Here is a 57671-nt window from a genome sequence, read left to right as displayed (position 1 = left end):
CTCGCGGTGGCCCCGCTGCTCGCGGCGGCCTTCGACGCGATGCTCTCCCTGCCTCGCACACTCACCCTCGGGCCGCTCGACCTCACGTACACGGGCGCGATGGCGGCCTACCTGCTCGCCGGTCTCGGGATGTGCGCGGCGGGGCTCGCCGCCTGGCGGACGATGAACGACCGGCCCGGGGTCTCGCTCCTCGCGGAGCTTCGCGACGTCCGCCGGCGGCGCCGCGCCCGATGACGGCATGCCGCGCCCGCTGAGCGCATGGCGCCCCCGATGGCGGTATGCCGTCCGGCCGCGCCCGCGTGCCCGTCTCAGATGACGACACCCGACCGCCACGTCGTGGACAGCCCCGAGGCCCCTCCCCTATCGTTCTGCGCAGGTCATGAGTGCCAGTGACAAGCCCCGGCTCGCTGGCCAGCAACCCTCCTCCGCGGTGGGGTGCTCCGGGTGACGACCAGGCCGTGCCTCGTCAGAACGCAGATCGAGGTCCGGCAAGCGCGGGCCCGCATCCGGTGGGTCCCAGACCCAGGAGCACTGACATGTCCGTCCTTCCCAGCACCTTCTGCGGCGCCTCCGCTGCCTCCGCCCCCTCCGTGCGCGCCCGCGCTCTGCACGCCGTGCCCGACACGGCGACCCTGCCAGAGGTCGTGGGCGCGGGCCTCACGGTGCCGACGCTCGCGGGCCACACGGCATACGCCAACCTCGACCACGCCGCCTCCACCCCGGCGCTCGTCACGGTGAAGCAGGCCGTCGACCGCACGCTCGAGACCTACGCCTCGGTGCACCGCGGCGCCGGCTACGCGTCGCGCCTCACGAGCGCGTGGTACGAGCAGGCGCGCACCGAGGTCGCCGACTTCGTGGGCGCCCGCGACGGCGACACCGTCATCTTCACCCGCACGACGACGGACTCGTGGGGCGTGCTCGCCCGTGCGCTACCGAGCCGCACGACCGTCTTCGTCTTCGGCACGGAGCACCACTCGACCCTGCTGCCCTGGGGCCGCCTGCGCACGGTGCGCCTGCCCGTGCCCCAGAGCGTCGAGGACGCGGTGGAGCTCCTCGATGAGGCCTTCGCCGACAACCCGTCGCGCCACCGGCTCCTCGTCATCGCCGCCGCCTCCAACGTCACCGGCGAGGTGTGGCCGGTCGAACGCTTCGCCGCCATCGCCCACGCGCACGACGCGCGCATCGCCGTCGACGCCGCCCAGCTCTCGGCCCACCGCACCATCGACCTCGCGGCCTGGGACGCCGACTACGTCGCGTTCTCGGGTCACAAGACCTACGCCCCCTTCGGCGCGGGCGTGCTCGCCGGCCGGAGCGACTGGCTCGACGCCGGCACCCCCTACCTCCCCGGCGGCGGCGCGACGCGCGCGGTCACCGAGGAGGGCACGGTGTGGGCCACAGGCCCCGCCCGCCACGAGGGCGGCAGCCCCAACGTCGTCGGGGCGGTGGCCATCGCCGCCGCGTGTGCGACGATCCGCCGCCACCGCGAGGCGATCGAGGCCCACGAGGTGCGCCTGCTCACCCGACTGCGCGACGGCCTCGAGGCCGTGCCCGGCGTCGAGGTGCTCTCCTTCTTCGGCGACGACCACGACCGCGTCGGTGTGCTCGCCTTCACCGTCGCGGGCTGGGACTCCTCGCTCGTGTCCCAGGCCCTCTCGGTCGAGCACGGCATCGGGGTGCGTGACGGCAAGTTCTGCGCCCACCTGCTCGTCGACGAGCTGCTCGAGGACCCGTGGGGCGAGCGTCCTGCCACGGCCGTCCGCGCGAGCATCGGCCTCGGCACGACCGACGAGGCCGTGGAGCGGCTCATCGGAGCCGTCACCTCGCTCGTGGCAGACGGCACCGCCGCCACGTGGACGCAGACCGAGGCCGGCTGGGTCGTCGACGGCGGCGACCCGCGCGACGTCGAGGTCGAGCGCCCCTGGTAAGTGCCTGGATCGAGGTGATCCCGCCACCCACGTCAGGGCCAACAGCACCTCGAACCGGGGTCAGGGCGCGTCGGGCAGGGCGTAGCTGCCCCACACGGCGGCGTGGTCGGTGCCGTTCATGGCCACCTGACCGGAGTCGATGACGGTGAGACCGCGACTCAGCACGTGGTCGAGCTGCACGAACGGCGGGAGGCGGCTGCCGGCATACGGCCACGTGCGCACCCAGCCGCTGCCGGTCGTGCGCTGGGCGTCGTCGAGGCCGTCGGCGACGGCTCGGAAGCCGGGGTGGGCCGAGGAGCTGTTGAAGTCACCGACGAGCAGGATCGGTCCCGTTTCGGTCTGCCGCTCCTTCCACGCCTGCAGCGCCCGCAGCCCGGCGCGCCACTCGGCCGTCTGTCCGGGGATCGGGGCCGCCGGGTGGGCCGTCTGGACCCGCAGGTCGACGCCGTCGACCGTGACGACGACCTCCGGCTGACGGTTGGGTGAGCCGCCGAGATCGGCCGACACCTCGCGCAGCGGGTAGCGCGAGAGCACCATCGTGCCCGCATAGCCGTCGACCTCGGCCTCACCGGCGCGCTGCGGGAAGTAGGAGTCGGCGCCCTCGCGGCGCAGTCCCTCGAGCGCCGACGGCGTCACCTCGGTGAGGACGAGCACGTCGACGGCGTGGAAGCGCACGGCGTCCATGAGCTGCGTCGGCTGCGCCCGGCCCACCCGGAGGTTCGACGACATCACCGTGAGATCGCGGGTGGCGTCGGGCGAGGCGTGCGAGACGAACGCCGGCGCGACCTGCGTCGCCGCCACGACGAGCGCGACGCCCACGGGCAGGAGCACCCACCATCGCCGCAGGGCAGCGGTCAGAACGGTGAGCAGCAGCAGGCCGATCGCGACGAAGGGCGCCGCCGTCTGGAGCACGACGACCGGGTATGCCGTCGTGTCGACCCAGCGCAGCGCCCCCACCGCGACCAGCCCGAGGAGCACGACGAGGAGCGCGACGTCGGTCAGGCGGCGTCGCACCTCGGAGCGCACGACCACCTCAGGCCTGCAGCACGACCGGGATGATCATCGGCCGGCGACGGATCTTGCCGCCGACCCAGGAGCCGACGGTGCGGCGCACGACCTGCTGGAGCTGCTGGTCGTCGCGGACGCCGTTCGCCACGGCCTCCTCGATGGCGCGCTCGACCTTGGGGATCACCTGCTGGAAGATCTCCTCGTCCTCGACGAAGCCGCGAGCCGTGATCTCCGGCCCGCTCGCGATCTTGCCGGTGGCGGCGTCGAGCACGACGACGCAGGTGATGAAGCCCTCGTCGCGCAGGATGCGGCGGTCCTTGAGCAGGGCCTCGTCGGCGCCGCCGACGCTGCTGCCGTCGACGTAGACGTAGCCGACGTCGACGACACCGGTCACCTCGGCCACCCCGTCGACGAGGTCGACGACGACGCCGTCCTCGGCCAGCACGACGCCCCGCTCGGGCACGCCCGACTGGATGGCGAGCTGGGCGTTGGCATACATGTGCCGCCACTCCCCGTGGACGGGCAGCACGTTGCGCGGCTTGACGATGTTGTAGCAGTAGAGCAGCTCGCCGGCGCTCGCGTGGCCCGACACGTGCACCTTGGCGTTGCCCTTGTGCACGACGGTGGCGCCGAGACGCATGAGGCCGTTGATGATGCGGTAGACGGCGTTCTCGTTGCCGGGGATGAGGCTGCTCGCGAGCAGGACGGTGTCGCCGGGGCCGACGTCGATGCGGTGCTCGCGGTTGGCCATCCGCGACAGCGCCGCCATCGGCTCACCCTGGGAGCCGGTGCAGATGAGTACGAGCTCGTCGTCGCGCAGGCTGTCGATCTTCTTGATGTCGATGAGGATGCCGTCGGGCACCTTGAGGTAGCCGAGCTCGGCGGCGATGCCCATGTTGCGCACCATCGACCGGCCGACCATGGCGACCTTGCGGCCGGCCTTCTCCGCGGCGTCGAGGACCTGCTGCACCCGGTGCACGTGGCTGCTGAAGCAGGCCACGATGATGCGTCGCTCGGCGTGCCGGAAGACCTTGTCGATGGCCGGCGCGATCTCGAGCTCGGGCGTCGTGAAGCCGGGCACGTCGGCGTTCGTCGAGTCGGTGAGGAAGAGGTCGACGCCCTCCTCGCCGAGCCGGGCGAAGGCGCGCAGGTCGGTGAGGCGCCCGTCGAGGGGCAGCTGGTCCATCTTGAAGTCGCCGGTGTGCAGCAGGGTGCCGGCATCGGTGCGCACGAAGACGGCGAGCGCGTCGGGGATGGAGTGGTTGACGGCCACGAACTCGAGGTCGAAGACGCCGAGCCGCTCGCGCTGGCCCTCCTTGACGGCGAGCGTGTAGGGCCGGATCCGGTGCTCCTTGAGCTTGGCCTCGACGAGGGCGAGGGTCAGCGTGGAGCCGATGAGGGGGATGTCGCCCTTCAGCCTCAGCAGGTAGGGCACGGCCCCGATGTGGTCCTCGTGGCCGTGCGTCAGAACGATCGCCTCGATGTCGTCCAGACGGTCCTCGATGTAGGAGAAGTCCGGGAGGATGAGGTCGACGCCGGGGTGGTGGTCCTCGGGGAAGAGCACGCCGCAGTCGATGACGAGCAGCCGGCCCTTCGTCTCGAGGACGGCCATGTTGCGGCCGACCTCGCCGAGCCCGCCGAGCGCGACGACCCGCAGGCCGTTGTCGGGGAGGGCAGGGGGCGCGGTCAGCTCGGGGTGAGGATGGCTCACAAGTGTCCTGTCATTCGGTGGTGAGGTCGCTCGGGCGACCGGTGGTCGTGAAGGTGGGGGTCACGCGGTGACGACCGCGATGGCCTCGCGCAGCAGGCTGCGCTGCACGTCGTCGGCGGGGACGAGGGGCAGGCGCACCGTCGCGCTCGAGATGAGTCCCTGCTCGGCGAGGGCAGCCTTGGCCATGATGGCGCCCTGGGTGACGTTCATGACAGCCTCGACGATCGGGGCGAGCCGGCGGTGCACCGCCCGGGCGTCGTCCCACCGGCCGTCCAGCACCGCATCGGCCATCTCGCGGTATGCCGTGGGCGCCACCTGGGAGGTGACGCCGACGAAGCCGACGGCGCCGTTGCCGAAGTGGGCGAGGTTCATGGCGTCGTCGCCGGAGTACCAGTCGAGCCCGGTCGCCTGCATGAGCTCGCTCGCGAACCACAGGTCGCCGCGAGCGTCCTTGACGGCGGTGATCCGGTCGTGCTCGGCGATGCGCAGGTAGGTCTCACGGGCGATGGCGATGCCGGAGCGGCCGGGGATGTCGTAGACCATGACGGGCAGGTCGCTGGCGTCGGCGAGGGCGGTGAAGTGCGCGACGAGGCCCGCCTGCGGGGGCTTGTTGTAGTACGGCGTGACGGCGAGCACGGCGTCGGCGCCGGCCTTGTGCGCCATCTGCACCGACTCGACGCTCTTGGCGGTGTCGTTGCTGCCGGCGCCGGCGATGATGACGGCACGGTCCCCGACGGCCTCGATGACCGCGCGCAGCAGCTCGTCCTTCTCGCGGGCGGAGGTGGTCGGCGACTCCCCCGTCGTGCCCGACACGACGAGCCCGTCGTGACCGTGCTCGACGAGGTGGACGGCGAGGGACTGCGCCTGCTCGAGGTCGATCGAGCCGTCCTCCCGCATCGGGGTGACCATCGCCGAAAGGACGCGTCCGAGCGCGGGTGCTCCTGCCATGGGCCAAGGTTAGCGCCCGCGCCCCGGCCCCACCCGTTGCGCCCGCCGGCAACGATCCGGGCGCGGGCCTCGTCAGCACCCGGCCACGAAAAAGCGAGGCACTACTCGCTCGGGGGTCCGAGTAGTGCCTCGCACCTGCTCCATCGGAGCAGCCGCCTGCGCGTTACAGGACTCGCCGAGGAATTTTCTGCAGCAGCCTGCGGCCGCCTCAGGATCGCCGTTCGAGGCTCACCCAGGCGAAGCCCTCGCGCTCCTCGCGGCTCGTCTCGAGCCACTCGTCCGGGTCGATCGGGGGGAAGGTGACCGAGCCCTCCGGGGACTGGTGGACCTCCGTGACGAGCAGCCGGCCGGCATACGGCATCGCCTCGCGGTAGATCTCGCCGCCGCCCACGACGAAGACCTCGTCGGAAGGGCCGGCGAGCGCCAGTGCCTCGGCGAGCGAGTGGGCGGTCTCGACGCCCGGGTGGTGCCAGTCGGGCTGGCGGGTGATGACGATGCTGCGCCGGCCGGGGAGCACGCCCATCGAGTCGAAGGTGCGCCTGCCCATGACCATGGGGTGGCCCATCGTCTGGCGCTTGAAGTACTTGAGGTCGTCGGGCAGGTGCCACGGCATCGACGCGCCGTCGCCGATGACACCGTTGCGGCCGACGGCGGCGATCATCGTCACTCGGGTCATGACGACAGCCTCCCAGATGCGGCGGAGAGGCTGGGCCCGTTCGGCCTCAGACGGCGATCGGCGCCTTGATGCCGGGGTCGGCGACGTAGTCGACGAGCTCGAAGTCGTCGAGGTCGAAGTCGTCGATGTCGGTCTTGCCCGGCGTGATCCGCATCGTCGGCAGCGGGTGGGGCGTGCGGGTCAGCTGCAGGCGCGCCTGGTCGAGGTGGTTGAGGTAGAGGTGTGCATCACCCAGCGTGTGGACGAACTCGCCCGGCTCGAGGTCGGTCAGCTGGGCGACCATCTGCGTGAGCAGGGCGTAGCTCGCGATGTTGAAGGGCACGCCGAGGAAGATGTCGGCGCTGCGCTGGTAGAGCTGGCACGAGAGGCGGCGCCGCCCGTCGGGCCCGGGCGGCGAGACGTAGAACTGGAACATCGTGTGGCACGGCGGCAGCGCCATGTCGTCGACGTCGGCGACGTTCCAGGCGGAGACGATGAGACGGCGGCTGTCGGGGTTGGTGCGGATCTGCTCGATGACCTTGGCGATCTGGTCGACGCGGCGGCCGTCCGGAGTCGGCCAGGAGCGCCACTGGTAGCCGTAGATCGGCCCGAGGTCGCCGCGCTCGTCGGCCCACTCGTCCCAGATCGAGATGCCGCGCTCCTGGAGCCAGCGCACGTTCGTGTCGCCGCGGAGGAACCACAGCAGCTCACCGATGATCGAGCGCAGGTGCAGCTTCTTGGTCGTCATGGCCGGGAAGCCGTCGGCGAGGTCGAAGCGCATCTGGTGACCGAAGACGCTGAGCGTGCCCGTGCCGGTCCGGTCGGACTTCTCCTGGCCGTGGGTCAGGACATGGTCGAGGAGATCGAGATACTGCCGCACGCTCGCAGCCTAACCCCGAGGGGTGACCCCACCCCGGGCGGTCGACGCGGACTCACCGAGCGAGAGCGACAAACACGTCGTAGACCATGAAGGCTGGCCAGAAGAGCCCCTGGAAGACCGCGAGGACGTACTCCCAGAAGACGTCGGCCTGCTGGAAGAAGAAGACCCACGCGCCGAAGATGCCGAGTCCGTAGAGGGCGCCACCCCCGGCTGCACCTGCGTTGCTGTTGCTCATCGCTCTCTCCTTCGCCTCCTCCTCAGTGTGCGCCGCGGACGTCGGGCGAGACGGCCGTCGAGTCGCACCTCACGCTCGCCGTGGCCCCGGCTCAGCCGGACGCTCCGAGCGCGGCGTCGAGGAACTCGCCGACCCGGCGATCCCACTCGGCGGGCGCGGCGGCGAGAGCACCGGTGTGGCCGCCGGGCGCGAGCCACACCGTCACGGAGGAGGGTGACCCGGCGGCGATGAAACGAGCGGCATCGACCTCTTCGAACGACTCGGCCGAGGCGACGAGCAGGAGTGGGCGTGGCGCCGCCGCGGCTGCCGACGCCCGCAGCGTGGGCGGCGGCGAGGCCGGGGTCAGCAGGTCCGCCGCACCGTAGGTCAGGCGGTCGAGCTGCTCCTGGAGCCAGCCACGCAGTCCCAGCTCGTCGGACAGCCACGCCTTGTCGCCGGCGACCCGGTTCGTCGCACCCTCCGCCACGACCGCCCTGATCCGATCGTCGGACGCAAGGGCGCCGATGGCCTCCTCCCCGCCCATCGACAGGCCGACGACGCCAACCCGCCCGCCGGTGACGTCGGCCCGCGTGGTCAGCAGGTCCACCGCAGCACGGATGTCGAGATCGCCGTACCAGCCGAACTCCATGGCGCGGCCCTCGCTGCCGCCGTGTCCACGGGCATCGACCATGAGCACGCCGTAGCCCCGCTTCGCGAGGACGGCTGCATGATCGAGCACGTCCGACCTCGTCGAACCGGCGCCGTGGCAGAGCACGACCGCCGCGCCGTTCGTCGACGGCACGTACCAACCCGCGAGGCGGACACCGTCGGCGGTCAGCGCCGTCACGTCCTCGTAGCGCAGGCCGACGCTTGCGGGTGTGCGGTCACCCAGCGTGGCTCGCGGCGCGACCGTCGCGGCCACCGCCTGGCCCAGCGTCAGGGCCGCGGCCGCGACCAGGACGACCGCGAGGGGCACGACGAGCAGCCGCCCGACGAGCTGTCCGGTGCGCCACACCGCCCGGACGCCGACGACGAGGAGGCTCAGGCCCACAAGGGCTGCGAGCAGCCCGATGACCGACGTGGCCGTGAGGCCGTCCCGGAGCAGGTGCGGGGAGAGCCCGAGGCCGATCGCCAGAGAGGTCGCCCCGGCCAGGAGGGCAAGGGCCCCGGCGAGTACGACGAGGGGCGCAGGGCGGACGGTCGCCGGCTGGTCGATCCGCCCGCCGTCCATCGTCAGGCGTCGTAGTCGAGGCTGACCGCGTCGGTCACGGGGTGGCTCTGGCAGGCGAGCACGATGCCGGCCGCGACCTCCTCGGGCTCGAGGGCGTAGTTGCGGTCCATCCGCACCTCCCCCGCGACGACGCGCGCCCGGCACGTGCCGCACACGCCACCGGTGCACGAGTACGGGGCGTCCGGTCGCACACGCAGCGTCGCGTCGAGGATGGTCTCCTCGCGGCTCGGCATCGGGATGACGGTCGTGCGCCCGTCGAGGTTGATGGTGACGGTGGCCTCGGGCGGCGCTCCCGTGTCGACGACGACGGGTCGCTTCGGCGCGGTGCCGTCATCGACGTGGAAGATCTCGTGGTGCACGTGGCCGGGGTCGACACCACGCTCGAGGAGCAGCTCCTCGGCGCCGGTCACCATGCCGAACGGGCCGCAGAGGTACCACTCGTCGACCTGGTCGATCGGCACGAGCGCGCCGAGGATGGCCTCGAGCCGCTCGCGGTCAAGCCGGCCGTGGAAGAGCTCGACGTCCTGCGCCTCGCGCGAGAGCACCGTGATGAGCTGGAAGCGACCCGGGAAGCGGTTCTTGAGGTCCTCGAGCTCCTCGAGGAACATGATCGAGCTCGTGCGCCGGTTGCCGAAGAGCAGCGTCGCGCGCGAGCCCGGCTCCTCCTCGAGCGCCGTCGTCAGCAGGGCGATGACGGGCGTGATGCCCGAGCCCGCGGCGATCGCGACGTGGTGACGTATGCCGTCCGGCTGGGTCGGGCACGTGAAGGACCCGAGCGGGGTCATGACGTCGAGCACGTCGCCCGGTGCGACGACGTCGTTGAGGAAGGTCGACATGCGGCCCTCGGGCACGCGCGCGACGGCGACCCGACGCAGGTGCTCCATGCCGGCAGCGCCGCGCGACTGGCAGATCGAGTAGGACTGGCGCACCTCCTCGCCGTGGATGCTCGCCCGGACGGTGAGGTGCTGGCCCGGCTCGAAGCGGTACTCCTCGACCAGCTCGTCCGGCACCGCGAAGGTGACGGCGACGGCGTCATCGGTGAGGCGCTCGACCGCCGCGACGGTGAGGGGGTGGAAGCGGGCCCGGTGGCGCACCGCCGCCGGCGCCGCTGCGTTGGCGGCCGCGCCCGCGTCTGCGGCTGCGGGCGGAGCGGGCTGGCCGACGGTCTCGTCGGTGGGGGTGGTGACGTCGGTCATTCAGATGGCCTTGAACTCGTCGAAGGGCTCGAGGCACGCGGAGCAGCGGCGCAGGGCCTTGCACGCGGTCGAGCCGAAGTGGGCGATCTCGGTCGTGTCGGTGGAGCCGCAGCGGGGGCACGCGACGACGTGTCGCTGGAGGCGGACCGCAACGGGCCCGCGGCCCTCCGCCTCGGACCCTGACACAGGCCCCGGCGGGGCGATGCCGAAGCGCTGCAGGGCAGCCCGGCCCTCGTCCGTCATCCAGTCGGTCGTCCAGGCCGGCGACAGCTGCGTGCGGACGTCGGCGGCATACCCCTGCTCGCGGGCCTCGAAGACGATGCGTGACGCGATCGCCTCCATCGCGGGGCACCCGCTGTAGGTCGGGGTGATCGTCACGACGACGGTGTGCGTCTGCTCGTCGACGTCGACGTCGCGCAGGATGCCGAGCTCGGCGATCGTGATGACCGGGACCTCCGGGTCGGGGATGCGCGAGATCGCTTGCGCGACAGGCGATTCCACTGCCACAGCCATCACCACGTGGCGCCGGGGTGCGACCGCGCGATGTGCTGCATCTCGGCGAGGAGGTAGCCCATGGGCCTCGAGTGGATGCCGGCGCGGCCACCGCGAGAGCGCCACGGAGAGGCGTCGGGCAGGGTCAGCGTCGCCTCCTGGACGACGCGGCGCACCCGAGCGACCACGCCGTCGTGCAGGCTCGAGGGAAGCACCCCGACTCCCAGCTCGGCCGCCGTGACCGACGCATCGTCGTCGTCGAACAGCTCGGCGAGATGGGGCTGCACGCGCTCGAGGGCGGCCTTCATGCGGCGGTGCGACTCCGCAGTGCCGTCACCGAGGCGCACGACCCAGAGGGAGGCGTGGTCGAGGTGGTAGCGCACCTCCTTGAGCGCCTTGCCGGCGACACCGACGACGACGTCGTCGGACGACCCGGTGAGAGCCGTGTGCAGCTCGACCTGGTAAGCGGAGAACCAGAGGAGCCGCGCCATCTCGTCGGCGAAGTCGCCGCGCTCCTGCTCGACGAGATGCACGTTGCGCCAGTCGCGCTCGTCGCGCAGCATCGCGTAGTCGTCCTCGCCACGGCCCGTGCCGTCGATGGAGCCGATGTAGGGGTAGAGCGCGCGCGCCTGGCCGAGCAGGTCGAGGGCGATGTTGCCGAGCGCCATGTCCTCCTCGATCTGCGGGGCGTTCGTCATCCACTCGGAGAGGCGCTGGGCGTAGACCATGGCGTCGTCGGCGAGCCCGAGGAGGTAGGCAGCCTCGGGGCGCTCCCCCGTCGGTCCGTTCTCGGCGGCGCCGGGCAGCGCCTCCTCGGACTCGGACGGGGCGTTGGCGGAGTTCACGGGGCTCACGTCGGCGTTCACAGGTACTCGACGTCGTCAGGGACGTCGTAGAACGTCGGGTGGCGATAGATCTTGTCGGCCGCCGGGTCGAAGAACGAGTCCTTCTCGTCGGGGCTGCTCGCCGTGATGTCGTCGGCGCGCACGACCCAGATCGAGACGCCTTCCTGGCGACGGGTGTAGACGTCGCGGGCGTTGCGCAGCGCGAACAAGGCGTCCGGGGCGTGCAGCGACCCGGCGTGCACGTGCGAGAGCCCCCGCTTGCCACGGACGAAGACCTCCCACAGCGGCCAGCTCCGCTCGGGGGGCGCCTGCGGGGTGTCGGCAACCGTGTCGGCAACCGTGCCGGCAACCGTGCCGGCTGCGGTGGCGGCAGCCGGGGTGGCCGTGTCGGTGGCCGGCTCGGCGGGCGGGGTCGACGCTCCGCTCACGCGGCACTCTCCTGTCGTCGGGAAGCCTGCTTGGCGGCATACGCCGTGGCTGCCTCACGCACCCACGCGCCCTCCTCGTGGGCGCTCCGGCGGTGCTCGATGCGTTCGGCGTTGCAGGGCCCGTCGCCGCGCAGCACGCGCCAGAACTCGTCCCAGTCGATCTCGCCGAAGTCGTAGTGACCGCGCTCCTCGTTCCAGCGCAGGTCGGGGTCAGGTAGCACGATGCCGAGCTTGTCGGCCTGCGGCACCATCATGTCGACGAACTTCTGGCGCAGGTCGTCGTTGGCGAAGCGCTTGATGCCCCAGGCCATCGACTGCTCGGTGTGGCCACCGCCCTTGGCGGCCTCACCGGTGTCGGGCGGGCCGAACATCGCGAGGGCCGGCCACCACCACCGGTCGGCGGCGTCCTGGGCCATCGCCTGCTGCGCCTCGGTGCCGCGCATGAGGGTCCATAGGATCTCGAAGCCCTGCCGCTGGTGGAAGCTCTCCTCCTTGCAGACCCGGATCATGGCGCGGGCGTACGGGCCGTAGGAGCAGCGGCAGAGCGGCACCTGGTTCATGATGGCCGCGCCGTCGACGAGCCAGCCGATGGCGCCGCAGTCGGCCCACGTCAGCGTCGGGTAGTTGAAGATGGAGGAGTACTTCTGCTTGCCGTCGTGGAGCCGGTCGAGCAGCTCGGCGCGGTCGACGCCGAGCGTCTCGGCGGCGCTGTAGAGGTAGAGCCCGTGGCCCGCCTCGTCCTGCACCTTGGCGATGAGGATCGCCTTGCGGCGCAACGACGGTGCCCGGGTGATCCAGTTGCCCTCGGGCTGCATGCCTATGATCTCGGAGTGGGCGTGCTGGGCGATCTGGCGGATGAGGGTCTCGCGGTACTTCTCCGGCATCGCGTCACGGGGCTCGATGCGCTGGTCGGCCGCGATGAGGGCGTCGAACCCACCCTGGGACGCCTCGCCGACCGCCCGCCCCTCGACATGGGCGGCCGCCTCGTCGTAGGCCGCGGTCTCGGCGGCGTTGAGCGGCACGTTCGGGTCGATGACGTCATTGCCATACATACGTCCAGTATGCGAGACCGGTGGGTCCGCGTCCAAAGCCGGGGGTGCGTGGCGCCCTGACGGCGCGGCTGACCGCGCCTGAGAGGATGCCGGGGTGGCACACGACGAGCAGACGCCCCTCCCGCAGGACCACTCCCCCGACCACGGGCACGACCACGGGCACGACCACGGGTCGGAGCGAGGTCCCGTCGCGGACGCGAGCGTGCGCATCGCCCGGGTGAGCGACGCGCCCGCTGTCGGCCTCGTGCAGGCCGTCGTCTACCGCGAGGCGTATGCCGGCACGCTGGGCGAGCAGGTCCTCGCGCAGTTCGAGCCCCGGGCCTTCGCCAACGCGTGGCGCGAGTCGCTGACGAACGCGCCGTCGCGCGACCACGTGCTCCTCGTCGCCTGCGCGGGCGAGCAGGTCGTCGGCCTCGCCGCGGTCGGCCCGTCGTCAGACCCGGACGGGCAGGAGATCGCCGAGCTGCTCGTGCTCGCGGTGCATCCGGAGGCACGCCGGCAGGGCCACGGCTCGCGGCTGCTCCACGCCGCGGTCGACACGGCCCGGGGACGGGACCGCCACGTGCTCGCGGCCTGGGTGCTCGCGACGGACGACCACACCAGAGCCTTCCTCACCGCGGCCGGCCTCGATACCGACGGCGCGCACCGCGAGCGGGTTGTCGACGCAGAGGGCTCGACGGCGCGGGAGGTGCGCCTGTCGGCCGGCCTGGCCCCGGAGGCGGAGTGAGCCGGCAAGATCCGCCCGATCCGCCGGATGCGAGCCCGAGCAGTGCCGACCAGCCGCTCGGGCCGCTGGGGCCCCTCGGGCCGCTCGGCCCCGAGGAGCCCGCGGCTGTGGCTGAACCCTCCGCCGCCGTCCCGACCGATCTGACCGCCCGACCGGGACGGACGGGCGGCCTGCAGTCTCAGGCGGAGTGGGCGCAGTTGGCGCAGGTGCAGTCCTCGCACGTGCACGTGTCGCACGAGCACCCCTCCGGGCAGTTGTCGCACGTGCACGGGGACTCGGGGTTGGCGTTGATCGGGTCGATCGGTGCAGCCTGACCGCTCATGGTGGTCCTCCTCGTCGGGCGGGACACCGTCGTCCCACGAGAGCGACGTACCCCGTGACGCCACGTCCGACGCGGCCCCGGACGAGCGGGTCAGGTGAGGCCGAGGTAGTGCTCGAGGCCGACGGTCAGGCCGGGGTGGTCGGCGACCGACCGCACAGCCGCGACGACCCCGGGCATAAACGACCCGCGGTCGAACGAGTCGTGCCGCAGGGTCAGCTGCTCCCCCGCGTTGCCGAGCAGCACCTCCTGGTGGGCCGTGAGGCCGCGCAGCCGTACCGAGTGCACCGGTATGCCGTCCACCCGGGCCCCGCGGGCACCGTCGGGGTCGTGGGTCGTCGCGTCGGGCGCCGACGGGGTGCCCGCGTCCTCGCGCGCCCGGGCGATCATCGCTGCGGTGCGCACCGCCGTGCCGGAGGGCGCGTCGACCTTCGCCGGGTGGTGCAGCTCGATGACCTCGACCGACTCGAAGAAGGGGGCGGCCTTGGCGGCGAAGGCCATCATGAGCAGGGCCCCGATGGCGAAGTTCGGGGCGATGAGCACGCCCACACCGGCACCGCTGCTCGCCGGGGGCGCCTCGGCGAGCTGGCGACGGAGGGTCTCGACCCGGGTCTCGTCCCAGCCGGTCGTGCCGACGACGACGTGCACTCCACGCTCCACGCAGTGCGCGACGTTGCCGGGTGACGCCGCCGGCACGGTCAGCTCGACGGCGACGTCGGCACCGGCGAGGTCTCCCAGCTCGTCGCCGGAGCCGTAGGCCCCCACGACGACGAGGCCCTCGGCCGACTCGATGGCCCGAACGGCTTCCGACCCCATGCGTCCACTCGCGCCGATCACGGCCACCGTGATGGGTCGAGTCGTGCCCGTCGTGCCAGTTCTGTCCGCCGTGTCGCCCACGCGGCCCAGCGTAACGACCGCGACCCCCCGCGACCCGGCCGGACGGCATACGGACTCTTGTCTCACAACCGGCTGACGACGTTGCCTCCCCGGCGCACACTGAAAAGGGAGGAAGTGGTCCACATGCCCTTGAACCAGCACACCGTGCGGACCCGTCGTCAGAGCCGTCGACGCGTGTCCACCGTGATCGCCTGTCTCGCCACACTGGCCCTCGTCATGGGGGTCGTCGGGATCGGCGCCGCGCCGAGAGCGCAGGCCGCGGTGAAGTACGGCCACGACATCTCGTGGCCCCAGTGCCCGACCAGCGTCGGGGGCTATGGGCTCCCGATGCCTCCGACGACCACTGGCTTCGTCGTGGTGGGGCTGACAAAAGGTCTGCCCTTCACCGAGAACCCTTGCCTGGCAAGCCAGATCGCGTGGGTTCGGAGCAACTCCACTCCCGCACACGCGTACACGATGGCCGCCTTCCCGACCGCAGCCCAGCTGACGAGCCATGGGGCAAGCGGGCCGTGGAAGTCCTCGACGCGGGCGGCGCAGCTGTCCAACGTCGGCTACGCCGAGGCGATGTATGCCGCCGCGAGCCTCAAGCGCATCGCGTGGCGTCCGCCGGTCGTGTGGATCGACGTCGAGCCACGCAGTGCGCAGCCGTGGCCGACGGCCTCACTCGTCCAGCGCCTCGAGAACCGTTACGTCATCGAAGGGATCATGCGAGGGCTCAAGGACGCGGGCTTCGGCTACGGGGTCTACTCCAACACCTCCGGCTGGCGGTCGATCACGGGGTCGTGGTGGCTGCCCGGCGTGCCGGTGTGGGCCACGGCGGGCACCCTCGACTACCCGACCGAGGCGCTGGACCGGTGCACGCAGCCGAGCTTCTCAGGAGGTCGCCCCTACCTGTCGCAGTGGTGGGATGCGACGCGCGACTACGACCGCACGTGCGAGCCGTATGCCTTCACGTCCTTCCCCGCTCCGCCGGCGACGCTGTCCAACAGCACCGCCGACTTCACCGGCGACTGGAAGAACGACATCCTCGCCCGCTGGACGTCCACGGGAACCTTGCGGCTCTATCCCGGTAATGGAACGGGCGGTCTCGGCTCCGGAGTGCTGCTCGGCTCCGGTTGGGGCGCGTTCGCCTCGCTGGAGACCGTGGGTGACTTCAGTGGCGACGGCGCCCTCGACGTGCTCGCCCGTGAGACGTCCACCGGCTACCTCTGGCTCTACCGTGGCAACGGCAAGGGTGGGTGGACGCTGCCTCGCCTCCGCGTGGGCACGGGCTGGAACATCTTCGACAGGATCGTCGGCGTCGGCGACTGGAACGGCGACCAGCGCGTCGACCTCCTCGCACGGCGTGCGTCGACGGGTGAGTTGTTCCTCTACCCGGGCAACGGCAGAGGCGGATGGGGCACCCGGGTGCGCTTGGGCGCCGGGTGGAACAGCATGAACGCACTCGCTGGCCCCGGAGATCTCAACGGCGACGGACGCGCAGATCTGCTCGCCCGGGAGCGTGCGACCGGCTACCTGTGGCTGTATCCCGGCAACGGTTCTGGAGGACTCCTCCCACGAGTACGCATCGGCACGGGCTGGGGATCGATGACAGCCCTGATGAGCGCCGGTGACCTCGACGGGAACCGGGTCCCGGATGTCGTCGCCCGCGACAGCGCCGGCAGTCTCTGGCTCTACCCGCGCACGCCGACCGGCTGGCAGGCGCGTCAGCTCCTGGGCACAGGCTGGAACGTCGTCAACGCGATCTTCTGACCGGCTAGGGGGCCGAACGCGGAGCGGCCCGCCACCCCAGTGGGGTGACGGGCCGCTCGGACGAACGAAAGATCCGGACGGATCAGACCTCGGCAGGAGCCTCGGCCGGCGCCTCGGCCTTGTCGTCGCCCTCGGGCAGGACCGCCGCGAGGCTGAGCTTGCCGCGCGGGTCGATCTCCTTGAGCTCGACCTGGATCTTCTGGCCGATCTTGACGACGTCGTCGACGCTGTCGATCCGCTTGCCGCCGACGAGCTTGCGCACCTCGGAGATGTGCAGCAGGCCGTCCTTGCCGGGCAGCAGCGAGACGAACGCACCGAACGTCGTCGTCTTGACGACCGTGCCGAGGAAGCGCTCGCCGACCTCGGGCATCTGCGGGTTCGCGATGGCGTTGACCGCCGCGCGAGCCGCCTCGGCCGACGGGCCGTCGACCGCACCGATGTAGACCGTGCCGTCGTCCTCGATCGAGATGTCGGCGCCCGTGTCGTCCTGGATCTGGTTGATCATCTTGCCCTTCGGGCCGATGACCTCACCGATCTTGTCGACGGGGACCTTCACGGTGATGATCCGCGGGGCGTAGGGGCTCATCTCGTCGGGCACGTCGATGGCCTCGGCCATGACGTCGAGGATGTGCAGACGCGCGTCGCGGGCCTGGGTCAGCGCGCCGGCGAGGACCGACGCGGGGATGCCGTCGAGCTTCGTGTCGAGCTGGATGGCCGTGACGAACTCCTTCGTACCGGCGACCTTGAAGTCCATGTCGCCGAAGGCGTCCTCCGCACCGAGGATGTCGGTGAGGGCGGCGTACTGCGTCTCACCGTCGACGGTGTCGGACACGAGGCCCATCGCGATGCCGGCGACCGGGGCGCGCAGCGGCACACCGGCGTTGAGCAGCGACAGGGTCGAGGCACAGACCGAACCCATGGACGTCGAGCCGTTGGAGCCGAGGGCCTCGGACACCTGACGGATGGCGTACGGGAACTCCTCGCGCGTCGGCAGGACCGGCATGAGCGCACGCTCGGCCAGGGCGCCGTGACCGATCTCGCGGCGCTTCGGCGAGCCGACGCGGCCGGTCTCACCGGTGCTGTAGGGCGGGAAGTTGTAGTTGTGCATGTAGCGCTTGCGCGTGACGGGGCTCAGCGTGTCGAGCTGCTGCTCCATCTTGAGCATGTTGAGCGTCGTGACACCCATGATCTGGGTCTCGCCGCGCTCGAAGATCGCGGAGCCGTGCACGCGCGGCAGGACCTCGACCTCGGCGCCGAGGGCGCGGATGTCGGCGAGGCCACGGCCGTCGATGCGGACCTTGTCGCGCAGGATGCGCTGGCGGATGAGCTTCTTCTGGACGGAGCGGAAGGCGGCCGAGACCTCCTTGTCACGCCCCTCGAACTGCTCGGCGAGCTGCGCCTTGACGGCGGCCTTGATCTCGTCGAGGCGCTCCTCGCGCTCCTGCTTGCCGGCGATCGTCAGCGCGGCGGTCGCGTCGTCGGCCGTGGCGGCCTCGACGGCGGCGTAGACGTCGTCCTCGTAGTCGAGGAAGATCGGGAAGTCCTGGACCGGCTTGGCGGCCTCGGCGGCGAGCTGGGCCTGGGCCTCGCAGAGCTGCTTGATGAACTTCTTCGAGGCCTCGAGGCCCTCGGCGACGACCTCCTCGGTCGGCGCCTGCTTGCCCTCGTTCTTCACGAGGTCCCACGTCGACTCGGTGGACTCGGCCTCGACCATCATGATCGCGACGTCGTCGCTGCCGTCGGCGTGCGTGACGACGCGACCGGCGACGACCATGTCGAAGACCGAGCGCTCGATGTCGGAGAAGTTCGGGAAGGCGACCCACTGGCCGTCGATGAGCGAGACGCGCACGCCACCGATGGGGCCCGAGAACGGGAGGCCGGAGATCTGCGTCGAGGCGCTGGCCGCGTTGATGGCGAGCACGTCGTACTGGTGGTCGGGGTTCAGCGAGAACACCGAGATGATGACCTGGACCTCGTTGCGCAGACCCTTCTTGAAGGTCGGTCGCAGCGGCCGGTCGATCAGGCGACAGGTGAGGATGGCCTCGGTCGAGGGGCGGCCCTCGCGGCGGAAGAAGCTGCCGGGGATCTTGCCGATGGCGTACATGCGCTCTTCGACGTCGACCGTCAGCGGGAAGAAGTCGAACTGGTCCTTCGGCTGCTTGCCGGCGGACGTGGTGGACAGCAGCATCGTGTCCTCGTCGAGGTACGCCGTGACGGCGCCGCCGGCCTGCTTGGCCAGGCGTCCGGTCTCGAAGCGGACCGTGCGGGTGCCGAACGAGCCGTTGTCGATGACGGCTTCGGCGAACGTGATGTCTGGACCCTCCATGTGGGCCCTCGCTTTCTTTTTCTCAAGTGCCGCGCACATCGTCGTTGTGTGCGTGGTTTCTTCGGGTGCCCGGACCCACAGGATCCGGGCGCACCTACGACGAAAGGCGGCCTCCGCTGAGCGCGGTGACCGCCTTTCGTCACGTGTTCATCGACGCAGACCGAGGCGCTTGATCAGCGCGCGGTAGCGCTCGATGTCGGTCGCCTCGAGGTAGCGCAGCATGCGCTTGCGACGGCCGACCAGGAGCAGGAGCCCACGACGGCTGTGGTGGTCGTGCTTGTGGGCCCGCGAGTGCTCGGTGAGGTCCTTGATGCGCTGCGTGAGCATCGCGATCTGGACCTCGGGGGAGCCGGTGTCGCCGTCCTTCGTGGCGTACTCGGTCATGATCTGCTTCTTGACGTCAGCTTCCAAAGGCATGGGTGAACCGACTCCTTCTCTTCTCGTTGCGCGGTGCTCCAGGGCATGTCCACCTGGGCGCTCTCGATCCGCGGCCGGACTTACGGCGGGTCCAAGCGTAACAGCGGGGCAACAGGCGCCCTAATCGGCAGGGGGACCCGAAAGCCTCGCCCCGGTCTCGCCCGTGCGTCATTCTCGCAGGTGGGCACGGGGACGGCGTGGCTCGCACTGGCACGCACACGCGGGTAGGCATCCGGGCGACAGGAGGCAGTCGATCTCGCACGTGCACTCGGGCGGCGGAGGAGCAGCCCGCGCGAGCAGCGCGCGCACCCGCCTGAGGTGTGCCCGCTCGCGTTGAGCCGCTTCACGGAGGTCGTCGAAGGTCGGGTGGTCGGGCGGCACGCCGTCTCGCTCGCGGCGTTCGTCCCGGAGCGTGCGCTGGCGGTACCACCCCTTGGCCGGCGGTCGGTCGCGCCGCGGCATGAGCTGACGCAGCTTCGGCACCTCGCTCGGCAGGTCGACGTCGAGGTGCGCCGGGAAGCGGCGTCCGCCGTTGTCGCGCAAGGTGTCTCGTGCGACCGGCGCGACAGGCTGCCCGTCGGTCGCGACTGCGACCAGGCGCAGGCCGGCCAGTCCGAGGATGCTACTGAGCAGGCTCACCGACACCGAGCACCCGCCCGTCTCGATGCGTGCCACCGTCGAGGGCGAGGTGCCCACCCGGGCCGCGAGGTCACGCTGGCTGAGATCTGCCATCCGCCGCACCCGCATGACGAGCCGAGCCACATCAAGTTCGTCGTCCACCGCTGCCTCCCCGTCGTTGGCCCAAGCATGCCCCTCCCCACCGACAGCCCTCCCCCCACTCACTCACTGCCCCCCACACCGACGCAGTGGGACCCACTGCTTCTCACACCGACGCAGTGGGACCCACTGCTCCGCCAGCCGGGGCAGGGGGACCCACTGCTCCGCGGGGTGGAGCAGTGGGTGAGGGGCTGAGGGGTCGGGCCAGCGGTTCGGAGTGTGTTGGCCTCCGGCGCCGGGTAAGCATGGCAGACAGTGCATTTCGGGCAAATGGCCGTTCGTGACCGTTCCGTGACCGTAGGCCTGTCCGGGATTTCACCACCCCGGGTACTTACGTAGGGCTCGGGACCCCTACCCCCCACAAAAGGAGTGAAGCGACACCATGATCATCCTCGGACTGATCCTGCTGCTGGTCGGCCTTCTCGCCAAGATCAGCATCCTCACCACCATCGGCATCGTCCTCGTCGTCGTCGGAGCAGTGCTCTTCCTGCTCGGCACCACGGGCCGCGCCATCGGTGGCCGGAAGCACTGGTACTGATCGCTGCACCCGCACCACAGCACCCGAGTGAAGCCCTCCACGACCTGGTCGTGGGGGGCTTTGCCCGTCCCCCGTCGCTCAGCCTGCGTGCAGCAGGGGCAGGACCCGTCGGACGGCATCCGCGCGCGAGGTCGGGGACCAGGCGCCACCCTCGAAGACGAGGCACACGAGTTGGGTGCCACGCGGGGTGTTCTGGGTCGTGACGAGGAAGTGGCCGGCGTCTCCCGCGCCGAGCGTCGGCTTGTGCCGTTCGCCGACGAGCCCGGTGACACCCGCCAGAGAGCCCGGCCCTCCGAGCCCGCATCTCTCCACGGCACCGACGAACCACTCGGTGGCGCCGAGGGATCGACGACGGTCCGCGCCGAAGTCCAAGGCCACGTAGAGCAACGACGCCGCGCTGGTGGCCGATTCGGAGGAGGCTGCGAGCCGCGCGTACGCCCGTCCCGAGACGACACGGTCCGCACCGGACATGCGAAGCAGCTCCTCGGCATCCAGCGCCGCCCACGGCAGGCTCAGGTCGCAGTCCGGCGAGGCCGGGAGCGCTCCGCTGCATCCTCCGGCGCCCGGGCGCGCTCTCGCCTCGACGGCATCGGAACCGATCTCGCTCGCCCCCGGCCACAGCTGCTCGGCGCGAACCGGGGCACGGTTGCCGAGCTGCCTCACCGTCACGCACCCCGACGCCTCAGGGATGGGGGTCATGGCCCAATCCCCCACTGCCGCAGGAGTGCTCGCGCGCGCGGCAGGGCCATCGGAGCCTGCTGCCGCCCCCGCGGCGCCTGCCGCCGCGGTGACGCCGGGGACCACCGCGACCGACGCAGTAGGGGCGGCGCCCGCAGCCGGAGTGCCCGATGGAGCCGTCGCTGCTCCACCCGCCACCGTGCACGCGCCGATCAGGAGCGACCCCAGCACGAGCGCGGCCGGCCCCGCAGAGCGGAGCCGGCCGGACGGCATACGACGATCGTGGGTCAGAAGTTGATCATGTGGCCGGCGATGCCGTGGACGGCTTCCTTCACGGCCTCACCGAGCGTGGGGTGCGCGAAGACGGTGCGCGAGACCTCGTCGGCCGTGAGGTCCCAGGTCTGCGCGAGGTTGAGGACCGGGAGCAGCTCCGTCACGTCGGGACCGATGAGCGCCGCGCCGAGGATCTCGTTGTGCTCGGCATCGGCGATGATCTTGACGAAGCCGACCGGCTCGCCGAGCCCCATCGCCTTGCCGTTGGCCGAGAAGGGGAAGGTCGCCGTCTTGACGTCGTGGCCCGCCTCCTTGGCCTGCGCCTCCGAGAGGCCCATCGAGCCGATCTGCGGCTGGCAGTAGGTCGCCCGGGGGATGAAGCGGAAGTCGATGGCCATCGTCTCGACGCCCGCGATCGTCTCGGCGGCGACGATGCCCATCGCCTCGGCGACGTGGGCGAGCATGAGCTTGGCGGTGACGTCGCCGATCGCGTAGACGTTCGGCACGTTGGTGCGGCCGTACTCGTCGATGGCGATGGCGCCGCGGTCGGTCAGGGCAACCCCGGTGGCCTCGAGGCCGAAGCCCTCGGTGCGCGGGGCGAAGCCGATGGCCGACAGGAGGCGGTCGGCCTCGAGGACCTGCTGGTCGCCGCCGGCCGCTGGGCTGACCGTGACCTTGACGCCGGAGCCGGTGTCCTCGACGGACTCGACCTTCGTGCCGAGCATGACCTTGACGCCGAGCTTCTTGTAGTGCTTGAGCAGCTCCTTGGACACGTCTGCGTCCTCGGTCGGCACCATGCGGTCGAGGAACTCGACGATCGTCACGTCGACCCCGAAGTTCTTCATGACATAGGCGAACTCGACGCCGATGGCGCCCGAGCCGGCGATGATGATCGAGCCGGGGAGCTCGGGGTCGAGGATCTGCTCCTCGTAGGTGACGACGTTCTTGCTGACCTGGACGCCGGGAATCATCCGCGTCACCGAGCCCGTGGCGATGATGAGGTTGTCGAAGGTGATCGAGCGCTTCTCACCGGAGTTCAGCGCCACGTCCATCGACGTCGCCGAGGTGAGGGTCCCCCAGCCGTCGATCTCCTCGATCTTGTTCTTCTTCATGAGGAAGTGCACGCCCTTGACGATGCCCTCGGACACCTTGCGGCTGCGGGCGTGCGTCGGGCCGAAGCTCATCGTGGCGTCGCCCTCGATGCCGTACTTCGCCTTCTCGTGCATCAGCGTGTGGGCGAGCTCGGCGTTCTTCAGCAGCGCCTTGCTCGGGATGCACCCGACGTTGAGGCAGACACCGCCCCAGTACTGCTTCTCGACCACCGCGACCTTCATGCCGAGCTGGGACGCGCGGATCGCCGCGACGTAGCCCCCGGGTCCGGCACCGAGCACAACGACATCGAAATCAGCCATGGCCGACAGCCTATCTGGGCCGAGTGGGCTCACGAGACCGTGCCCATCGACCGGTCGCAGTCACCGCAATCAACCGCACAACATCACAATCTGTGCTGCAGTCGACAAAACAGTCCGACGCAGGCCCCACATTCGCTCGGCTCGGGAGTAAGTTCCGCGACGCAACTGCCGGTCCATCCGGCTCCGGACCAACGGAGGTCACTCGCGTGAGCACCACCCCGCATCGCCACTCGGCGCCACCTGCCAACAAGGGCCTGCTGGCTGTCGCAGGCGTCCTGCTCGCCCTCCCGATCATCGCCCTGCTGCTCGTCGGCACCTACGCCAAGGACGAGCCTCGACTCGGCGGCTTCCCGTTCTTCATCTGGTACCAGTTCCTCTGGGTGGCGATCACCTCGGTGCTCACCTACACGGCGTACCGGATCGTCCTCAAGGCAAGGCCGCACGTGCCCATGACGCCGGAGGGCGACGCCTTCCTCGACCGCGACGCCGCCGGCACCACCGGCACCACCGGCACCGGCGACGACGTCGCGCCCGAGGGGGATGCGCGATGAGCGCCCTCGCCACAGCCAACGAGGCCGGTGTCAACGGCGTCGCGCTCGCCGTCCTCATCTTCTTCTTCGTCGTCGTCGCGATGGCGGGCTTCTGGGCCGCGCGCTGGCGTCGCCCGACGAGCATGGAGAGCCTCGACGAGTGGGGCCTCGGCGGACGCTCCTTCGGCACGTGGATCACGTGGTTCCTGCTCGGCGGTGATCTCTACACGGCCTACACGTTCGTCGCCGTGCCGGCCGCGATGTGGGCGTTCGGTGCGGTCAACGGCTTCTTCGCCGTGCCGTACACGATCATCCTCTACCCCATCATCTTCATCTTCATGTCGCGCCTCTGGTCGGTCTCGCACCGCCACGGCTACGTCACGCCGGCCGACTTCGTCGAGGGCCGCTCCGGCTCTCGCGGCCTCTCCCTCGCCGTCGCGGTCACCGGCTTCCTCGCGACGATGCCCTACATCGCCCTCCAGCTCGTCGGCATCCAGGCCGTCCTCGAGGTCGTCGGTGTCGGAGGCGGCGGCAACTGGGTCGCCAAGGACCTGCCGCTCTTCATCGCGTTCCTCGTCCTCGCGCTCTACACCTACACCTCGGGCCTGCGCGCACCGGCGATCATCGCGTTCGTCAAGGACATCCTCATCTACATCGTCATCATCGTCGCCGTGATCTACCTGCCCTCGAAGGTCGGCGGCTGGGGCCACGTCTTCGATGCGGCCGAGAACAAGATGACGACGACGACGAACGCCGCGACCGGCAAGCCCAACGTCTTCATCCCCGGGCCCGGCGCCTACTGGGCGTACGCCACCCTGGCGCTCGGCTCGGCGATGGCGCTGTTCATGTACCCCCACTCGATCACGGCGACCCTGTCGGCCAAGAGCCGCAACACGATCCGCAAGAACGCCTCGATCCTGCCGGCCTACTCCTTCCTGCTCGGTCTGCTGGCCCTGCTCGGCTGGGTAGCCATCGCCGCAGGCACGAAGCCGGTCGGGCTCGACGGCAAGGTCAACGGCCAGCTCGTCATCCCGCAGCTCTTCGAGGACATGTTCCCGTCGTGGTTCGCCGGGGTGGCCTTCGCCGCAATCGCCATCGGGGCGCTCGTGCCGGCCGCGATCATGTCGATCGCCGCGGCGAACACGTTCACCCGCAACATCTACAAGGCGTGGATCAAGCCGGACGCGACGACGAAGCAGGAGGCACAGGTCAGCAAGATCACCTCGCTCGTCGTCAAGGCGTTTGCCCTGATCTTCGTGCTCACCCTCGACAAGAGCAACGCGATCAACTTCCAGCTCCTCGGCGGCATCTGGATCCTCCAGACGTTCCCCGCGCTCGTGTTCTACCTCTACACGCGGTGGTTCCACCGCTGGGCGCTGCTCGCCGGCTGGGCGGTCGGCATGGTCTACGGCACGGTGGCGGCCTACAACGTGACGAACCAGGCGACGGGCGCGCCCTTCGCCGGCTCGGTGGCCAACATGCCCGTCATCGGACAGCTCGGCTACATCGCCGTCACCGCCTTCGCGTTCAACGTCGTCGCCGCCGCGGTGCTGACCCTGGTGCTCCGGGCCGTGAAGGCGCCGGAGGGCACGGACTCGACGGTCCCCGCCGACTACTTCGCCGACGCGGGCGACCCCCGCGTCCAGAAGCTCGAGGTCGGACCGCACGAGACGACCCCCTCCGCCTGACCGAGGCACCTCGAGGGGCACTGTCCACCGCCTTCGCGGCGGGGGGCAGTGCCCCTTCGTGCTGCCGTATGCCGTTCAGGCGCGGGGCTGCTCGGGCGGCAGAGCCTCGATGGCCTCGTCGACGTCGAGGCCGGTGACCTGGAGCAGGTCGACGACGACCGAGCGCAGCTGGGCGAGCACCGTCTCGGTCGCGAGGCTCGCGGTGCGCGGCAGCCGGCCGGTGCTCTCGGCGACGGCGAGCATCCCGGCGCGGCCGATCTCGGGCGATGCGTTCTCCGCGAGGGCGCGGGCGATGACGTCGACCGCGTCGGCCAGCTCGAGCATGACCTGCCGGTACGCCGGCGGCAGCGGCTCACCGCGCCCGACCGACACGGTGATCCGCCGCACGAGGACGCGGGTGCTGCGCATCGCGCGGTCGAGGGGCTCGACGAGCTCGACCATCTTGCGCACGTGCGGCGCGTGCTGGCGCTTGAACGGGGAGCTCGCGATGACCGAGAGCCCCTCGTCCGCAGCCGTGCTCAGCTCACGCAGCAGCGACTCCGTGCCTCGCGCGGAGGCGAGCACCGCGGCGGCCTTCTCGACGTCGAGGTCGTCGGCGCTGGCCTCGGCGCGGCGCAGCAGCTCGCTGATCTTGCGCACCGCCTCGGCCGCTGCCACGCGAGGGCGGCGGAGCGGGGCCTGGGGCACGACCGTCGCCGCGACGAGCGCGACGCCGCCTCCGATGAGGGCGTCGGTCCAGCGGGTGAAGGCTTGCCCCGGCGTGGCGGCCAGGGCGGCGACGACGATGCCCTGCACCGCGGCCTGGGTGACGAGGACCGGGCCCCCGTCGAGCAGCGACGCGGCCCCCATCGAGACGAGCACGACGGCCGAGATCTGCCACGGGCCGCTCCCGGCCAGGTGGACGAACACGTCGGCGACGAAGACCCCGACCGCGACGCCGATGGCCACCTCGACGACCCGACGCTGGCGCTGCCCGTAGGACATGCCGAGGCAGATGACGGCCACGACCGGCGCGAAGAAGGGTGAGCGGTGTCCGAGGACGTCGGCGGCGACCCACCACGCGACTCCGGCGGCGACAGCGCACTGGACGAGCAGAAAGGCGCGCGAGCGCAGCCGGGCGAGACGGGTCGCGACGCTCAGCCGGCTCCGGTCCCAGGCGCGGTCGAGGGCGTCGATGACCGGAGCGTCGTTGCGGAGGTAGTCGTCCATCAGGGCCTCCCCCTTCGTCAGAGCTGTCGGAGCGCTCCGGCCACCGAGAACGCTGGGACCGCCCGAGCCGTCACATCTTCAGGGACAGGATGGCATCGAAGATCTGGCGCACGGCGGGGGCGGCCACCTTCGAGCCCGACGCACCCTGGCTGACGACCACGACGACGGCGTACTTCGGCCGCGTCGTGGGCCCGAAGGCGGCGAACCACGCCGTGGCCTGCTTGCCGAAGACCTCTCCGGTGCCGGTCTTGCCGGCGACCGGGTAGCGGTCCTGGGGGATTCCGGCCCACGCCGTGCCCGCGGACCCACCGGGTCGGGTGACGTCGGCGAGCGCCGCCCGCACGTAGGCGAGCACGTCGGCGGGCACTCCCACGGTGCCGGTGCGCCGCGGTGCGATCGGCGTGACCGTGCCGTCCGGGGCGCGCAGTCCTGACGCGACCTGGGGCTGCCACAACGTGCCGCCGTTGGCGATCGCGGAGTAGACCTGCGCCATCTGCAGGGGCGTCACCGCGAGGTCGCCCTGCCCGATCGAGAAGTTGACGGCGTCGCCGGCACGCCACTGCCAGCCGGTCGCGCAGTTCTCGACCGCGAGCTGGCTGAGATAGGCGGCCCGCTCCTTGTCGGTGCGCGCCACCTCGGGGTAGCCGCTCCGGGCCCGCGCGCACGTGGCGGACCGGGTGGCGGCCCAGTACTGCTCCTTCCAGGCCCGGTCGGGGAGGCGACCGGCCGACTCCCCCGGTAGGTCGATGCCGGTGGCCCGGCCGATGCCGAAGGCCCGCGCGGTCTCGGCGAAGCGGTCACGTGCGCCGGGTGGCGCGCTGATACCCCCCTGCGCCTGCCACGCGGCATACGCCAAGCGGTAGAAGACGGTGTCGCACGAGACGACGAGGGCCCGGTGGAGGTCGATCGGCCCGTAGCCGCGCGACTCGAAGTTCTTGAAGACCCGCCCGCCGACGGTGAGGCTCGGCGAGCAGTCGTAGGTGCCGGTCAGCCTGGCTCCCGACGCCACGGCGGCCGGCACCGAGATGACCTTGAACGTCGAGGCCGGCGGGAACGTCTCGCCTGTCACCCGGGACTTCAGCGGCACGCCGTGCCCCTCGTCGCTCAGCCGCTCGAGCTCCGCGCTGCTGATGCCGCCGGTGAAGACGTCGGGGTCGTATGCCGGGTTGCTCGCCGCCGCGACGACCGCGCCGTTGGTCACGTCGAGGACCACGGCCGCCGCGGCGTCGGCCGGCAGCCCCTCGGCCCTCGCTCGCGCCACCGTCTGCGCGAGCACGGCCTCGGTGCGCGCCTGGAGCCGGGCGTCGAGGTGGGTGACGACGTCGGAGCCCGGCACGGGTGGCCGGCTCGACAGCGTCTCGGTCACGACTCCCCGCGGGTCGATGGCGACGACGGTGGCGCCGTTGCGTCCGCGCAGCGCGGAGTCGTACTGCTGCTCGAGGCCCGACCTGCCGACGACGTCCTCGGCGTCGAGCGCGCCGGCCCCCGCCTCGACGTCGGCGGGGCCGGCCCGGGCGACCCAGCCGAGCAGGTGGGCCGCGTTGACACCCGAGGGCGCCGGGTAGCTGCGGGCCGGCTCCGGGGTCACGCCGATGCCGGGGAACTTCTCGGGCTGCTCCATGAGCGTCAGCGCCCGCCGCGGGTCGACGCCCGCTGCGATCGGGATCGGCACGTAGGGCGAGCCGTTGAAGCAGGCGGGGGCCCGAGGGGCTCCGACGGTGCCGCAGAGCATCGTCTTGCCCCACAGGCGGTCGAAGGGCTGGCCGAGCACCGCCGCGACGGAGCGCACGAGCGCGCGACCGCCATCGTCGGCATCGAGCAGGACGCCCCGCTCGAGGGTGACGACGGTCGTGAAGGCGTTCGTCACGAGGCGCGCCCCCGTGCGGTCGAGGATCTGCCCCCGCAGGGCGTGCTCGGTGATCGTGCGCGTGTGGACCGAGGATGCCTGGCTCGTCAGCTGCGCCCCGTCGAGAAGCTGGACCTGGCCGAGCCGTGCGACGACGAGGCCGAAGAGCGACACGAGCAGCACGAGCACGACGCCCGCGACGCCGGTGGGCCGGGTGCGGCGCGGGCCACGGGTGGCTGCCCGCCGGGGCCCTGTGCCCCGGGAGGGGCGACCGCCCCTCACCCGAGCCTCCGCCGCACGAGGGCACGGTCGACGGCGAGGAGCACGGGCAGCGCGAGCAGCCCGACGGCGACGGTCGAGGCGAGCCGGCCCAGCCCCTCCGCCGCAGCGACGCTGCCCTCGGCCGCGATGGCCGACGCAGACCGGCCGAGCAGCACGACGATGCCGGCAGCCGCGAGGGCGAGCACCGCGCGGCCGAGCGTACGTGACGACACCCGCTGGAAGAGCCCACCGACGAGACCGCCGAGCATCATGACGAGAGGAGTGAGCCCGAGCGGCGACCCCACGGGCGGCACGAGCTCGACGACCCAGCCGGCGACGAGCCCGACGAGAGCGCCGTGCACCGACCCGCGCAGCACGGCCGTCGCGACGACGCCGATGAGCACGAGGTCGGGCACCCACTCCTCCGGCACCCCGAGCCGCGGCAGCAGGGTGGCCGACAGCAGCGCCGCGACGACGACGTATGCCGTCCGGCCGAGCCCCAGCAGCGTCGCCCTCACGAGGCGGCGCCCTTCGCCGGCGCGGCTGCCGGTGCGACTGCCGGTGCGACTGCCGGTGCGGAGGGGGTACCGGCCGCCGGCACCTCGGGACGCGCCGCCCTCCGGGCCTGCGGCACGAGGACGGCGACGACGTCGATCGCGTCGGGGTCGAAGACCGGGCGCACCGTGGCGGTGCGGGTCAGCTGGCCCCGGTCGGGATCGACGGCGGTCACGGTGCCGACGACGATGCCGGCGGCATACGGCCGATCGTCGATGCTGCCGAGGGTCGTCACGGTGTCGCCGACGACGGGCGTGCCGGGTTGCACGAACGACAGGGTCAGCGATCCACGCGGCCGCGACTCGCGGTCGGTCGACGAGGGCGAGCTCACCGTCGCGAGCGTGCCTGCGGGGCCGACGCGCACGCCGATGACCGAGCCGGTGCTGCCGAGCACCTGCACGTCGCACGTCCAGGGCGACACGGCGACGACCCGCCCGGCGAGCCCCTCCGCGGTCACCACGGTCGAGTCGGTCGTCACGCCGTCGCGGGTGCCGACGTCGAGCGTCAGGCTCCGGCCCCCGATCGGGCTGAGGTCGCTCGCGACGACGCGGGCCGCGACGAAGCGGTGGCCGGCCGCAGGCTCACCGCCGACGAGCTCGGCGAGGCGGCCCTGCTCCGCGAGGCGCCGCTGCTGGTCGGCGACCGTGGCGCGGAGCAGGACGTTCTGCGCCTCGAGCGCCGCGATCTCGTCGCGCGGCGCTCCCGAGAGCGCCCGCTGGACGGGCCCGAGGACCGCGCCCCCGGCGTCGCGCACGGCGCCGGCGACCCCGGAGCCCGCGAGGTCGGCCCCGAGCAGCGCCAGCGTGGCGATGACGAGTGCGGCGAGGAGGCGGCGCTGGTGGGTCTGCTCCATGGTCGACCTAGAGCCGGCGGTCTCCGACGAGCACCCGTTCGAGGCTCGCGAAGTCGTCGACGCACCGACCCGCACCGCGGGCGACGGCGCGCAGGGGGTCGTCGGCGACGTGGACGGGCACCCCGAGCTCGTGGCGCATCCGGGCGTCGAGCCCGCGCAGCAGCGCTCCCCCGCCGGTCAGGGTGATGCCCCGGTCGATGATGTCTCCGGCCAGCTCGGGCGGGCAGACGTCGAGCGTCGCGCGCACGAGCTCGATGATCTGGAGCACCGGCCCCTCGATGGCCCGGCGCACCTCGGCCGACCCGACCTCGATCGTCTTGGGCAGGCCGGTGGTGAGGTCGCGCCCCCGCAGCCGGGTCGTCAGCTCCTCGCGCAGCGGGAAGACCGAGCCGACCGCCACCTTGATGTCCTCGGCGCTGCGCTCACCGAGCAGGAGGGAGTATTCGGCCTTGACGTGGCTGATGAGCGCCTCGTCGATCTCGTCGCCGGCCGTGCGCAGCGAGGTGGAGGTGACGATGCCGGCCAGGCTGATGACGGCGACGTCGGTCGTGCCCCCGCCGATGTCGACGACCATGCTCGCCGCCGTCTCGTGGACGGGCAGACCGGCGCCGACGGCCGCGGCCATCGGCTCCTCGACCATGTAGACACGGCGGGCGCCGCACCGGGTCGCCGCGTCCTCGAGGGCCCGCCGCTCGACGCCGGTGACCTCGCTCGGCACGCACAGCACCATCCGGGGGCGCACGAGGCGCGACGGGCGCACCTGGTCGATGAACCATCGCAGCATCCGCTCGGCCTCGTCGGCGTCGGAGACGACCCCGTCGCGCAGGGGTCGCACGGCCCGGATCGTGCCCGGGGCGCGCCCGAGCATCTCCTTGGCCTGCGTGCCTGCGGCCACGAGCCGGCCGGTGCCGACCTCGACCGCGACGACCGAGGGCTCCTCGAGCACGACGCCCCGGCCGCGCACGTGGATGAGGGTGTTGGCGGTGCCCAGGTCGATCGCGAGGTCGCGTCCGAGCGCCGGCCAGGTGGTCATGGCCCGGATTGTGTCGCGGGCGCCGCGCGAGCCCGAGCGCATCGGGCGAGTGTCGCGCATTGTGTGACGGGTGTGACTCGAGTGACGCGACGCCCGGCGTGGCGCGGCGCGTCACCGGACGGCATACCGCGGGCTCACGGGGTCGACGGAGTGCTCTCTCGACTGCGAGCGGGAGGCGAGAGGGGCCCTCGCCGGACTCGGCGGTTGCCTCAGAGCTCGGGGAACCAGATGCCGATCTCGCGCTGCCCGGACTCGTGCGAGTCGGAGCCGTGCACGATGTTCTGCTGCACCGGGGTGCCCCAGTCGCGCCCGAAGTCGCCGCGGATCGTGCCCGGCAGCGCCTCGGTGGGGTTGGTGGCGCCGGCAAGCGAGCGGAAGCCCTTGACGCAGTCCTGGCCCTCGATGACGACGGCGGTGACCGGGCCGGAGCTCATGAAGTCGACGAGCGGCTCGTAGAACGGCTTGCCGACGTGCTCCTCGTAGTGCACGGCGAGCTGCTCGCGGGTCGGCGTCAGCACCGAGAGTGCGACCAGGGTGTAGCCCTTGGCCTCGATGCGACGCAGCACCTCCCCGGAGAGTCCGCGCTTGAATCCGTCGGGCTTGACGAGGACGAGTGAGCGTTCGGTGGTCACTCACCCACCCTATCGGCCGGGCCGTCGACCGACCCACTCCCCTCGGCGGACCCGCTCGCCTCGGCAGCGGCGGCCTCGCGCTCGAGGACCTCGGCGTCGATGCGGGCGCCCTGGATGAGGCAGGTCACCCACATCGTGAGGAAGAAGATGCCGACGACGAGCATGAGCGGCACGACGAGCGCGCTGAGCAGCGTCAGCGCCTGCACCGCCCACCCGAGGGTGATGCCCCAGGGCCGCCGCAGCGTGCCGGCCGCGACGACGGCGAGGGCCGCGAGCCCGATCCCGACGACGAGGTATGCCGTGGGGCTGGCTGCCGTCGCGTCCGTCGCCGCGAGGCCGCGGGCGACGAGGGCACCGAGGGCGATGCAGAGCGCCTCGCCGCCGAGCACGGTGGCGAGCATGCGCCAGGTGAACTTGCCGGTGGTGCCGTAGAAGATGATGCCGCGCATCGGAGGGTCCTCGAGTGCTGGGATGCAGGGGTGCTGGGGGGTGCTGGGGGGTGCTGGGGTGCTGGCCGGTGTCGCTGCGGTCAGTAGTTCTGGGCGGTGTCCCACGTGCGGATGATCGCCTGGGCCTCGCTGCGGCTCGCGCCCGTGGCCTCGGCATAGAGCGCCATGGCGTCCTCGCGCCGACCGGCCCGGACGAGCTCGCTGATGCGCGAGCGCGCCTCGTCGGTGAGCCGCCCCTCGCTCCACGAGGACGCTGCGTCACGCACACCCGGCCCCCGGCCGGGCACGAACCAGTTGTCGATCGCGCTCTTGGCGTCGGTGAGCGCGGCCCCGGTGGCCTCGCGGTAGATCTTGATCGCGTTGATCTTGTGGCCGGCGCTGATCTCGCGGCTCACCTTGGCGCGCACGGCGTCGGTGAGACCGACGAGCTCTCGGTCGGGGTCACGCCGGCCCATGACCCGGCCCCACAGCACGACGACCATGACAACGATCGCGACGATGACGACGAGCTTGACGAAGGGAGGCATGGGCTCAGCCTAGGGGCGGGGCGCAGTGGTCAGCTCTGCCAGGCCGGCCCGGGCAGCGGACGAGGCGGGGGCGGTCGAGGTGGCTGGGGCGGTCGAGGTGTCGATGAGCCACGGCGCGTCAGACCTCCGTCCGACCGAGGAGCATGCGCACCTCGCCGGCCGTGATGACCGAGCCGGTCGCGATGACCCCGCCGCCCATGCCCTCGGCCTCCGCGAGCGTGACGGCCTGCTCGAGGGCATCGGGCAGGTCGCGCACGACGGTCACGCGTGACTCGCCGAAGATCTCGGAGGCGAGCACCCCGAGTCGGTCCGGGGCCATCGCACGGGGGGACGAGCTGCGGGTGATGACGACGTGGTCGAGGGCCGGCTCGAGCACCTCGAGCATGCCGACGGCGTCCTTGTCGGCCACGATCCCGACCAGCCCGACGAGGCGGGTGAAGGTGAAGGCCTCGTCGAGCGCGGCGACGAGCGAGCGCGCACCGTGCGGGTTGTGTGCCGCGTCGACGAGCACGGTCGGCGATCGCCGCACGACCTCGAGGCGCCCGGGCGAGGTCATGCTCGCGCAGGCTGCCGCGAGCACCTCGGCGTCGATGCGCTGCTCCCCGCCACCGAGGAAGGCCTCCACCGCCGCGACGGCAGTCGCGAGGTTGCTCGCCTGGTGCGCCCCGTGGAGCGGGAGGAAGAGGTCGGCATACTCCCCCGCCAGGCCGCGGAGACCGACCTGCTGGCCGCCCAGGGCGACCTCGCGCGTCACGACGCCGAAGTCGTTGCCCTCGAAAACGATCCGGCTGCCGCCGACCTCCTCGACGCGGTCGATGAGCACCCGCGCGACGTCCTCGTCCTGGGCCCCCGAGACGGTGACGGAGTCGGCCTTGATGATGCCGCTCTTCTCCTCGGCGATGGAGACGACGTCGTCGCCGAGCAGGTGCGTGTGGTCGAGGTCGACCGGCGTGACGACGGCGACCTGGGCGTCGATGACGTTGGTGGCATCCCACGACCCCCCGAGGCCGACCTCGACGACGGCGACGTCGACCGGGGCGTCGGCGAACGCGGCGTAGGCGAGTGCGACGAGCACCTCGAAGAAGTTCATCCTGCGGCCGCCCGACTCGAGCGAGCGGGCATCGACGATCTCGATGAGGGGAGCCATCTCGTCGTAGGCGGCGATGAACTTCTCGCGCGGGATCGGCTTGCCCGACAGGGTGATCCGCTCACGGATGTCGTGCAGGTGCGGCGAGGTGAAGCGGCCGGTCGACAGCCCGCTCTCGCGCAGGATCGCGTCGATCATCCGGCTCGTCGAGGTCTTGCCGTTCGTGCCGGTGAGATGGATCGTCGGGTAGGTCCGCTGCGGGTCGCCGGCGAGCTCCATGACCGCGGTGATGCGCTCGAGCGACGGGCCGATGTCGTTCTCGGGAGCGCGGGCGAGGATCTCCTCCTCGATCTCGCGCATCCGCTTCATCTCCTCGAGCGTGCGCGCCGCGTCCTGCTGCGCGGCGTCGGGGCGGCCGCTCACTCCGAGCCCTCCTCGGGCGTCGCGTCGTCGTGGTGCGGCGACGCGATGCGGCGCTCCATCCACACGCTGACGGGCAGGCCCGATCCCCCCGACTCGCGGTGCGTCTCGGTGAAGCCGTGCGCGGTGTAGAAGCGGGCGGCCTGGCGGTTGCCCTCGATGTGCGACAGGACGATGCGGTCGTGCCCGAGCTCGAGAGCCCGGTCGACGACGGCCTTCATGAGGCGCGACCCGATGCCGTGGCCGTGGTGGCCCGGCAGGACGTAGAGCTTCCAGAGGGCGAAGGCGGAGTCCTGCATCCCGAAGGTCGCCACGCCGACGACCTCGCCGTCCTCGACGGCGACGAGGGTGCGGCCCTGACGGATCGAGGTCGTGACGACGTCGGGGGTCCACCACTTCGCGAGGCCCATGGCGACGTACTCCGGCCCGGCGATGGGCTCGTAGGTGGCGAGCCACGTGCGGTGGCCGACCGAGAGCACCCCGGCGAGGTCGTCGCCGCCGGCGAGCCGGATCTCGAGGTCGTCCTCGCTGACGCCGCCGTGGGCGCCACGGGAGTCGTCGGAGGGTCGGGGCGCGGTCATCGCTTCACCACCAGGATCGTTGCGGGCTGGTTGTCGCCGACGACGACGTCGACGGCTCCGGGCAGCACCGGCGCGGCCGGTGTGGACCCGTTGGTGCTGAGGGGTCCCGAGGCGAACTGTGTCGCCAGGGTCTCGCCGACGATGAGGTCGCGGTGGGTGACCGTCGCCTCGAAGACCTCGTCGGACCCCTGGATCGTCAGGCTGATCCGGTCGCTGACGTGCAGGCCGCCATCGCGGCGGGCCTGCTGCACGGCGCGCACGAGGTCGCGGGCCACGCCCTCGGCGGCGAGCTCCGGCGTCACCGTCGTGTCGAGCACGACGAAGCCACCGCCCGGCAGCATCGCCGTGGCGCGGCTGTCGGGTGCTCCGCCGGCAGCACCACCGGCCACGACCGTCTCGAGGGCGTACTCCCCCTCGACGAGCGCGAGCCCGCCCGAGGTGACGACACCGTCGGCCGAGACCGACCAGTCGCCGGACTTGCTGCCCTTGATCGCCTGCTGCACGTCGCGGCCGAGCCGGGGGCCGGCTGCGCGAGCGTTGACGGTGAGGCGCTGCGTGATGCCGAAGTCAGCCTCGCTCGCCGTCGCGAGGTCGACGAGGGTGAGGCGCTTGACGTTGAGCTCGTCCTGGATGATGCCGCGGAAGGGCTCGAGGCTCGCCGGCTCGGGCACGACGAGGGTGAGCTCGCCGAGGGGCAGACGGGCGCGGAGCTTCTGCGCCTTGCGCAGGCTCGAGCCCGTCGAGCAGATCTCACGGGCGCGGTCCATCGCGACGACGAGGGCGTGGTCGGTCGGCAGGTCGGCCGGGTCGGGGTAGTCGGTGAGGTGCACCGAGCGGCCGCCGGTCAGGCCGCGCCAGATCTCCTCGGTGACGAGCGGCAGCAGCGGCGCCGTGGCCCGGGTGACCGTCTCGAGAGCCGTCCACAGGGTGTCGAAGGCGGCGAGCGACTCCTCGCTCTCACCTCCCCAGAAGCGGTCGCGCGAGCGGCGGATGTACCAGTTCGTCAGCACGTCGAGGAAGCCGCGCATCGTGTCGCAGGCGGAGGCGATCTCGTAGTCGTCGAGCTGGTCGCGCATGTCGCCGACGAACTCGCTCAGCTTGGCGAGCAGGTAGCGGTCGAGCACGTCGGTCGAGGTCGTCGACCGCTTGGCCTCGTAGCCCTGCCCACCGCGGGCGGTGTTGGCGTAGAGGGCGAAGAAGGACCAGGCGTTCCACAGCGGGATCATCACCTGGCGCACGCCGTCGCGGATGCCCTGCTCGGTGACGACGAGGTTTCCGCCGCGCAGGATCGGGCTGCTCATGAGGAACCACCGCATGGCATCGGCACCGTCGCGGTCGAAGACCTCGGAGACGTCGGGGTAGTTGCGCAGCGACTTGCTCATCTTCTGGCCGTCGGAGCCGAGGACGATGCCGTGGCTCACGCAGGTCTTGAAGGCGGGTCGGTCGAAGAGCGCGGTCGCGAGCACGTGCAGCGTGTAGAACCAGCCGCGCGTCTGCCCGATGTACTCGACGATGAAGTCGCCCGGGAAGTGGTGCTCGAACCACTCGGCGTTCTCGAAGGGGTAGTGCACCTGGGCGAAGCTCATCGACCCCGAGTCGAACCAGACGTCGAAGACCTCCTCGACGCGGCGCATCGTCGACCGGCCCGTCGGGTCGTCGGGGTTGGGGCGGGTCAGGCTGTCGATGAAGGGCCGGTGCAGGTCGGTCACCTCGACGCCGAAGTCCCGCTCGAGCTCCTCGAACGAGCCGTAGACGTCGAGACGGGGATACTGCGGGTCGTCCGACTTCCACACCGGGATCGGGCTGCCCCAGAAGCGGTTTCGCGAGATCGACCAGTCGCGCGCGTTGGCGAGCCACTTGCCGAACTGGCCGTCACGGATGTGCGACGGCGTCCACTCGATCTCCTGGTTGAGCTCGAGCATGCGGTCCTTGATCTTCGTCACCTCGACGAACCACGACGAGACCGCCATGTAGATGAGCGGCTCGCGGCACCGCCAGCAGTGCGGGTAGCTGTGGTCGTAGGTCTCGCGGCGCAGCAGGACCGTGCCGGCCGTCACCGAGCCCGTGTCGCCCTCGCCGCGGGTCGCCGCCTTGAGGTGGTCGATGATGTGCGCGTTGGCGTCGAAGACGTGCATGCCCTCGTAGTCGGTGACGGGCCAGGTGAAGCGGCCGTCGGGGCCGACCGGCACGACCGGCTCGATGCCGGCCGCGTCGGTGACGATCTTGTCCTCCTCGCCGAAGGCGCCCGCGGTGTGCACGAGTCCCGTGCCGTCCTCGGTCGTGACGAACTCCGCCGGGAAGACGAAGTGCGCGCGCTCGTGCCCCTGGTAGTAGGAGAAGGGCGGCGTGAACGACCGGCCGAGCAGGTCGGCGCCCTTGAGCCGCTGGACGATCCGCTCGTCGAGGGTCGCGGTGTCGACGTCGGGGCCGAAGAGGTCCTTGGCATAGGCGGCGAGACGCGCGGCGCCGATGACGTAGCGCTCGGTCGTGCCCGTGACGTCCGACTCGACGACGACGTAGTCGATGTCGGGGTGGACCATGATGCCGAGGTTGGCCGGCAGGGTCCACGGCGTCGTCGTCCAGACGAGGGCGAGCTCACCGGTCTCGAGGCGCAGGCCGACCGTGACGGCAGGGTCCTGGCGCATCTTGTAGACGTCGTCGTCCATGCGCAGCTCGTGGTTGGACAGCGGCGTCTGGTCGTTCCAGCAGTAGGGCAGCACGCGGAAGCCCTCGTAGACGAGGCCCTTCTCGTGCAGCTGCTTGAAGGCCCAGATGACCGACTCCATGTAGTCGGGCTCGAGCGTCTTGTAGTCGTTGTCGAAGTCGACCCACCGGGCCTGGCGGGTGACGTAGTCGCGCCACTCCCCCGTGTACTTGAGCACCGAGCTGCGGCAGGCGTCGTTGAACGTGTCGATGCCGAGGTCGACGATGTCCTGCTTCGTCTTGAGCCCCAGCTGGCGCTGCGCCTCGAGCTCGGCGGGCAGGCCGTGGGTGTCCCAGCCGAAGCGGCGCTCGACGCGCTTGCCGCGCATCGTCTGGTAGCGCGGCACGATGTCCTTGACGTAGCCGGTGAGGAGGTGTCCGTAGTGCGGCAGGCCGTTGGCGAAGGGCGGCCCGTCGTAGAAGACGAACTCGTTGTCGCCGTCCGTGCCGGCGTCACGGCCCTCGACCGACGCGATGAACGTGCCGTCCTCGTCCCAGTACTTCAGCACCCGCTCCTCGATCTCCGGGAAGCGCGGGTTCGAGGGCACGCCCGCGCGGGTGTTGCCCTCGCCGGTCGTCTCGCCGTTCGTGGTGACCTGGGGATAGGTCATGCTGGTGGTCTCCTGGGTTCGCGTCTGTTGGTCGCTCGTCTGGATCACGAGGACGACGTCTCCTGCCGGAGGTTGCCGCGGTACCACCCCGCTTGCCGCACGCTCCCACCCGGTCGGGCAGACGGCATACGGCCGCTCTTGTCGAAGGCTGTGACGGGCCCACCCGTCCGGGTCTAGTAGGAGCTGTCGCTCTGTTCTTCCGGAGGCTCGCCGCTGATGACGGCTCCAACGCCTGTGGGCGTCAGTCTAGCCTGTCAGCGTGCCCGAACTGCCCGAGCGCCTCGCCCCTCGTGAGGTCACCGACCCCGACGTGCGGCGTTCCTACGCGCTCGACGCGACGGTCGCGCTCGCGCCGCTACCGGACGACTTCACCGTCGTGCGGGCGCGCGACGTGGACGACGTCGTCGCCGTGCTCGAGCACGCACAGGCGACCGGCACCCCCGTCGTGCCGCAGGGTGCGCGCACCTCGCGGGCGGGCGGTGCCACCGCCTCCGACGGCTGCATCGTCCTCAACGTGGAGGGGCTCGACGCGATCCACGAGGTCAACCCGCTCGAGGGGTATGCCGTCGTCGGCCCCGGCGTCGTCAACGCCGCTCTCAAGCAGGCGGCCTCGCGGGAGGGCCTCTTCTACGGGCCCGACCCGGCGTCGTGGGAGACGTGCACGATCGGCGGCAACGTCGCGACGAACGCCGGCGGCCTGTGCTGCGTGAAGTACGGCGTCACCGCCGACTGGGTCAAGGCGCTCCAGGTCGTGCTGCCCGGCGGCGAGATGATGCGCACGGGTCACCGCACGGTGAAGGGAGTGGCGGGCTACGACCTCACCGGCCTCTTCGTCGGGTCCGAGGGGACGCTCGGCGTCGTCACCGAGGTCGTCGTGCGGCTCGCACCCGCGCCCGACCCGGCACTCACGGCGCTCGCGGTCTTCGACTCCCTCGACGCGGCGGTTGCCGGCATCGTCGCGCTGCGGCTCGACCCGCACCGCCCGTGCCTGCTCGAGATCATCGACCGGACGAGCGTGCGGGCCATCCAGGCCTTCGGCGACTTCGGCTTCCCCGACGACTGCGCCGCCGTGCTGCTCGTGCAGTCCGACCGGCCCGGTCACGTCGCCGACGACCTCGCCCGGTATGCCGCCCTGCTGGAGTCCGCGGGCGCCACCGACGTCGCGGTCGCCGCCGACGCGCAGGAGTCGGAGGCCCTGCTCGCGGGTCGCCGGGTCATGAGCACCGCCTTCGAGTCGATGGGCGGTCGCCTCGCCGAGGACGTCTGCGTGCCGGTCGGTCGGCTCGCCGAGTTCGTGCGCGGCATCGAGGCGATCGGCGAGCGCCGCGGCGTCGTCGTGCCGGTGAGCGGCCACGGCGGCGACGGCAACCTCCACCCGTCGATCGTCTATGCCCTCGACGACCCCGACAGCCTCGCCCGGGCGTGGCAGGCCTTCGACGACGTCATCCGGCTCGGGCTCTCGCTCGGGGGCACGATCACCGGCGAGCACGGCGTCGGCTCGGTCAAGGTGCCGTGGCTGGGCCTCGAGCTGGGGGCCGCGGAGCTGGCCCGGCAGCAGCGCCTCAAGGCGGTCTTCGACCCGCTCGGGATCATGAACCCGGGCAAGGTCTTCGCCGCGCCTCCAGAGTGAACGCGAGCGCGCACAGGGTGCCGGGTTAGCGTGGCGAATGGCCCGATCGAGCACCCATCGCCTTGCCGCCACCGGTGTCGCCCTGCTCGTCGCGGCCGGCTGCACCGTTCCTGACGGGGGGTCCGGGCCCACGGCGTCCGATTCGGCGCCCGCTCCCGTCACCTCGTCGCCGTCGTCGTTCGCGTCGACCGCCGGCACGCCCTCGACGACCTCGCTCCCCCAGCCCTCGACGAGCACTGCCCGGCCACGCGCGGACCCGTTCGACAGCGCGACGGCACTGGACGGCATACGGGCGCTGGCGGCGATCGGCCCGCGTGACGCGGCCAGCCCCGCCTACGCACGGGCGGCGGACTGGGTGGTGGGGCAGCTGCGGGCGGCGGGCTACCGCGTGACCCGACAAGCCTTCGAGCTACCGGCCGGGGTGTCGTGGGGCGTGCGGGTGCCGGCCGGGCGACCGGTCAACGTCGTCGCCGACCCGCCCGGCTTCGACCCGGCGCGGCCCCACCTCGTCATCGGCGCCCACCTCGACACGGTGCCGCAGTCGCCCGGGGCCGAGGACAACGCGTCGGGCATCACGACGATGATCGAGCTCGCCCGCATGGTGCGCGAGGAGCCAGTCGCGCTGCCGGTGCGCTTCGTCGCGTTCGGAGCGGAGGAGGCGCGCGGCGGCAACGGCACGAGGTATGCGTTCGGCTCGCGACACTTCGTCGGCTCGCTCGGGGCCGCCGAGCGCCGTGCGGTGCGCGGCATGGTCGCGCTCGACCGGGTGGGGGTGCGCTCGACCACCGTGCCCGTGTGCACAGGTGGGCGCGGGACCGGGAGTCTCGCGGCGGCCATCCGCTCCGCCTCGCGGGCGGCGGGCGTGGCGACGAACGGGTGCACCAACCGAGCGAGCGACCACGTCTCCTTCGAGGCGGCCGGCATACCGGCGGTGCGCATCGGCAGCGTGCCGTATGCGGCGTACCACTCCGCGCGCGACGTGCCGTCGGTCGTCGACCCCCGCCAGCTCGAGCGGGTCGGCGCGACGGTGTGGGCCTGGCTGCGGTCGCTGCGCTGAGACCGAGGGCGGGTGCGGCCACGGGGTTTGGCAGGATGAGGCCATGACGGAAGTGGAGACGACCGGAGCGTGGCTGAGCCGCGAGGACCTCGACAACGCGCGCGAGCGCCTGCCGATCCTCTACGTCCACGCGATCCCCGTGCGCGCCGACGACAAGGGCGTCGTCACGCACATCGGTCTGCTGCTGCGCGCCGACAGCGACGGCGGCATCGGCCAAGAGGTCGTCGGCGGTCGCGTGCTCTACCACGAGAAGGTCCGCGACGCGCTCATGCGCCACATCGAGACCGACCTCGGCCCGGTGGCTCTGCCGCGAATCCCCTTGTCGCCACAGCCTTTCACGGTTGCCGAGTTCTTCCCGACGCCCGGGGTCACCCCCTTCCACGACCCGCGCCAGCACGCCGTCTCGCTCGCCTTCGTCGTCACCGTCATGGGCGACTGCCGGCCGCAGAAGGACGCCCTCGACCTGTCGTGGGTCACTCCCGAGGAGGCGGCCACGATCGCTTCCGGTCCGGAGATGTCCGGTTCGCACGGAGTGCTCGTGCGACAGGCCTTGGCACACGTCGGATATCCCGTCTAAGTCGGTTGATCGGGGCACTTCTCCTGATCAAGTAGCGGATCGCTTGATATCTTCCGGGAGTTTTCCTGCCATAGCGGACGACTTTGTGTGATCCACGTCGCATTCCGACAGGTCGTCCTACCGTAAAACGTGGACGTGAGTGGGCCCTGAGGGGCGACCACTCGGGGGACGCGGGCCGGGGGCTCGACGCGATCGTGCCGTCTTCGTCGACGCACATCCTCCAACGGTGCGGGGGCCGACAACCGCTCAGGTATGGAGACATTCATGACTGTTTCATGGCTCATGTCTCGGGGGAAGCCCACGTTAGGGCAACACACACAAACATCCGCACGACGTCGACTGATGGCTGGCCTCGCGACCCTGGGGCTGCTGCTGGGTGGCACGCTCCTTGCAGGAAGCACGGCTCTCGCCGTCAACGCCACCGGGGCTTTCGAGCTCGACGGGAACGCGAACAACCAAGCCGCGGCCGGCGACGACTGGGACAACGTCTGCTACCAGGTCGCCATCAACGACGGCAAGACCGCAGTCGAGGCTCAGGCCCTCTGCGGCACGTCAGCCGGCACGACCGCGACCGCTACGGTCAAGTCCACGGCCGTGTCCTGGGTGGCCGAGACCGACCCGAGCGCCACGATCTTCACCGGCGGCGGCTCCAAGGATCCTCAGGATCCAGGCGACAGCTGGGCGTGGAAGAACGCCGGCGGGCTTCCCGACAAGGACAACCTGCTGCACGGCTTTGCCGCTCGCTACTCGGTCGAGCCGAACGCCACCACCTGTCCGGCCGGCACGTTCCCGTCGTGTGAGGTCATCTTCTTCGGCTCCGACCGTTACGCCAACGACGGGGATGCCGTGCAAGGCTTCTGGTTCTTCCAGAACAAGATCGAGCTGGGTGACGTGAGTCGTGGCGGCGGCTTCGCCTTCACCGGACACCACAAGAACGGTGACCTTCTCGTCATCAGCGACTTCAGCAACGGCGGCGATGTCTCGACGATCGTCGTTCACCAGTGGGACGACACCTGTCTGGCGGCGGCGAACAACAACCCGCAGCCCGGCCAGTGCTCGGCAGAGAACCTGAGACTGCGAGCCAGCTCCGCAGCCGCCAACTGCGCGACCTCGGCGTCGACGGCCCAGTTCTGCGGCATCGTCAACCCCAACACGATCACGATGCCGTGGCCGTTCCTCGACAAGAAGGGCACGCCAGACAACGGCGCTCTCAACGGCGAGTTCTTCGAGGGGGGCATCAACCTCAGCACCCTCGGCCTCGGCGGTGAGTGCTTCGCCAGTGTCGCGTCGGAGACGCGCTCGTCGACCTCCCCCACCGCGACGCTGAAGGACTTCATCCTCGACAACTTCGGTGAGTGTGGCGCAACGCTGTCCACCCAGGTGTCCAACGCGGGACCGGTCATTCCGGGCACGGCCGTCTACGACACCCTCACCGTCACGAGCACGAACCCGAACGTCACTCCCTCCGGCACCGTTTCCTGGTACCTCTGCGCGATGACGACCGCGACTGGCGCGTGCGACGGCACGACCAACGTGGGCAGCCCGATCGGCACACCACCGGCGAACCAGACGACGCTCGGCGGTTCGGGTGGCATCGCCACGACGCAGTCGCCGAATGTGAACACCGGCACGGGCCTGGCACCGGGTCGCTACTGCTTCCGGGCGGAGTGGCCGGGCGACACGAACTTCACGGCCGGACCGTACAAGGAATTCGGCGGCGCCAACGGCACCAACGAGTGCTTCACCGTGAAGGACACGTCAAGCATCACGACGGACCAGAAGTGGCTACCGCAGGACACCGCGACAGTGGTCACTGCGGGTGGCACTGCGGTCAGCGGAACCGTCGTGTTCAGCCTCTACGAGAACGGGACGTGCGCCGGCACGCCTGCGACGACGTTCACCGACACCACAGTGGCCACCGGTGGGAAGTTCGAGACGAACAACTCGACCTACTACACGACGTCCAAGACGATTTCGTGGTCTGCGGTCTTCACACCGACCGACACGACCGCCGTCGTCGGATCGACCACCACGAGGTGCGAACAGTCCGTTCTCACCATCGACAACTCCGCGGGCCCGTTCCCGCCGGCATGATCAACTGACGGACGATCCTCGCCGAACGAGGCCCCCGGCACCTGTGCCGGGGGCTTCGTTACAGGCTCACACGATCTGAGGTGACGGGAGGTCGCTCGCTCGTGGGTCTGGTGGCGAGGCATCGGGAGCGGCTGACGCGGCCTGCATCGATTTCGCGTCTATGTCCACCTTGACGCCCTTTTTCCTGAAGGCCCGGGTCCTCACCCACGTTCCTTCGGAGATTACAGGAAGAAACGGACGACATTTTGTGATCCTCATCGCGAGACGTCAGGTCGTTCTACCGTCGCAGAAGGACGTGGGTGGGCGCTGAGGGGGCGACCACTCGGGGGTTTCGAGCCGGGGGGCTCGTCGTGATCGTGCTGTCATCGCCGACGCACATCCTCCAACGGTGCGGGGGCCGACATCGCCGAACAATTGGAGACGCACACATGCATCGTTCATGGAACGTGTCTTGGGGGAAAAAATCGTCTGGGCGCAGGACACGAACGCGTGGCCTGACCCGCAAGCGCTCCGCAGTGCTCCTGGCCGTGGTAGCCCTTCCACTCGCCACGCTCGTAGCGCCGAACGCCTTCGCAGGCACCGTCCCGCCCTTCACCATCGGTGATGAGGCACCCGGGCCAACAGTAGTGATCAACATCCCAGGCGACGACGCGACTGGGCTCAACGCCTCGAACCCGGACGATCCAGAGGGCAACGTCAAGGAGCTGGGCCCGCTCAACTCGAACACGACCAAGATCGGCGTGATCCACAACGACGCGCCACCCACCCTGGACAAGACGAACCCCAACGGCCAGGTCGACCTCCGACAGGCCTGGATCAACACCAAGAACGACGGCCCAAATGGAACAGGCGGCGACGACTGGATCTACTTCGCGTGGGAGCGCGATGCCAACACCGGCAGCGGCTTCATCGCCTATGAGTTCATGCAGAAGGCAGCACCGACTGTGTGTGGCACGTACGACCCCAACAGCGCGACAGTGCTGGGCCAGTGCAACCCATGGGCCAACCGCGACGGCGACACCGACGACACCGGCGCCCCCGGACCTGACGGTGGCGACGGCGCGGACGTCGGCGACTTCTTCATCCTGTGGGACCAGCAGGGCGGCAGCAAAGACCTCTTCTACCGCAAGTGGCTCGGCACCGCTCCGAACCTGACCCTTTCGGCACCTCTGCTGCTCGACACGAACGTTTCGCGCGCCGACTACAGCGTCGATGGGTTCCGGGGAGAGGCAGCCATCAACGTCACGGACATCGTCTTCGGTGGCCAGGCGACGTGCCTCGCCTTCGCGAACATCATCCCGAGCACCGTGACGGGCAACTCCGACACCGCCGACTACAAGGACACCATCCTGCAGCCCGGCGTCGACCTGTCGAACTGCGGCACGACGACGACCACGACGCCGCGTGACTCTGCGGGGGCAGCCATCCCGGCGGACGGCATCTCGATCACCCAGAACGGTGTCGTCGAGGTCAAGGACCGCGCCGTGATCGCACTCACGGGTGCTGCCAGCGGCACCGTGGGCGGGACGATCGACTTCACCCTCTGTCGCGCGAACGACTCCGCCGCCGGCCCAGGTGGAACCCCTGCGGCCACGAGTGCCTGCGACACGACCGATCCCAAGTCACTGCTGGTCGACAACGACAAGACCGTCGTGGACGAGGACGGTGTCGCCGGCTTCCCGGTGACGGTCACCTCCTCCAGCGCATGGGTGACGGCAGCGGGCAGGTACTGCTGGAAGGCCGTCTACAGCGGCAACGAGACAGCGGGCTACACCGGCTCGAGCGACGAGTCGGTGGGTGAGTGCTTCGTGATCAAGCCCGTCACGCCGTCCGTCACGACCACGGCGAGCGACGACGTGACGGTCGGTCAGACACTGAGTGACACGGCCACCGTGACCGGTCTTGCCCCCAAGCCGACCACGGCCGTGATCCACAACAGCTCGTCCGTTGGCACCCGTGCGCCGGCCTCGGGAACCGTGACCTTCGAGCTCTACGGACCAGGCTCCTGCGCGACCAAGGTGCACGGCCCGGTCAACGGTTCCATCAACACCTCCGGTGTTGCCACCACGCCGAACCCGCAGTACGTCGCGACCGAGCCCGGCACCTACAGCTGGAAGGCCACGTTCAACGGCGACAACCCGAACAACACGGCCAGCGCCACGCACAACACGGCGTGCGACCAGGGGCTCGAAGACGTCGTCGTCAGCAAGAAGCAGCCGACCATCAGCACTGCTGCCACGACGACGGCGGTTCTGGGCTCGACGATCACGGACAAGGCAACGGTGGCGGGCGGCTACTTCCCCGCTGACAGCCCGTACTCCCCCGGAACCGTGACGTTCAAGCTCTACGGGCCGTTCGGCCCTGACGACGTCATCGACGAGAACTCCTGCGTCGACTCCGGTGACGGTGCGAACCTGATCGCGGCTGGCGGGAGCACGGTGAACGCCACCGTCGTCGCCGGTTCGACGACGTCGGTCGAGGCCTCGGCCACTCCGTACGCGCCGAATGCTCCTGGCACGTACCTCTGGGTCGCCTCGTACAGTGGCAACGGGCAGAACCTGCCGGTCTCCGGCACCTGCGCCGACGCCAACGAGGCGAGCATCATCACGAGGGCCCCGGCTGACATCGCCACGGCCCAGTCCTTCTACCCGCAGGACTCGGTGACCGTCTCGGCCACTGTCGGTGGCACCCCGACCGGCACCGTCGTGTTCAAGCTCTTCGGCCCGGATGCCGCCAACTGCTCCGGTACCGCGGCCTGGACCTCGCCGGAGATCACCCTCAACGCCGGTCAGGCAGCGACGAACAACCAGACGTTCGTCATCAACGCGGCCAATGCCGGCGCGTACCACTGGCTCGTCAGCTACAGCGGCGACGCATCGCACCTGCCCAACCCGGGTGTCTGCAAGGACGAGACGTCTTCAGTCTCGATCAACAACAACGCCATCCCGTGAGCTGAGTCATCGACCTGATCGCGGCCCGGCCGGCGGGGCGGCCGGGCGCGACGGGTAGGTCGACAACGAGCACCACCAAGGGACCGTGACCGGTTCGGGGCCTGTGTCCCGGGCCGGTCACGGTTCTTTCCGGGCATATGCCACCACTTCCGCGGCGGGTGTATCGGGGGCACTCCAGCCGCCTCCTTCAACGCGGCGCGGCCGACCAGGGCCGCGGTCGTCACAGCCCGGATCGGGGGTCGGGCACCTCCACCCAGGGAAAGAAGTATCAGCATGAAGGTCATCAAGTCAGTACTCGTCGCGATGATTGCATTCGTCGCCGCCCTCGTCATGGCAAGCCCGGCCTCCGCCGTCGCCGCCAAGTTCTTCAGCGTGAACTCGAGCGTCAACAGCGGCGGTTCGCTCGTCGTCTCGTTCGACGAGCGCGGCCTCGGCAACGGCAACATCGACTACACCCTCACCGCGGACGCATCGGCGGTCTACGCGTGCATCAACGGCGGCGGGAACCACCCCAAGGCCGCCAACAAGGAGACCGTCAACGGCGACGTCTCGGCTGCCGGCAGCTTCGAGTCGAAGAACGGCCGCGTCCAGGCCAGCCTCTCCGCCGGCCCGATCGACGCCGGTGGCTTCAGCTGCCCGAGCGGCCAGCGGCTCGTCCTCGCCTCGGTCTCGTACTGGAACATCGTCCTCACCGACACGACGAACGGCACCACTGTCTCGGTGCCCAACGCGTCGCGCGTCTTCTTCGCCGTCTAGGACGGTTCGGCGGCCGCGACACATCGTGCGTCTGGCACCCTCGGGGCCTCGAGGGGTGTCAGACGGACAACCAGTCGTGCGGCTGACACCCCTTCCATCTGAGAGGTGTCAGCCGCACGACCACGTATGCCGTCCGCACCCCTCCCAGCCGAGAGGTGCCGACCGCGCAGCGACGTCTCGCGCCGCCCCTCAGTGCTGGTGCTCGAGCAGCTCCTGGCGACCCGAGCCCAGCACGGTGAGTGGAAGCAAGGTCTTGCCGGTCGGCCCGATCTCGATCTCGGTGCCCATCTGGGGGCACACCCCGCAGTCGAAGCACGGGGTCCAGCGGCAGTCGTCGACCTCGGTCTCGTCGAGCGCGTCCTGCCAGTCCTCCCAGAGCCAGTCCTTGTCGAGACCCGAGTCGAGGTGGTCCCACGGGAGCACCTCGTTCTGCTCGCGCTCGCGCGTCGTGAACCACGCGACGTCGACCGGCTCGTCGGCGAGCGCCTCTTCGGCGCAGCGCATCCACCGCTCGTAGGAGAAGTGCTCGCTCCAGCCGTCGAAGCGACCACCGTCTCTCCACACCGCCTCGATGACCTTGCCGACGCGGCGGTCACCGCGCGAGAGCAGGCCCTCGACCACGCCCGGCTGGCCGTCGTGGTAGCGGAACCCGATCGAGGAGCCGTAGCGCCGGTCCGACCGGATGGCCTCGCGCAGCTTCGCCAGGCGCGCGTCGGTCTCCTCGGCGCCGAGCTGCGCGGCCCACTGGAACGGGGTGTGCGGCTTGGGCACGAAGCCCCCGATCGACACCGTGCACCGGATGTCACGACGGCCGGACACCTGCCGGCCCGTCTCGATGACCCGCTTGGCCAGCTCGGCGATCTGCAGGACGTCCTCGTCGGTCTCGGTCGGCAGGCCGCACATGAAGTAGAGCTTGACCTGCCGCCAGCCCGCGCCGTATGCCGCCGCCACCGTGCTGATGAGGTCGTCCTCCGAGACCATCTTGTTGATGACCTTGCGGATGCGCTCGGAGCCGCCCTCCGGGGCGAACGTCAGGCCGGACCGACGACCGTTGCGGGTCAGCTCGTTGGCGAGGTCGATGTTGAAGGCGTCGACGCGGGTCGACGGCAGCGAGAGCCCCGTCTGCGTGCCCTCGTAGCGGTCGGCGAGCCCCTTGGTGACCTCGGCGATCTCGGAGTGGTCGGCCGAGCTCAGTGACAGCAGCCCGACTTCCTCGAAGCCGGTGGCCGCCAAGCCACGCTCGACCATCTCGCCGATGCCGGTGATCGACCGCTCCCGCACGGGGCGGGTGATCATGCCCGCCTGGCAGAAGCGGCAGCCGCGGGTGCACCCACGGAAGATCTCGACCGACATGCGCTCGTGCACCGACTCGGCCACCGGGACGAGGGGCTGCTTGGGGTAGGGCCACGCGTCGAGGTCCATGACCGTGTGCTTGGCGACGCGCCACGGCACCCCCGGGGCGTCGGCAGCCGGAGCCACGCGCTTGATGCGGCCGTCGGGGAGGTAGGAGACCTCGTAGAACGCCGGCACGTAGACGCCGCCAGTGCGAGCGAGCCGGAGCAGCACCTCGCGGCGACCACCGGGACGACCGGCGGCCTTCCACTCCCCCACGATGTCGGTGATGGCGTGCACCGCCTGCTCACCGTCTCCAATAACCGCTGCGTCGATGAAGGCGGAGATGGGCTCGGGGTTGAAGGCCGCGTGGCCACCCGCGATGACGATGGGGTCATCGAGACCGCGGTCGGCAGCGTGGAGCGGGATGCCGGCGAGGTCGAGGGCGTTCAGCATGTTCGTGTAGCCGAGCTCCGTCGAGAACGAGAGCCCGAAGAGGTCGAAGTCGCGCACAGCGCGGTGGCCGTCGACGGTGAACTGCGGAAGGCCCGCGGACCGCAGCTGGGCCTCCATGTCGGGCCACACGGCATACGTGCGCTCGGCGAGAGCATCCTCACGCTCGTTGAGGACCTCGTAGAGGATCATGACGCCCTGGTTGGGCACGCCCACCTCGTAGGCGTCGGGATACATCAGGGCCCACCGCGTGGTCAGCTCCTCGCCGGCGGGGCCGCGGCCACCGACGTGCCAGTCCTTGACGGTGGAGTTCAGCTCGCCGCCGACGTACTGGATGGGCTTGTTGACCCGCTCCAGCAGCGGCTCGAGGTCGGCCCACAGGGATTCACCAGGCATCCGACCATGTTACGTGCTGCGTGGAGTGCTCACTTTCGCGCACTTTCCGGGGCCGGTCAGCCTCGCCGGCACGCGCGAAAGTGAGCACTCGACCTGAGGTCAGTCGGCCTCAGGAGCCTTCGGCGTACATCGCCTCGATCTCCGAGAGGTGCTTCTCGGTGACCGCGCGGCGTCGCAGCTTCATGCTCGGGGTCAGGTCGCCCTCCTCGATCGTGAGGTCCTTCTCGAGGATGGTGAACTTCTTGATCGTCTCCCAGCGGTTGAGGCTCGCGTTGAGCTGGTCGACGTAGCCCTGGACGAGCGCGCGCGCCTGCGGCGAGGAGACGATCTCGCTGTAGGACTTGCCCGCGAGGCCCTCCGTCGCCGCCCACATCGTGATCGCGTCGGGGTCGAGCGTGACGAGCGCGGTCGCGTAGTTGTGGCCGGCCCCGTGCACGAGGAACTGGCTGACGAACGGGCACATGCCCTTGAAGCGGGCCTCGATCTCGGCCGGTGCGATGTACTTGCCGCCCGAGGTCTTGAAGAGGTCCTTCTTGCGGTCGGTGACGAAGAGGTAGCCGCGCTCGTCGATGCGTCCGATGTCGCCGGTGTGGAACCAGCCGTCCTCGTCGAGCACCTCCGCGGTCGCCTCGGGGTTGTTGTGGTAGCCGCGCATGACGCCGGGGCCCCGCACGAGGATCTCGCCGTCCTCCTCGGCGATGCGCACCTCGGTGCCGGGCATCGGCCACCCGACCGAGCCGTACTGGTAGGAGCCGTGCTCCGGGGTGTTGACGGTGGTGCCGGACGACGTCTCGGTGAGCCCGTAGCCCTCCTGGACGAGCAGACCGACGGAGCCGAACCAGCGCGCCACGTCGGCGTTGAGCGGGGCCGAGCCGCTGATCATGAAGCGGACCCGGCCGCCGAAGCGCTCCTGCACCTTCTGGAGCACGAGCTTGTCGGCGATCCCGTGCTTGCGCGCCAGCACGGCCGACGGCTGCTCACCCCGGGCGAGGACGTCGCGCATCTCACCACCGACCGACAGGGCCCAGTCAATGAGCTTCTTCTTCAGGCCCTTCTCCTGCGCGAACATCAGCGCGACGCGGCCGCGCGCCTTCTCGAAGATGCGCGGCGGCCCCGCCATGAAGGTGGGCTTGATGACGGCCATGTGGTCGACGATCTTCTCCACCCGCCCGTCGACGGCGGTCGGGAAGCCGATCTGCAGGCCCGTCGCGACGAGCATCTTGCCGAAGACGTGCGAGAGGGGCAGCCAGAGGAACTGCAGGTCGTCCTTGCCGAGCGTGCCCATCGCCTCGATGACGGCGCCTTCGTAGACGACGCTGTCCTGCACGAGGCGCACGCCCTTGGGCCGTCCGGTCGTGCCCGAGGTGTAGATGACGACCGCGAGGCTCTCGGGCCCGAGCTGGTCGACGCGCGAGGTGACGAGGTCCGGGGTCGCGCTCAGCCACTCCCGGCCCTTGGCGGCGAGCTCGTCGGTCGTGATGACCCAGCCGTCCTCGCTGCCCTCGCCGGTGAGGTTGATGACGTGCTGCACGCCGGGGATCTCGCTGCGCACGGCCTGCAGCTTGGCGACCTGCTCGGCGTTCTCGGCGAAGACGATGGAGCTGCCCGAGTCGGTGAGGATGTAGGCGACGTCCTCGGCGATCGTCGTCGGGTAGACGGTCGTCGTCGCGCCACCGGCGCAGATGATGGCGAGGTCGGCGAGGATCCACTCGACACGCGTCGTCGAGGCGATGGCGACCCGGTCCTCGAGCTGGACGCCGAGGGCGATGAGCCCGGCGGCCCACTCCGTGACGATCGCGTCCGTCTCGCGCCACGTGAGGGTCGTGAGCTCGGTCGAGTCACCCGTGAAATAGAGGTATGCCGGTGTGTCCGGAGTCGCCTCGACGCGCTGGCGGAAGAGCGCTCCGACGCTCGGGGCGCGCTGGTCGAGGATCGACTCGTCGACGGTTCGGTCGGCGAGGGAGATCAGGGGCATGCGGACTCCTTTGTCGCTGCGGCACCCGTCATCGGCGTCTGCGGGCGCCGCCACATGCCCGGATGATGCCAAACGAACGGGCGCACGTCACCTCCCCGCCACCGAAAGACACCGCAATGTGACCCGCGGGTAACCACCGCGAACCCTCCCGGCGCGCCACACGGCCACCGCCCTCACGACGCCAACCCGGCGCCGGTCAGGCGGCGCCGGGTCCGGTCCGCGCCGCCGACGACGACGACGCGACCGTGCCGACCAGCCCCACCGCGATCCACGACGCGATCATCGCGGACCCGCCGTAGGACACGAAGGGCAGCGGCAGCCCTGTGACGGGCGTGAGGCCCAGGTTCATCCCGATGTTCTCGAAGGCCTGCACGCCGAGCCAGACGGCGATGCCGAGTGAGACGAGCCGCCCGAACGTGTCGGCCCGACGGGCCACGACGGCGGCCCGCACGACGATGAAGGCGATGAGCAGCACGAGCCCGAGGGCCCCGACGAAGCCGAGCTCCTCCCCCGCCACGGAGAACACGAAGTCGGTCTCCTGAAAGGGGATGTAGCCGCCCTGGGTCTGCCGACCGGCGAAGAGCCCCTGACCCGAGAGGCCGCCGGAGCCGATGGCGAGGCGGACCTGTCGGGTCTGGTAGCCGATGCCTTGTGGGTCGAGCGACGGGTCGAGGAAGGCCTTGAGCCGGTTGCTCTGGTACGTCGAGAGCAACGACGTCGTGAAGGCCGCAACCGTCACACCCACCCCGGCGAGGACGACGGCGACCGTCCACGGCCACGGAGCCCCCGCCGCGGCGATGATGACCACCGCCATCGCGACGAGCACGAGGGCCGAGCCGAGGTCGGGCTGCGCGAGCACGAGCACCACCGGTATGCCGGCGACGACCCACGCGAGCGCGACGTCGCGGTTCCGCTGGCGCAGCCCACGGTCGGCCCGGTCGGCGAGCAGCATGGCGAGGCCGATCGCGAGCGCCACCTTCATCAGCTCGGACGGCTGCAGGGTGAAGCCTCCGGGCAGCCGGATCCACGACCGCGAGCCGTTGACCGTCGACCCGAGCGGCGAGATGACCGCGACGAGACCGACGACCGCGAGCACGTAGACGACGGGTGCGAGCGCGCGCACGACCCGGACGTCGAGGCGCGTCAGCCCGACCGCGCAGGCCATGCCGATGGCGACCGCCAGCAGCTGCTTGAGCGCCAGCCCGGCACCGTGCGTCTCACGGGTGGCTGACCACACGAGCACGACGCCGACGAGCGACAGCCCGGCGGCACCGATGAAGAGCCCGAGGTCGACCCGCAGCCACGACGTGCGAGAGCTTGGCCCCCACCGCCGCGCGGGCGTCAGGACGGCACGAACGCCGAGAGGATCTCGCGACACCGGTCCACGTCCAGGGCCATCTGCTCGACGAGCGCCTCGACGCCGTCGAAGCGCAGCGTCGGCCGCAGCCGGTCGACGAACTCGATGACGACGTGCTCGCCGTAGAGGTCGAGGTCGGTGCGGTCGAGGACGTAGGCCTCGACACGGCGCTGGTGACCGTCGAAGGTCGGGTTGGTGCCGACCGAGATCGCCGCCGGGAGGGAGCGGTCGGGTGCGTCGGGGGCGAGGTCGAGCCTCAGCAACCACCCGGCATACACCCCGTCGGCGGGCACGAGGCCCTCGTGGTCCTGCGAGAGGTTGGCCGTCGGGTAGCCGAGCTCGCGCCCGCGGTGGTCACCGTGAACGACCGTGCCCGAGACCCGGTGCGGCCGGCCGAGGATCTGCGCGGCGTGCGCGACGGTCCCCTCGAGCAGCTCGGCCCGCAGCTGGGTGGAGCTCCACCGCGTCGTCATGCTGCCCTCACCGATGTCGTCGAGGGCGACCACCTCGAAGCCGTGGGTCTCGCCGAGCTCGCGGAGGGTCTCGACGTCGCCGGAGTTGCGCACGCCGAAGCGGGTGTCCTTGCCGACGACGACGGCCACCGCGCCGAGCGCCTCGACGAAGGTGCCCTGCACGAACTCCTCCGGGGTCTGCTGGGCGAACTCCGGCGTGAAGTCGAGCACGAGCGTGGCCCCGAGACCCACGGACTCGAGCGCATCCAGCCGCTGGCCGAGCGACATCACGGCAGCCGGCGCCCGGTCGGGGTAGAGCACGGCGATCGGGTGCGGCTCGAACGTCACGGCCACGGGTGTCGCCCCGCGCTCGGCCGCCTCGCGCACGACACGGGTGAGGACCTCGCGGTGCCCGCGATGGACGCCGTCGAAGTTGCCGAGGGTGACGACGGTGGGGCCGAGATCGGCCGGGATGTCGTCGAGTCCGTGCCAGCGATCCACGGCGCCCACTGTAGTGGCCGCCTCACCGTCGTCGCGCACGGCGCTCAGGCGCCAGACCCGGCTGCGGCGAAGACGACCTTGGCGCGGGCCTGCTCCCCCGTCTCGTCGAGCACGGCGACGAGGCGTCCGGACGGGTCGATGGCCGCCACGGCCCCGACGCGATCGAAGCCGCTGCGGATGCGCTGACCGTGGCCGATCCGCACGGCCTCCTCGGTGCTCACCTCGTGCACGGGCAGCTGGGCGCGCGCCGCCTCCGCCACCGGCAGCAGGGGTATGCCGCCGCGTCCCTCGCGCTCGGACGCCGCCGCGAGCTCCTCGAGCGAGTGCGCCTGCGTGAGGTCGAAGCGCCCCACCCGGGTGCGCCGCAGGGCTGTGAGGTGGCCGCCGACCCCGAGGAGGTCGCCGAGGTCGCGCGCCAGGGCTCTCACGTAGGTGCCCGACGACACGTCGACCTCGACGTCTACGTCGACGACGTCGACCGGAGGACCGACCTCCGCCTGGGTCTGTGCAGGTCGGACGGCGTGCACGTCGAAGCGGCTCACCGTCACCGGACGGGCAGGCAGCACGACGTCGTCGCCGGCGCGCACCCGGGCGTAGCTGCGCACCCCGCCGACCTTGATCGCGCTGACCGAGCTCGGCACCTGCTCGATGTCGCCGGTGAGTCGTGCCACCGCTGCCGGGAGCTCCGCCTCGAGCGCACGAGCGTCGGGCACGCCGAGCAGCGCTGACGTCTCGCCCTCGGCGTCGTCGGTGATCGTCGACTGCCCGAGCCGGATCGTCGCCGCATACGACTTCTCGCAGCCCACGAGGAAGGTGAGCAGCTTGGTGCCGCGGTCGACGCCGAGCACGAGCACGCCGGTCGCCATCGGGTCGAGGGTGCCCGCATGGCCGACCCGCCGGGTGCCTGCGAGCCGGCGCATCCGGGCGACGACGTCGTGGCTCGTCCATCCGGCCGGCTTGTCGACGACGAGCAGACCGCCGAGCGCGTCCGTCATCGAGCCTGGGCGTCCTGGTCGACCGCGCCGGTGGGCGCTACCGCGCCGCCGGCGCCGTCCGCGCTGTCCGCGCCGTCCATGTCGCCGGCGTCGTCCGCCGGCTTCTTGTAGGGGTCGGCGTCACCGGCGTACGTGGCACCGGCGGCCGCACGAGCGAGCTCGGCATCGCGGGCGCGCGTCTGTGCGAGGACGTCCTCGAGGTGGGCCGAGTCGGCCGGCAAGGCGTCGGCGATGAACTCGAGCGACGGCGTGAGGCGGATGCCGATGCCCTTGCCCACGGCGGAGCGGATGCGGCCCTTGTTGGCCTCGAGGACCTCGGCGCTCGCCCGACGCTCCTCGTCGGAGCCGAAGACGGTGTAGAAGACGGTCGCGTGCTGCAGGTCGCCCGTCACGCGGCAGTCGGTGATCGTGACGAAGCCGAGGCGGTCGTCCTTGATCCGGAACTCGAGGTACTCAGCGACGATGACCTTGATCCGGTCGGCGACCTTGCGGGCGCGGGGGTGGTCAACCATGACTACCTCTCTCTGGTTGGTGGGGTGCCGGCACGGGGCCGACTGACCAACCCTAGTCAACCCCCCATCCGGGCGCCCAAACCCCGACCGCAGTCGGGTGTTCGTGGGTGTCTTGGACGGGTATGTGCCCCACGTACACGTGGGGTCCGTGTCCATGGTTCGTGCCATCCTGCCTTGGGAGAGACCCCTGATGACGCCTTCGCAGTCGGCCGAGGACGCCGACCTCGCGGGTGACTCCGGACGGCGGCTCGCAGGAGAGGACCTCACAGAGCTGCTGGCGATCGTCCGGCGCGTCGTCGGAGCCCGGGTCGGCAGTCTCCCGATCGCCGAGGACCTCGTCCAGGAGACGCTGACAAGGGTTCTGGCCGCCGCCCCGTCGGTCGACCCCGGCCTGCTCGAGCCCTATGCGATCGTCACGGCGAAGAACCTCGTCGCCTCGATGTGGCGCGACGACGATCGCAAGCGTCGCAACCAGCACCGGGCCGCCGACCTGCGCGCACCGGAGTCTCCTGAGGCACAGGCCCTGATCGACGAGGAACGGTCAGCCATGGCGTCGGCGCTCGGGCGACTGGACGAGCACGAGCGCGCCCTGCTCATCGAGCACGAGCTGCGTGGCACCGACACGCGCACGATCGCCGAGGAGGAGGGCACGACGCCCGGTGCCGTTGCCGCCCGGCTCAGCCGGTCCCGGGCGCGGTTGAGGGTCGAGTACGTCCTCGGGCTGGACTCCGGTGACCCGCCGACGGACCGGTGCCGACCCGTGCTCCTCGCGCTCAGCTCCGCCGACCGGCGCCGCCAGCGAGAGCTCGATGCCGCCACCCACCTCTTCAACTGCGACTTCTGCGGCCGGCTCAGCGAGCCGCTGCTCGCCAGGGGTCAGCGCCAGGACGGCGTGCTGCGCATCCCGATCGCGGCAGACCCCGACATCGTCAAGGCCCGCGGGTCCGTTCGCGAGCTGGCCGGACGGCTCGGCTTCTCGCGGACCGACCTCACCGTCCTCGCCACCGCCGTCTCCGAGCTCTGCCGCAACATCGTGCGCTTCGCCGGGTCCGGAGAGCTGCTCGTGGAGCTGCTCGAGGAGCCTCGCCCCGGGGTGCGGGTGACGGCGCGCGACCGGGGCCCGGGGATCGCTGACCTGGAGGCGGCCCTGCGCGACGGCGTCAGCACCTACGGCGGCCTGGGGCTCGGCCTGCCCGGGGTGCGAAGGCTCATGGACGAGTTCGCCATCACGAGCGAGCCGGGCGCCGGCACCACCGTGACCATCACCATCTGGGGAAAGGACCCAACGACATGACGCAGACGACATCGGGGCAGCACCTGCTCTCCGAGCTCGTGGCACACCTGCGCGAGCACCGCACGAAGCTGCGCGAGGAGTGGGCCGAACGGATCCAGCAGGCTCACCTGCTGACGGCCATGACACCGCAGGAGATGGCCGCCGAGACCACCTCGGTCTACGACAACTACGTCGAGGTGCTCGAGACCGGCAGTGTGGAGGCCCTGCAGCACTACGCCCGCGACCTGTCGGAGCGGATCATCCCGCGCGGCGTCGAGACCCATGAGGTGGTGGGCATCGTCCTGCTCCTGCGCGACGTGCTCGCCCGCTCGCTCTTCGAGAAGTACCAGCGCGACTTCGGCCTGCTCAACCAGGTGCTCGACGCCTACGAGCCGGCCGCCAACCGCATCGCCAACACCGTGGCCGTCAGCTTCGTCGACGAGCGGGAGCGGGTCATCCGGCAGCAGCAGGATGCCATCCGCGAGCTGTCGACACCGGTGCTCCCGGTGCGAGAGCGCCTGCTCATCCTGCCCATCATCGGGGTGCTCGACAGCGACCGTGCGAAGCAGCTCACCGAGCAGCTCCTCGCGGGCATCCGCAGGCACCGCGCACGGGTCGTCGTCATCGACATCACCGGCGCCCCTGACGTCGACGAAGCCGTCGCGAACCACCTCGTGCAGACCGTCGACGCGTCACGTCTCATGGGTGCGAGCGTCATCATCACGGGACTGTCACCGAAGATCGCCCAGACGCTCGTGACGATCGGCGTCGATCTGAGCAAGATGAACACCATCGGCGACCTGCAGGGTGGCCTCGAAGAGGCGGAGCGCCTGCTCGGCTACGCCGTCACCAAGAAGGAGGATGCGACGCTCTCGTGAACTCCGGTCCAGCGCTCGTGTCGATCCTGCGACAGGGAAGCACCCTGATCGCATCGATCCACACTGCCCTGGACGACTCCGAGCTCGTGCGCTTCCGCACCGACCTCGTCGGGCAGATCGGCGAGCACCGCTGCCGCGGGGTCATCATCGATGTGGCTGCGCTCGACGTCATCGACTCGTTCGCAGCGCTCACCCTGCGCACCATCGCGGAGATGGCGCGCCTGCGCGGGGCACGCACGGTGATCGTCGGCATCCAGCCTGAGGTGGCCTTCACCATGGTGCGGCTCGGGATGGGCACGGGCGGCATCCCGACCGCCCTCGACCTCGAGGAGGGGTTGGCGCTGCTCACCGGTGGGGCCGACGGCGACCGGCGCCGGTCATGAGCGCTGCTGACGAGGCCGCGAGCAGGGCCGCCTTCACCCAGGACCACCTCACCACGCTGCTGCGGTTCATCCCGCGCCGCGACGAGGCCGCGCGTGCAGCCGCATACGACCTGGGCCGACGGGCCTTCGGCGGCGGCATCAGCCTCATCGAGGTGTGCCGCACCCACGGGGACGCCGTGCTCGAGCTGATGCGCGAGAGCCCCGAGGCGGAGCAGCTCGACGTGGCGAGCGCGGGAGCCGACCTGCTGCTCGACCTCGTGGCGGCCTACGACATGACCCATCCGGGCCCGGACGCCGTGACCCCGTCCCCATGACGCGGGAATCCCCGGCCACTGCCCTCCACGAGATCCCCTCGCCCCCGTACGTCGTGCTCAGGGCGCCGCGGCGAAGCCCCAGCGCCACGCCACGGCCCG

General features: G+C 70.9%; 53 protein-coding genes and 1 riboswitch (1 of these 54 running past the window's edge). Of the genes, 17 read left to right on the top strand and 36 right to left on the bottom strand.

The genetic code is table 11. The features are described 5' to 3' along the window. Both FBY41_RS13720 and FBY41_RS13715 read left to right on the top strand, forming a co-directional pair. A protein-coding gene (locus FBY41_RS13720; RefSeq protein WP_141844772.1) for an MFS transporter crosses the window boundary here: on the top strand, nt 1-234 show its 3' end. 1182 nt of this gene lie to the left of the window's left edge; only the last 234 of its 1416 coding nucleotides appear in the window; its start codon lies beyond the left edge, outside the window; its stop codon occupies nt 232-234. 141 nt (nt 235-375) lie between these two features. After that, a riboswitch (SAM riboswitch) is annotated at nt 376-501 on the top strand. A 35-nt stretch (nt 502-536) separates the two neighbouring features. Next, nucleotides 537-1925 carry an aminotransferase class V-fold PLP-dependent enzyme gene (locus FBY41_RS13715; RefSeq protein WP_141844771.1) on the top strand — a complete coding sequence of 463 codons (1389 nt, stop codon included), beginning with the start codon at nt 537-539 and terminating at the stop codon, nt 1923-1925. A gap of 60 nt (nt 1926-1985) precedes the next feature. Here the strand turns inward: FBY41_RS13715 and FBY41_RS13710 are convergent, their stop codons facing one another. The 12 genes from FBY41_RS13710 to paaA all read right to left on the bottom strand — a co-directional run bounded on the left by FBY41_RS13710 (nt 1986) and on the right by paaA (nt 12585). Further along, on the bottom strand, nt 1986-2951 hold the full coding sequence (locus FBY41_RS13710; protein WP_260439765.1) for an endonuclease/exonuclease/phosphatase family protein: 966 nt from the start codon (nt 2949-2951) through the stop codon (nt 1986-1988). 7 nt (nt 2952-2958) lie between these two features. Then, a complete protein-coding gene (locus FBY41_RS13705; RefSeq protein ID WP_141844769.1) occupies nt 2959-4644 on the bottom strand; it encodes a ribonuclease J in 1686 nt (561 codons plus the stop codon). Nucleotides 4645-4704: 60 nt separating this feature from the next. Next, nucleotides 4705-5592 (bottom strand): 4-hydroxy-tetrahydrodipicolinate synthase, encoded by an 888-nt coding sequence (dapA, locus tag FBY41_RS13700; RefSeq protein ID WP_141844768.1) that lies wholly within the window; start codon nt 5590-5592, stop codon nt 4705-4707. A 208-nt stretch (nt 5593-5800) separates the two neighbouring features. Further along, entirely contained in the window at nt 5801-6268 is a 468-nt protein-coding gene (locus FBY41_RS13695) for a dihydrofolate reductase (RefSeq protein WP_141844767.1), read from the bottom strand. Nucleotides 6269-6314: 46 nt separating this feature from the next. After that, nucleotides 6315-7127, bottom strand: coding sequence for a thymidylate synthase (locus tag FBY41_RS13690; protein ID WP_141844766.1), 813 nt, complete (start codon nt 7125-7127; stop codon nt 6315-6317). A 52-nt stretch (nt 7128-7179) separates the two neighbouring features. Beyond that, nucleotides 7180-7362: a hypothetical protein gene (locus FBY41_RS13685; RefSeq protein WP_141844765.1), complete on the bottom strand. Its 183-nt coding sequence runs from the start codon at nt 7360-7362 to the stop codon at nt 7180-7182. 91 nt (nt 7363-7453) lie between these two features. After that, nucleotides 7454-8572, bottom strand: coding sequence for an alpha/beta hydrolase (locus FBY41_RS13680; RefSeq protein WP_141844764.1), 1119 nt, complete (start codon nt 8570-8572; stop codon nt 7454-7456). Between the two features lie 2 nt (nt 8573-8574). Further along, entirely contained in the window at nt 8575-9768 is a 1194-nt protein-coding gene (gene paaE, locus FBY41_RS13675; protein ID WP_141844763.1) for a 1,2-phenylacetyl-CoA epoxidase subunit PaaE, read from the bottom strand. Further along, a complete protein-coding gene (gene paaD / locus FBY41_RS13670; protein ID WP_141844762.1) occupies nt 9769-10281 on the bottom strand; it encodes a 1,2-phenylacetyl-CoA epoxidase subunit PaaD in 513 nt (170 codons plus the stop codon). Next, the gene (gene paaC, locus FBY41_RS13665; RefSeq protein WP_260439763.1) at nt 10281-11105 is read right to left on the bottom strand and encodes a 1,2-phenylacetyl-CoA epoxidase subunit PaaC; all 825 of its coding nucleotides are present in this window, start codon (nt 11103-11105) and stop codon (nt 10281-10283) included. Before paaC ends, paaD begins: the two co-directional genes overlap by 1 nt. A gap of 17 nt (nt 11106-11122) precedes the next feature. Beyond that, on the bottom strand, nt 11123-11389 hold the full coding sequence (gene paaB, locus FBY41_RS24175; protein WP_141845138.1) for a 1,2-phenylacetyl-CoA epoxidase subunit PaaB: 267 nt from the start codon (nt 11387-11389) through the stop codon (nt 11123-11125). A gap of 140 nt (nt 11390-11529) precedes the next feature. After that, nucleotides 11530-12585: a 1,2-phenylacetyl-CoA epoxidase subunit PaaA gene (gene paaA / locus FBY41_RS13655; RefSeq protein WP_141844760.1), complete on the bottom strand. Its 1056-nt coding sequence runs from the start codon at nt 12583-12585 to the stop codon at nt 11530-11532. A 94-nt stretch (nt 12586-12679) separates the two neighbouring features. On the opposite strand from paaA, the gene FBY41_RS13650 reads away from it, so the two are divergent. Next, entirely contained in the window at nt 12680-13312 is a 633-nt protein-coding gene (locus FBY41_RS13650; protein WP_141844759.1) for a GNAT family N-acetyltransferase, read from the top strand. 178 nt (nt 13313-13490) lie between these two features. Here the strand turns inward: FBY41_RS13650 and FBY41_RS23440 are convergent, their stop codons facing one another. Then, nucleotides 13491-13634 carry a hypothetical protein gene (locus FBY41_RS23440; protein ID WP_185749050.1) on the bottom strand — a complete coding sequence of 48 codons (144 nt, stop codon included), beginning with the start codon at nt 13632-13634 and terminating at the stop codon, nt 13491-13493. A gap of 90 nt (nt 13635-13724) precedes the next feature. Then, nucleotides 13725-14528, bottom strand: a complete 804-nt coding sequence (gene dapB / locus FBY41_RS13645) for a 4-hydroxy-tetrahydrodipicolinate reductase (protein WP_260439761.1) — start codon at nt 14526-14528, stop codon at nt 13725-13727. A 174-nt stretch (nt 14529-14702) separates the two neighbouring features. Here dapB and FBY41_RS13640 point away from each other — a divergent pair, with 174 nt between their 5' ends. Then, nucleotides 14703-16280, top strand: a complete 1578-nt coding sequence (locus tag FBY41_RS13640) for an FG-GAP-like repeat-containing protein (RefSeq protein WP_260439760.1) — start codon at nt 14703-14705, stop codon at nt 16278-16280. 82 nt (nt 16281-16362) lie between these two features. Here the strand turns inward: FBY41_RS13640 and FBY41_RS13635 are convergent, their stop codons facing one another. The 3 genes from FBY41_RS13635 to FBY41_RS13625 form a co-directional block, all read right to left on the bottom strand. Beyond that, entirely contained in the window at nt 16363-18606 is a 2244-nt protein-coding gene (locus tag FBY41_RS13635; protein WP_141844757.1) for a polyribonucleotide nucleotidyltransferase, read from the bottom strand. A gap of 147 nt (nt 18607-18753) precedes the next feature. Further along, nucleotides 18754-19023 carry a 30S ribosomal protein S15 gene (rpsO, locus tag FBY41_RS13630; protein WP_141819432.1) on the bottom strand — a complete coding sequence of 90 codons (270 nt, stop codon included), beginning with the start codon at nt 19021-19023 and terminating at the stop codon, nt 18754-18756. Nucleotides 19024-19191: 168 nt separating this feature from the next. After that, nucleotides 19192-19803, bottom strand: a complete 612-nt coding sequence (locus FBY41_RS13625; protein ID WP_141844756.1) for a helix-turn-helix domain-containing protein — start codon at nt 19801-19803, stop codon at nt 19192-19194. Between the two features lie 379 nt (nt 19804-20182). Between FBY41_RS13625 and FBY41_RS23435 the strand changes: the two genes are divergently transcribed. Beyond that, nucleotides 20183-20338: a DUF6131 family protein gene (locus tag FBY41_RS23435; protein ID WP_185749049.1), complete on the top strand. Its 156-nt coding sequence runs from the start codon at nt 20183-20185 to the stop codon at nt 20336-20338. Between the two features lie 78 nt (nt 20339-20416). On the opposite strand, the gene FBY41_RS13620 is transcribed toward FBY41_RS23435, so the two are convergent. Next, nucleotides 20417-21037, bottom strand: a complete 621-nt coding sequence (locus FBY41_RS13620; RefSeq protein ID WP_141844755.1) for a hypothetical protein — start codon at nt 21035-21037, stop codon at nt 20417-20419. Nucleotides 21038-21303: 266 nt separating this feature from the next. After that, entirely contained in the window at nt 21304-22701 is a 1398-nt protein-coding gene (gene lpdA, locus FBY41_RS13615; protein WP_141844754.1) for a dihydrolipoyl dehydrogenase, read from the bottom strand. 206 nt (nt 22702-22907) lie between these two features. Here lpdA and FBY41_RS13610 point away from each other — a divergent pair, with 206 nt between their 5' ends. Then, nucleotides 22908-23252: a DUF3311 domain-containing protein gene (locus FBY41_RS13610; protein ID WP_221629277.1), complete on the top strand. Its 345-nt coding sequence runs from the start codon at nt 22908-22910 to the stop codon at nt 23250-23252. Next, nucleotides 23249-24919, top strand: a complete 1671-nt coding sequence (gene mctP / locus FBY41_RS13605; protein WP_141844753.1) for a monocarboxylate uptake permease MctP — start codon at nt 23249-23251, stop codon at nt 24917-24919. Before FBY41_RS13610 ends, mctP begins: the two co-directional genes overlap by 4 nt. A gap of 75 nt (nt 24920-24994) precedes the next feature. Here mctP and FBY41_RS13600 read toward each other — a convergent pair whose 3' ends face one another. The 11 genes from FBY41_RS13600 to ileS form a co-directional block, all read right to left on the bottom strand. After that, nucleotides 24995-26128: an FUSC family protein gene (locus FBY41_RS13600; protein ID WP_141844752.1), complete on the bottom strand. Its 1134-nt coding sequence runs from the start codon at nt 26126-26128 to the stop codon at nt 24995-24997. A 70-nt stretch (nt 26129-26198) separates the two neighbouring features. After that, nucleotides 26199-28256, bottom strand: coding sequence for a penicillin-binding protein 2 (mrdA, locus tag FBY41_RS13595; RefSeq protein WP_141844751.1), 2058 nt, complete (start codon nt 28254-28256; stop codon nt 26199-26201). Next, nucleotides 28253-28753, bottom strand: a complete 501-nt coding sequence (locus FBY41_RS13590; RefSeq protein WP_141844750.1) for a rod shape-determining protein MreD — start codon at nt 28751-28753, stop codon at nt 28253-28255. The genes mrdA and FBY41_RS13590 overlap by 4 nt, the downstream gene beginning before the upstream one ends. Beyond that, a complete protein-coding gene (mreC, locus tag FBY41_RS13585; protein WP_141844749.1) occupies nt 28750-29643 on the bottom strand; it encodes a rod shape-determining protein MreC in 894 nt (297 codons plus the stop codon). The genes FBY41_RS13590 and mreC overlap by 4 nt, the downstream gene beginning before the upstream one ends. 7 nt (nt 29644-29650) lie before the next feature. Further along, entirely contained in the window at nt 29651-30676 is a 1026-nt protein-coding gene (mreB, locus tag FBY41_RS13580) for a rod shape-determining protein (RefSeq protein WP_141844748.1), read from the bottom strand. Nucleotides 30677-30885: 209 nt separating this feature from the next. After that, complete coding sequence (gene ndk, locus FBY41_RS13575; protein ID WP_141844747.1) at nt 30886-31308, bottom strand: nucleoside-diphosphate kinase; 423 nt, start codon at nt 31306-31308, stop codon at nt 30886-30888. Continuing rightward, complete coding sequence (locus tag FBY41_RS13570; RefSeq protein ID WP_141844746.1) at nt 31305-31757, bottom strand: DUF4233 domain-containing protein; 453 nt, start codon at nt 31755-31757, stop codon at nt 31305-31307. Before FBY41_RS13570 ends, ndk begins: the two co-directional genes overlap by 4 nt. An 80-nt stretch (nt 31758-31837) precedes the next feature. Next, nucleotides 31838-32284 (bottom strand): hypothetical protein, encoded by a 447-nt coding sequence (locus FBY41_RS13565; RefSeq protein ID WP_141844745.1) that lies wholly within the window; start codon nt 32282-32284, stop codon nt 31838-31840. 118 nt (nt 32285-32402) lie between these two features. After that, nucleotides 32403-33794, bottom strand: coding sequence for a bifunctional folylpolyglutamate synthase/dihydrofolate synthase (locus tag FBY41_RS13560; protein WP_141844744.1), 1392 nt, complete (start codon nt 33792-33794; stop codon nt 32403-32405). Next, a complete protein-coding gene (locus FBY41_RS13555; RefSeq protein WP_141844743.1) occupies nt 33791-34372 on the bottom strand; it encodes a GNAT family N-acetyltransferase in 582 nt (193 codons plus the stop codon). The genes FBY41_RS13560 and FBY41_RS13555 overlap by 4 nt, the downstream gene beginning before the upstream one ends. Then, the gene (ileS, locus tag FBY41_RS13550; protein ID WP_141844742.1) at nt 34369-37686 is read right to left on the bottom strand and encodes an isoleucine--tRNA ligase; all 3318 of its coding nucleotides are present in this window, start codon (nt 37684-37686) and stop codon (nt 34369-34371) included. Before ileS ends, FBY41_RS13555 begins: the two co-directional genes overlap by 4 nt. Nucleotides 37687-37945: 259 nt before the next feature. Here ileS and FBY41_RS13545 point away from each other — a divergent pair, with 259 nt between their 5' ends. The 6 genes from FBY41_RS13545 (at nt 37946) to FBY41_RS13520 (ending at nt 46751) form a co-directional block, all read left to right on the top strand. Next, on the top strand, nt 37946-39316 hold the full coding sequence (locus FBY41_RS13545; protein WP_141844741.1) for an FAD-binding oxidoreductase: 1371 nt from the start codon (nt 37946-37948) through the stop codon (nt 39314-39316). A 37-nt stretch (nt 39317-39353) separates the two neighbouring features. Next, on the top strand, nt 39354-40373 hold the full coding sequence (locus FBY41_RS13540; protein WP_185749048.1) for a M28 family metallopeptidase: 1020 nt from the start codon (nt 39354-39356) through the stop codon (nt 40371-40373). Between the two features lie 43 nt (nt 40374-40416). Next, nucleotides 40417-40950 (top strand): NUDIX hydrolase family protein, encoded by a 534-nt coding sequence (locus tag FBY41_RS13535; RefSeq protein WP_141844740.1) that lies wholly within the window; start codon nt 40417-40419, stop codon nt 40948-40950. A 342-nt stretch (nt 40951-41292) separates the two neighbouring features. Continuing rightward, entirely contained in the window at nt 41293-43044 is a 1752-nt protein-coding gene (locus FBY41_RS13530; RefSeq protein ID WP_141844739.1) for a hypothetical protein, read from the top strand. A 626-nt stretch (nt 43045-43670) separates the two neighbouring features. Then, complete coding sequence (locus tag FBY41_RS13525) at nt 43671-45995, top strand: hemagglutinin (protein WP_260439758.1); 2325 nt, start codon at nt 43671-43673, stop codon at nt 45993-45995. A 273-nt stretch (nt 45996-46268) separates the two neighbouring features. Then, complete coding sequence (locus FBY41_RS13520) at nt 46269-46751, top strand: hypothetical protein (protein ID WP_221629276.1); 483 nt, start codon at nt 46269-46271, stop codon at nt 46749-46751. Nucleotides 46752-46940: 189 nt separating this feature from the next. Here FBY41_RS13520 and FBY41_RS13515 read toward each other — a convergent pair whose 3' ends face one another. The 6 genes from FBY41_RS13515 to rbfA form a co-directional block, all read right to left on the bottom strand. After that, nucleotides 46941-48932, bottom strand: coding sequence for a TIGR03960 family B12-binding radical SAM protein (locus FBY41_RS13515; RefSeq protein ID WP_141844737.1), 1992 nt, complete (start codon nt 48930-48932; stop codon nt 46941-46943). 109 nt (nt 48933-49041) lie between these two features. After that, complete coding sequence (locus tag FBY41_RS13510; RefSeq protein WP_141844736.1) at nt 49042-50907, bottom strand: AMP-dependent synthetase/ligase; 1866 nt, start codon at nt 50905-50907, stop codon at nt 49042-49044. A gap of 196 nt (nt 50908-51103) precedes the next feature. After that, nucleotides 51104-52285, bottom strand: a complete 1182-nt coding sequence (gene rodA / locus FBY41_RS13505; protein WP_141844735.1) for a rod shape-determining protein RodA — start codon at nt 52283-52285, stop codon at nt 51104-51106. Then, nucleotides 52249-53217, bottom strand: coding sequence for a bifunctional riboflavin kinase/FAD synthetase (locus FBY41_RS13500; RefSeq protein ID WP_141844734.1), 969 nt, complete (start codon nt 53215-53217; stop codon nt 52249-52251). The genes rodA and FBY41_RS13500 overlap by 37 nt, the downstream gene beginning before the upstream one ends. Before the next feature lie 44 nt (nt 53218-53261). After that, nucleotides 53262-54212: a tRNA pseudouridine(55) synthase TruB gene (gene truB / locus FBY41_RS13495; protein WP_141844733.1), complete on the bottom strand. Its 951-nt coding sequence runs from the start codon at nt 54210-54212 to the stop codon at nt 53262-53264. Beyond that, entirely contained in the window at nt 54209-54724 is a 516-nt protein-coding gene (rbfA, locus tag FBY41_RS13490; RefSeq protein ID WP_141844732.1) for a 30S ribosome-binding factor RbfA, read from the bottom strand. Before rbfA ends, truB begins: the two co-directional genes overlap by 4 nt. 190 nt (nt 54725-54914) lie before the next feature. Between rbfA and FBY41_RS13485 the strand changes: the two genes are divergently transcribed. Genes FBY41_RS13485 through FBY41_RS13470 form a run of 4 tightly spaced genes read left to right on the top strand, consistent with a single transcriptional unit; the run spans nt 54915 to nt 57572 of the window. Then, a complete protein-coding gene (locus tag FBY41_RS13485) occupies nt 54915-56018 on the top strand; it encodes a sigma-70 family RNA polymerase sigma factor (RefSeq protein ID WP_141844731.1) in 1104 nt (367 codons plus the stop codon). Next, on the top strand, nt 56015-56875 hold the full coding sequence (locus tag FBY41_RS13480; protein ID WP_141844730.1) for an STAS domain-containing protein: 861 nt from the start codon (nt 56015-56017) through the stop codon (nt 56873-56875). Before FBY41_RS13485 ends, FBY41_RS13480 begins: the two co-directional genes overlap by 4 nt. Continuing rightward, the gene (locus FBY41_RS13475) at nt 56872-57258 is read left to right on the top strand and encodes an STAS domain-containing protein (RefSeq protein WP_141844729.1); all 387 of its coding nucleotides are present in this window, start codon (nt 56872-56874) and stop codon (nt 57256-57258) included. Before FBY41_RS13480 ends, FBY41_RS13475 begins: the two co-directional genes overlap by 4 nt. Beyond that, nucleotides 57255-57572 carry a phosphatase RsbU N-terminal domain-containing protein gene (locus FBY41_RS13470; RefSeq protein WP_141844728.1) on the top strand — a complete coding sequence of 106 codons (318 nt, stop codon included), beginning with the start codon at nt 57255-57257 and terminating at the stop codon, nt 57570-57572. The genes FBY41_RS13475 and FBY41_RS13470 overlap by 4 nt, the downstream gene beginning before the upstream one ends. Nucleotides 57573-57671: the final 99 nt, after the last annotated feature.

The sequence above is a fragment of the Humibacillus xanthopallidus genome (genome assembly GCF_006716675.1).
Taxonomy (GTDB): domain Bacteria; phylum Actinomycetota; class Actinomycetes; order Actinomycetales; family Dermatophilaceae; genus Humibacillus; species Humibacillus xanthopallidus_B.
Note: the sequence above shows the minus strand (reverse complement) of the source record. Positions and strands in the feature narration are given on the sequence as shown.

Excerpts from the sequence above, each read along its gene's own strand:
- lpdA (WP_141844754.1), bottom strand. The coding sequence starts at position 22,701 with ATGGCTGATTTCGATGTCGTTGTGCTCGGTGCCGGACCCGGGGGCTAC.
- FBY41_RS13715 (WP_141844771.1), top strand. The coding sequence starts at position 537 with ATGTCCGTCCTTCCCAGCACCTTCTGCGGCGCCTCCGCTGCCTCCGCC.
- FBY41_RS13680 (WP_141844764.1), bottom strand. The coding sequence starts at position 8,572 with ATGGACGGCGGGCGGATCGACCAGCCGGCGACCGTCCGCCCTGCGCCC.
- paaE (WP_141844763.1), bottom strand. The coding sequence starts at position 9,768 with ATGACCGACGTCACCACCCCCACCGACGAGACCGTCGGCCAGCCCGCT.
- FBY41_RS13635 (WP_141844757.1), bottom strand. The coding sequence starts at position 18,606 with ATGGAGGGTCCAGACATCACGTTCGCCGAAGCCGTCATCGACAACGGC.
- FBY41_RS13535 (WP_141844740.1), top strand. The coding sequence starts at position 40,417 with ATGACGGAAGTGGAGACGACCGGAGCGTGGCTGAGCCGCGAGGACCTC.
- FBY41_RS13695 (WP_141844767.1), bottom strand. The coding sequence starts at position 6,268 with ATGACCCGAGTGACGATGATCGCCGCCGTCGGCCGCAACGGTGTCATC.
- FBY41_RS13685 (WP_141844765.1), bottom strand. The coding sequence starts at position 7,362 with ATGAGCAACAGCAACGCAGGTGCAGCCGGGGGTGGCGCCCTCTACGGA.
- FBY41_RS13555 (WP_141844743.1), bottom strand. The coding sequence starts at position 34,372 with ATGACCGCGCCCCGACCCTCCGACGACTCCCGTGGCGCCCACGGCGGC.
- ileS (WP_141844742.1), bottom strand. The coding sequence starts at position 37,686 with ATGACCTATCCCCAGGTCACCACGAACGGCGAGACGACCGGCGAGGGC.
- mreB (WP_141844748.1), bottom strand. The coding sequence starts at position 30,676 with ATGACCACCTGGCCGGCGCTCGGACGCGACCTCGCGATCGACCTGGGC.
- FBY41_RS13620 (WP_141844755.1), bottom strand. The coding sequence starts at position 21,037 with ATGACCCCCATCCCTGAGGCGTCGGGGTGCGTGACGGTGAGGCAGCTC.
- FBY41_RS13515 (WP_141844737.1), bottom strand. The coding sequence starts at position 48,932 with ATGCCTGGTGAATCCCTGTGGGCCGACCTCGAGCCGCTGCTGGAGCGG.
- paaD (WP_141844762.1), bottom strand. The coding sequence starts at position 10,281 with ATGGCTGTGGCAGTGGAATCGCCTGTCGCGCAAGCGATCTCGCGCATC.
- dapA (WP_141844768.1), bottom strand. The coding sequence starts at position 5,592 with ATGGCAGGAGCACCCGCGCTCGGACGCGTCCTTTCGGCGATGGTCACC.
- FBY41_RS13600 (WP_141844752.1), bottom strand. The coding sequence starts at position 26,128 with ATGGACGACTACCTCCGCAACGACGCTCCGGTCATCGACGCCCTCGAC.
- rbfA (WP_141844732.1), bottom strand. The coding sequence starts at position 54,724 with ATGGTTGACCACCCCCGCGCCCGCAAGGTCGCCGACCGGATCAAGGTC.
- FBY41_RS23435 (WP_185749049.1), top strand. The coding sequence starts at position 20,183 with ATGATCATCCTCGGACTGATCCTGCTGCTGGTCGGCCTTCTCGCCAAG.
- paaA (WP_141844760.1), bottom strand. The coding sequence starts at position 12,585 with ATGTATGGCAATGACGTCATCGACCCGAACGTGCCGCTCAACGCCGCC.
- mctP (WP_141844753.1), top strand. The coding sequence starts at position 23,249 with ATGAGCGCCCTCGCCACAGCCAACGAGGCCGGTGTCAACGGCGTCGCG.
- FBY41_RS23440 (WP_185749050.1), bottom strand. The coding sequence starts at position 13,634 with ATGAGCGGTCAGGCTGCACCGATCGACCCGATCAACGCCAACCCCGAG.
- FBY41_RS13480 (WP_141844730.1), top strand. The coding sequence starts at position 56,015 with ATGACGCAGACGACATCGGGGCAGCACCTGCTCTCCGAGCTCGTGGCA.
- FBY41_RS13540 (WP_185749048.1), top strand. The coding sequence starts at position 39,354 with ATGGCCCGATCGAGCACCCATCGCCTTGCCGCCACCGGTGTCGCCCTG.
- FBY41_RS13520 (WP_221629276.1), top strand. The coding sequence starts at position 46,269 with ATGAAGGTCATCAAGTCAGTACTCGTCGCGATGATTGCATTCGTCGCC.
- FBY41_RS13565 (WP_141844745.1), bottom strand. The coding sequence starts at position 32,284 with ATGCCTCCCTTCGTCAAGCTCGTCGTCATCGTCGCGATCGTTGTCATG.
- FBY41_RS13510 (WP_141844736.1), bottom strand. The coding sequence starts at position 50,907 with ATGCCCCTGATCTCCCTCGCCGACCGAACCGTCGACGAGTCGATCCTC.
- FBY41_RS13485 (WP_141844731.1), top strand. The coding sequence starts at position 54,915 with ATGACGCCTTCGCAGTCGGCCGAGGACGCCGACCTCGCGGGTGACTCC.
- FBY41_RS13570 (WP_141844746.1), bottom strand. The coding sequence starts at position 31,757 with ATGCGCGGCATCATCTTCTACGGCACCACCGGCAAGTTCACCTGGCGC.
- FBY41_RS13530 (WP_141844739.1), top strand. The coding sequence starts at position 41,293 with ATGGCTGGCCTCGCGACCCTGGGGCTGCTGCTGGGTGGCACGCTCCTT.
- FBY41_RS13470 (WP_141844728.1), top strand. The coding sequence starts at position 57,255 with ATGAGCGCTGCTGACGAGGCCGCGAGCAGGGCCGCCTTCACCCAGGAC.
- truB (WP_141844733.1), bottom strand. The coding sequence starts at position 54,212 with ATGACGGACGCGCTCGGCGGTCTGCTCGTCGTCGACAAGCCGGCCGGA.
- mreC (WP_141844749.1), bottom strand. The coding sequence starts at position 29,643 with ATGGAGCAGACCCACCAGCGCCGCCTCCTCGCCGCACTCGTCATCGCC.
- rpsO (WP_141819432.1), bottom strand. The coding sequence starts at position 19,023 with ATGCCTTTGGAAGCTGACGTCAAGAAGCAGATCATGACCGAGTACGCC.